The 56,610-nt window shown below is 70.6% G+C and carries 57 protein-coding genes (2 of these 57 running past the window's edge); 41 read left to right on the top strand and 16 right to left on the bottom strand.

The annotated features are described in order from the left end of the window. Window positions 1-475: the 3' portion of a hypothetical protein gene (locus tag AC07EQ_RS12840; protein WP_478388147.1), read on the top strand. 335 nt of this gene lie to the left of the window's left edge; 475 of the gene's 810 nt are visible here — the last part of the coding sequence; its start codon lies beyond the left edge, outside the window; it ends in the stop codon at window positions 473-475. Between the two features lie 9 nt (window positions 476-484). Here the strand turns inward: AC07EQ_RS12840 and AC07EQ_RS12835 are convergent, their stop codons facing one another. Further along, the gene (locus AC07EQ_RS12835) at window positions 485-931 is read right to left on the bottom strand and encodes a ferritin-like domain-containing protein (protein ID WP_478388146.1); all 447 of its coding nucleotides are present in this window, start codon (window positions 929-931) and stop codon (window positions 485-487) included. After that, entirely contained in the window at window positions 928-1,419 is a 492-nt protein-coding gene (locus tag AC07EQ_RS12830; RefSeq protein ID WP_478388145.1) for a hypothetical protein, read from the bottom strand. The genes AC07EQ_RS12835 and AC07EQ_RS12830 overlap by 4 nt, the downstream gene beginning before the upstream one ends. Window positions 1,420-1,670: 251 nt before the next feature. On the opposite strand from AC07EQ_RS12830, the gene rimP reads away from it, so the two are divergent. From rimP to AC07EQ_RS12795, 7 genes are all read left to right on the top strand, one after another. Then, on the top strand, window positions 1,671-2,228 hold the full coding sequence (rimP, locus tag AC07EQ_RS12825; protein WP_132487366.1) for a ribosome maturation factor RimP: 558 nt from the start codon (window positions 1,671-1,673) through the stop codon (window positions 2,226-2,228). Then, window positions 2,225-3,295, top strand: a complete 1,071-nt coding sequence (gene nusA, locus AC07EQ_RS12820) for a transcription termination factor NusA (RefSeq protein ID WP_478388144.1) — start codon at window positions 2,225-2,227, stop codon at window positions 3,293-3,295. The genes rimP and nusA overlap by 4 nt, the downstream gene beginning before the upstream one ends. 59 nt (window positions 3,296-3,354) lie before the next feature. Beyond that, entirely contained in the window at window positions 3,355-3,723 is a 369-nt protein-coding gene (locus tag AC07EQ_RS12815) for a YlxR family protein (protein ID WP_478388143.1), read from the top strand. A 92-nt stretch (window positions 3,724-3,815) separates the two neighbouring features. Continuing rightward, complete coding sequence (gene infB, locus AC07EQ_RS12810; RefSeq protein ID WP_478388142.1) at window positions 3,816-6,776, top strand: translation initiation factor IF-2; 2,961 nt, start codon at window positions 3,816-3,818, stop codon at window positions 6,774-6,776. 73 nt (window positions 6,777-6,849) lie between these two features. Then, entirely contained in the window at window positions 6,850-7,143 is a 294-nt protein-coding gene (locus tag AC07EQ_RS12805; protein ID WP_132487374.1) for a DUF503 domain-containing protein, read from the top strand. Between the two features lie 116 nt (window positions 7,144-7,259). Continuing rightward, window positions 7,260-7,760 (top strand): 30S ribosome-binding factor RbfA, encoded by a 501-nt coding sequence (rbfA, locus tag AC07EQ_RS12800; protein WP_132487376.1) that lies wholly within the window; start codon window positions 7,260-7,262, stop codon window positions 7,758-7,760. A gap of 164 nt (window positions 7,761-7,924) precedes the next feature. Continuing rightward, window positions 7,925-8,881 carry a DHH family phosphoesterase gene (locus tag AC07EQ_RS12795; protein ID WP_478388258.1) on the top strand — a complete coding sequence of 319 codons (957 nt, stop codon included), beginning with the start codon at window positions 7,925-7,927 and terminating at the stop codon, window positions 8,879-8,881. A 188-nt stretch (window positions 8,882-9,069) separates the two neighbouring features. Here the strand turns inward: AC07EQ_RS12795 and AC07EQ_RS12790 are convergent, their stop codons facing one another. Next, window positions 9,070-9,597 carry a CGNR zinc finger domain-containing protein gene (locus tag AC07EQ_RS12790; RefSeq protein WP_478388141.1) on the bottom strand — a complete coding sequence of 176 codons (528 nt, stop codon included), beginning with the start codon at window positions 9,595-9,597 and terminating at the stop codon, window positions 9,070-9,072. 69 nt (window positions 9,598-9,666) lie between these two features. Between AC07EQ_RS12790 and AC07EQ_RS12785 the strand changes: the two genes are divergently transcribed. Further along, a complete protein-coding gene (locus tag AC07EQ_RS12785; protein WP_478388140.1) occupies window positions 9,667-10,995 on the top strand; it encodes an MATE family efflux transporter in 1,329 nt (442 codons plus the stop codon). Between the two features lie 16 nt (window positions 10,996-11,011). Here the strand turns inward: AC07EQ_RS12785 and def are convergent, their stop codons facing one another. Next, on the bottom strand, window positions 11,012-11,509 hold the full coding sequence (def, locus tag AC07EQ_RS12780; RefSeq protein WP_478388139.1) for a peptide deformylase: 498 nt from the start codon (window positions 11,507-11,509) through the stop codon (window positions 11,012-11,014). 72 nt (window positions 11,510-11,581) lie between these two features. On the opposite strand from def, the gene truB reads away from it, so the two are divergent. The 10 genes from truB (at window position 11,582) to AC07EQ_RS12730 (ending at window position 21,871) form a co-directional block, all read left to right on the top strand. After that, window positions 11,582-12,490 (top strand): tRNA pseudouridine(55) synthase TruB, encoded by a 909-nt coding sequence (truB, locus tag AC07EQ_RS12775; RefSeq protein ID WP_478388138.1) that lies wholly within the window; start codon window positions 11,582-11,584, stop codon window positions 12,488-12,490. A 130-nt stretch (window positions 12,491-12,620) separates the two neighbouring features. Next, on the top strand, window positions 12,621-13,274 hold the full coding sequence (locus AC07EQ_RS12770) for a DUF4232 domain-containing protein (RefSeq protein WP_478388137.1): 654 nt from the start codon (window positions 12,621-12,623) through the stop codon (window positions 13,272-13,274). 87 nt (window positions 13,275-13,361) lie between these two features. Further along, a complete protein-coding gene (locus AC07EQ_RS12765; RefSeq protein ID WP_132487398.1) occupies window positions 13,362-14,348 on the top strand; it encodes a bifunctional riboflavin kinase/FAD synthetase in 987 nt (328 codons plus the stop codon). Between the two features lie 168 nt (window positions 14,349-14,516). Next, window positions 14,517-15,005, top strand: coding sequence for a helix-turn-helix domain-containing protein (locus tag AC07EQ_RS12760; RefSeq protein WP_478388136.1), 489 nt, complete (start codon window positions 14,517-14,519; stop codon window positions 15,003-15,005). Window positions 15,006-15,057: 52 nt separating this feature from the next. After that, entirely contained in the window at window positions 15,058-15,627 is a 570-nt protein-coding gene (locus AC07EQ_RS12755) for a 2'-5' RNA ligase family protein (protein WP_478388135.1), read from the top strand. 143 nt (window positions 15,628-15,770) lie between these two features. Then, window positions 15,771-16,040, top strand: coding sequence for a 30S ribosomal protein S15 (gene rpsO / locus AC07EQ_RS12750; protein WP_093261676.1), 270 nt, complete (start codon window positions 15,771-15,773; stop codon window positions 16,038-16,040). A 251-nt stretch (window positions 16,041-16,291) separates the two neighbouring features. Then, a complete protein-coding gene (locus tag AC07EQ_RS12745) occupies window positions 16,292-18,538 on the top strand; it encodes a polyribonucleotide nucleotidyltransferase (RefSeq protein ID WP_478388134.1) in 2,247 nt (748 codons plus the stop codon). Between the two features lie 342 nt (window positions 18,539-18,880). Next, on the top strand, window positions 18,881-20,218 hold the full coding sequence (locus tag AC07EQ_RS12740) for a M16 family metallopeptidase (protein ID WP_478388133.1): 1,338 nt from the start codon (window positions 18,881-18,883) through the stop codon (window positions 20,216-20,218). 432 nt (window positions 20,219-20,650) lie between these two features. Next, entirely contained in the window at window positions 20,651-21,403 is a 753-nt protein-coding gene (gene dapB / locus AC07EQ_RS12735; RefSeq protein ID WP_358575297.1) for a 4-hydroxy-tetrahydrodipicolinate reductase, read from the top strand. Between the two features lie 15 nt (window positions 21,404-21,418). Further along, window positions 21,419-21,871 (top strand): hypothetical protein, encoded by a 453-nt coding sequence (locus tag AC07EQ_RS12730; protein WP_478388257.1) that lies wholly within the window; start codon window positions 21,419-21,421, stop codon window positions 21,869-21,871. 11 nt (window positions 21,872-21,882) lie between these two features. On the opposite strand, the gene AC07EQ_RS12725 is transcribed toward AC07EQ_RS12730, so the two are convergent. Next, window positions 21,883-22,047, bottom strand: a complete 165-nt coding sequence (locus AC07EQ_RS12725; protein WP_478388132.1) for a hypothetical protein — start codon at window positions 22,045-22,047, stop codon at window positions 21,883-21,885. Window positions 22,048-22,685: 638 nt separating this feature from the next. Here AC07EQ_RS12725 and AC07EQ_RS12720 point away from each other — a divergent pair. The 5 genes from AC07EQ_RS12720 to AC07EQ_RS12700 all read left to right on the top strand — a co-directional run bounded on the left by AC07EQ_RS12720 (window position 22,686) and on the right by AC07EQ_RS12700 (window position 28,037). After that, the gene (locus tag AC07EQ_RS12720; protein WP_478388131.1) at window positions 22,686-24,506 is read left to right on the top strand and encodes a hypothetical protein; all 1,821 of its coding nucleotides are present in this window, start codon (window positions 22,686-22,688) and stop codon (window positions 24,504-24,506) included. A gap of 106 nt (window positions 24,507-24,612) precedes the next feature. Then, window positions 24,613-26,277, top strand: a complete 1,665-nt coding sequence (locus AC07EQ_RS12715) for a hypothetical protein (RefSeq protein WP_478388130.1) — start codon at window positions 24,613-24,615, stop codon at window positions 26,275-26,277. 19 nt (window positions 26,278-26,296) lie between these two features. Continuing rightward, entirely contained in the window at window positions 26,297-27,532 is a 1,236-nt protein-coding gene (locus tag AC07EQ_RS12710; RefSeq protein WP_478388129.1) for a YeeE/YedE family protein, read from the top strand. A 45-nt stretch (window positions 27,533-27,577) separates the two neighbouring features. After that, window positions 27,578-27,769 carry a hypothetical protein gene (locus AC07EQ_RS12705; protein WP_478388128.1) on the top strand — a complete coding sequence of 64 codons (192 nt, stop codon included), beginning with the start codon at window positions 27,578-27,580 and terminating at the stop codon, window positions 27,767-27,769. A gap of 34 nt (window positions 27,770-27,803) precedes the next feature. Further along, a complete protein-coding gene (locus AC07EQ_RS12700; RefSeq protein WP_478388127.1) occupies window positions 27,804-28,037 on the top strand; it encodes a hypothetical protein in 234 nt (77 codons plus the stop codon). A gap of 124 nt (window positions 28,038-28,161) precedes the next feature. Here AC07EQ_RS12700 and AC07EQ_RS12695 read toward each other — a convergent pair whose 3' ends face one another. Next, on the bottom strand, window positions 28,162-28,653 hold the full coding sequence (locus AC07EQ_RS12695; RefSeq protein WP_478388126.1) for a YqaA family protein: 492 nt from the start codon (window positions 28,651-28,653) through the stop codon (window positions 28,162-28,164). 84 nt (window positions 28,654-28,737) lie between these two features. Continuing rightward, window positions 28,738-29,301 carry an N-acetyltransferase family protein gene (locus AC07EQ_RS12690; protein WP_478388125.1) on the bottom strand — a complete coding sequence of 188 codons (564 nt, stop codon included), beginning with the start codon at window positions 29,299-29,301 and terminating at the stop codon, window positions 28,738-28,740. Window positions 29,302-29,451: 150 nt separating this feature from the next. Between AC07EQ_RS12690 and AC07EQ_RS12685 the strand changes: the two genes are divergently transcribed. Beyond that, entirely contained in the window at window positions 29,452-30,669 is a 1,218-nt protein-coding gene (locus AC07EQ_RS12685; RefSeq protein WP_478388124.1) for a winged helix-turn-helix domain-containing protein, read from the top strand. A 45-nt stretch (window positions 30,670-30,714) separates the two neighbouring features. Here the strand turns inward: AC07EQ_RS12685 and AC07EQ_RS12680 are convergent, their stop codons facing one another. Continuing rightward, window positions 30,715-31,110 (bottom strand): winged helix-turn-helix transcriptional regulator, encoded by a 396-nt coding sequence (locus AC07EQ_RS12680; protein WP_478388123.1) that lies wholly within the window; start codon window positions 31,108-31,110, stop codon window positions 30,715-30,717. 88 nt (window positions 31,111-31,198) lie between these two features. On the opposite strand from AC07EQ_RS12680, the gene AC07EQ_RS12675 reads away from it, so the two are divergent. Further along, a complete protein-coding gene (locus AC07EQ_RS12675; RefSeq protein WP_478388256.1) occupies window positions 31,199-31,891 on the top strand; it encodes an NADPH-dependent F420 reductase in 693 nt (230 codons plus the stop codon). Window positions 31,892-31,987: 96 nt separating this feature from the next. On the opposite strand, the gene AC07EQ_RS12670 is transcribed toward AC07EQ_RS12675, so the two are convergent. Both AC07EQ_RS12670 and AC07EQ_RS12665 read right to left on the bottom strand, forming a co-directional pair. Continuing rightward, window positions 31,988-32,989 (bottom strand): DUF4097 family beta strand repeat-containing protein, encoded by a 1,002-nt coding sequence (locus tag AC07EQ_RS12670; protein ID WP_478388122.1) that lies wholly within the window; start codon window positions 32,987-32,989, stop codon window positions 31,988-31,990. Between the two features lie 15 nt (window positions 32,990-33,004). Next, on the bottom strand, window positions 33,005-33,568 hold the full coding sequence (locus AC07EQ_RS12665) for a toxin-antitoxin system HicB family antitoxin (protein WP_358575283.1): 564 nt from the start codon (window positions 33,566-33,568) through the stop codon (window positions 33,005-33,007). Window positions 33,569-33,731: 163 nt separating this feature from the next. Here AC07EQ_RS12665 and thyX point away from each other — a divergent pair, with 163 nt between their 5' ends. From thyX to AC07EQ_RS12635, 6 genes are all read left to right on the top strand, one after another. After that, on the top strand, window positions 33,732-34,484 hold the full coding sequence (gene thyX, locus AC07EQ_RS12660; RefSeq protein WP_358575282.1) for an FAD-dependent thymidylate synthase: 753 nt from the start codon (window positions 33,732-33,734) through the stop codon (window positions 34,482-34,484). A 248-nt stretch (window positions 34,485-34,732) separates the two neighbouring features. After that, window positions 34,733-36,178, top strand: coding sequence for a serine/threonine-protein kinase (locus AC07EQ_RS12655; RefSeq protein ID WP_478388121.1), 1,446 nt, complete (start codon window positions 34,733-34,735; stop codon window positions 36,176-36,178). Window positions 36,179-36,222: 44 nt separating this feature from the next. Further along, window positions 36,223-36,849 (top strand): TIGR03085 family metal-binding protein, encoded by a 627-nt coding sequence (locus AC07EQ_RS12650; protein ID WP_397529407.1) that lies wholly within the window; start codon window positions 36,223-36,225, stop codon window positions 36,847-36,849. Window positions 36,850-36,997: 148 nt separating this feature from the next. Next, window positions 36,998-37,930 (top strand): 4-hydroxy-tetrahydrodipicolinate synthase, encoded by a 933-nt coding sequence (gene dapA / locus AC07EQ_RS12645; protein ID WP_478388120.1) that lies wholly within the window; start codon window positions 36,998-37,000, stop codon window positions 37,928-37,930. 7 nt (window positions 37,931-37,937) lie between these two features. Next, window positions 37,938-39,662 (top strand): ribonuclease J, encoded by a 1,725-nt coding sequence (locus AC07EQ_RS12640; protein ID WP_478388119.1) that lies wholly within the window; start codon window positions 37,938-37,940, stop codon window positions 39,660-39,662. 214 nt (window positions 39,663-39,876) lie between these two features. After that, on the top strand, window positions 39,877-40,116 hold the full coding sequence (locus tag AC07EQ_RS12635; protein WP_478388118.1) for a hypothetical protein: 240 nt from the start codon (window positions 39,877-39,879) through the stop codon (window positions 40,114-40,116). 125 nt (window positions 40,117-40,241) lie between these two features. On the opposite strand, the gene AC07EQ_RS12630 is transcribed toward AC07EQ_RS12635, so the two are convergent. Beyond that, window positions 40,242-41,822: an alpha/beta hydrolase gene (locus tag AC07EQ_RS12630; RefSeq protein ID WP_478388117.1), complete on the bottom strand. Its 1,581-nt coding sequence runs from the start codon at window positions 41,820-41,822 to the stop codon at window positions 40,242-40,244. A gap of 235 nt (window positions 41,823-42,057) precedes the next feature. Next, window positions 42,058-42,894, bottom strand: coding sequence for a lysophospholipid acyltransferase family protein (locus AC07EQ_RS12625; protein ID WP_478388116.1), 837 nt, complete (start codon window positions 42,892-42,894; stop codon window positions 42,058-42,060). A gap of 119 nt (window positions 42,895-43,013) precedes the next feature. Between AC07EQ_RS12625 and AC07EQ_RS12620 the strand changes: the two genes are divergently transcribed. Together AC07EQ_RS12620 and AC07EQ_RS12615 are read left to right on the top strand one after the other, a co-directional pair. Next, complete coding sequence (locus tag AC07EQ_RS12620; protein WP_478388115.1) at window positions 43,014-45,509, top strand: FtsK/SpoIIIE family DNA translocase; 2,496 nt, start codon at window positions 43,014-43,016, stop codon at window positions 45,507-45,509. 215 nt (window positions 45,510-45,724) lie between these two features. Continuing rightward, on the top strand, window positions 45,725-47,005 hold the full coding sequence (locus AC07EQ_RS12615) for a sialidase family protein (RefSeq protein WP_478388114.1): 1,281 nt from the start codon (window positions 45,725-45,727) through the stop codon (window positions 47,003-47,005). A gap of 151 nt (window positions 47,006-47,156) precedes the next feature. Here AC07EQ_RS12615 and AC07EQ_RS12610 read toward each other — a convergent pair whose 3' ends face one another. The 4 genes from AC07EQ_RS12610 to AC07EQ_RS12595 form a co-directional block, all read right to left on the bottom strand. Beyond that, on the bottom strand, window positions 47,157-48,371 hold the full coding sequence (locus tag AC07EQ_RS12610) for an alpha-hydroxy acid oxidase (RefSeq protein ID WP_478388113.1): 1,215 nt from the start codon (window positions 48,369-48,371) through the stop codon (window positions 47,157-47,159). 131 nt (window positions 48,372-48,502) lie between these two features. Continuing rightward, the gene (locus AC07EQ_RS12605) at window positions 48,503-49,072 is read right to left on the bottom strand and encodes a phospholipase (RefSeq protein ID WP_478388112.1); all 570 of its coding nucleotides are present in this window, start codon (window positions 49,070-49,072) and stop codon (window positions 48,503-48,505) included. Between the two features lie 120 nt (window positions 49,073-49,192). Continuing rightward, on the bottom strand, window positions 49,193-49,726 hold the full coding sequence (locus tag AC07EQ_RS12600; protein WP_478388111.1) for an amino-acid N-acetyltransferase: 534 nt from the start codon (window positions 49,724-49,726) through the stop codon (window positions 49,193-49,195). Between the two features lie 51 nt (window positions 49,727-49,777). Next, a complete protein-coding gene (locus AC07EQ_RS12595; RefSeq protein WP_478388110.1) occupies window positions 49,778-50,284 on the bottom strand; it encodes an amino-acid N-acetyltransferase in 507 nt (168 codons plus the stop codon). A 127-nt stretch (window positions 50,285-50,411) separates the two neighbouring features. Between AC07EQ_RS12595 and rimO the strand changes: the two genes are divergently transcribed. The 7 genes from rimO to AC07EQ_RS12560 all read left to right on the top strand — a co-directional run. Next, window positions 50,412-51,848 (top strand): 30S ribosomal protein S12 methylthiotransferase RimO, encoded by a 1,437-nt coding sequence (rimO, locus tag AC07EQ_RS12590; protein ID WP_478388109.1) that lies wholly within the window; start codon window positions 50,412-50,414, stop codon window positions 51,846-51,848. Further along, a complete protein-coding gene (gene pgsA / locus AC07EQ_RS12585) occupies window positions 51,845-52,474 on the top strand; it encodes a CDP-diacylglycerol--glycerol-3-phosphate 3-phosphatidyltransferase (protein WP_478388108.1) in 630 nt (209 codons plus the stop codon). The genes rimO and pgsA overlap by 4 nt, the downstream gene beginning before the upstream one ends. Beyond that, on the top strand, window positions 52,471-52,962 hold the full coding sequence (locus tag AC07EQ_RS12580; protein WP_478388107.1) for a CinA family protein: 492 nt from the start codon (window positions 52,471-52,473) through the stop codon (window positions 52,960-52,962). The genes pgsA and AC07EQ_RS12580 overlap by 4 nt, the downstream gene beginning before the upstream one ends. A gap of 170 nt (window positions 52,963-53,132) precedes the next feature. After that, window positions 53,133-53,606, top strand: a complete 474-nt coding sequence (locus AC07EQ_RS12575; protein ID WP_478388106.1) for a helix-turn-helix domain-containing protein — start codon at window positions 53,133-53,135, stop codon at window positions 53,604-53,606. A 420-nt stretch (window positions 53,607-54,026) separates the two neighbouring features. Next, complete coding sequence (locus AC07EQ_RS12570; protein WP_478388105.1) at window positions 54,027-54,863, top strand: PspA/IM30 family protein; 837 nt, start codon at window positions 54,027-54,029, stop codon at window positions 54,861-54,863. Window positions 54,864-54,874: 11 nt separating this feature from the next. Continuing rightward, window positions 54,875-55,720 (top strand): phage shock envelope stress response protein PspM, encoded by an 846-nt coding sequence (pspM, locus tag AC07EQ_RS12565; protein WP_478388104.1) that lies wholly within the window; start codon window positions 54,875-54,877, stop codon window positions 55,718-55,720. A gap of 158 nt (window positions 55,721-55,878) precedes the next feature. Continuing rightward, window positions 55,879-56,610, top strand: partial view of a uracil-xanthine permease family protein gene (locus AC07EQ_RS12560; RefSeq protein ID WP_478388255.1) — the 5' portion only. 546 nt of this gene lie beyond the right edge of the window; the window shows 732 of its 1,278 coding nt (coding positions 1-732); the start codon lies at window positions 55,879-55,881; its stop codon lies beyond the right edge, outside the window.

Here is a 56,610-nt window from a genome sequence, read left to right as displayed (position 1 = left end):
GCCGCCGCCCGCGGACGCGCCGCGCTACGAGTTCGTCCCGATCCGCCGCGAAGAAGCGTTCCAGGGCTGCCAGAACGTCTCCACGGCCAAGATCAAGAGCTTCTTCCAGAAGCAGGAGTGCGCGCACCTCACCCGGGCGCTCTACAGCACCAAGCTGCCCGACGGCACCCGGGTGCTGACCTCGCTGGTCACGGTCCTGATGCCGGACGCGGCCACCGCGCAGCAGCTCAACGAGCTGACTACCAAGGACGGCACGGGCAACATCCGGGACCTGGTCGACGACGGGCGGGACGGCACCAAGGGCATGCCGGCGCTGGACGACGACGCCTACGCCTCGGGCCGCCAGGACCGGCTGGTGGTGATCGGCGACTCGGCCTACTTCGACAAGAACACGCCGCACAAGGACCCGGTGCTGCTCGACGTCACCAAGGAAGCGCTGAAGCTCGGCTGGCCGCAGGAGCAGACCCCGCGCTGACCGCCGGGGTCAGGGCTGACCGGGGAAGGGCTTCGCGGCCGGCTGCGTGCCGACGGTGAGCCGCCACCGGGTGGCCCGGACGGCAGCGGTGGTCAGGCCGTCGAGCGCGATACCGCGCAGCGCGGCGTCCTCGGTGTTCTCCAGCACCGAACGCCAGCCGGTCTCGCAGTCGCTCTCCGTCTTGACCAGCAGCCCGATCGCCGCCTTCTGGTCGCTCACCGAGTCCCCGACGTCGTACGCCGGCTGAGCCGCCGGCGGCGTCTGCTGCGCGTCGCGGATCACCCGCTCCGCGGTGTCGCGCAGCCTCCGGTGCTGCTCCATCGCGTCGCCGATCGCGCTGCGCACGCGGGATTCGCTCGCGAACGCGCTCGCCAGCCCGCACACCCACACCGCCGCGTGCTCCGCGCTCAACGCGCTGCGCAGCGCGTTGCCCGCCTCGTCCGAAAGCTCCGTCATCCGAGCACCTCCCGCAGGCCCGCGCAGCTCGCCGCGACCGATCCCAGCAGCCCGGCGCGGTAGGGCTCCACCCCGGGCACCAGCTGGGCCGCCCTGTCCTGCGCGCCGGTCAGCGCATCGCGCAGCGCCTTCGCCGCCGTGCTCGCCGAGGACGGGGCCTGCTGCGGCGCCGGATCGGGCACCGACGGCGGGTCTTCGGGATCGCGCGGATTGACCCGGTCGACCTCGCGCTGCAACGCGGCGGCGTGCTCGGAACGCACCGAGGCGACCTCGCCGGCGGCGTCGGTCAGGCCCGAATGCGCCTGCGCGATCGCCTTCGCCAGCTGGGCGTCGGACTTCGCCGCGGCCGCCAGTGCCACCAGCGGGTCGGGCTCCTCGGGGGCCGAGCTGCACGCCGCGGTCAGCGCGGCGGCGACCGGAACGGCCGCGAACAACCGCAGCGCGCTCCGCCGCCCCAGCAGCGACCTGGCTCGCGAAGGGGATTCCACGTCGGCCTATCCTGCCAGGCGATCACCCGGCCGGACGCCCGGGCATCGCCCCCGGTGATCGGGACGATCCGCCGATCGTTGGGGTCCCACGCCGCGCTCGGGTGCGGGTGGACGCGATACCCTGGGCGACCGCGGCCGGCACGGACAGCACTGGTCGTGAACGTCCCGTCGGCCGTCCCGGCCGCGAGACCCCGTGCCGCGATGTTTCCAGGTCTGCTCCAGACCCCGATCGGATTTTAGGGAGTGCCAACGTGTCCAGCCCGCCGCGCGGTGCGATCACCGCGCAGCTGGAGCCCGTCGTAGCCGAGGCCGTGGCTAGATCGGGCTTCGACCTCGAGGAGTTCGACGTGCAGCAGGCCGGCCGCCGCCGGCTGATCAAGGTCGTCATCGACTCCGACGACGGCGTCGGGCTCGACGAGATCTCCGACGTCAGTCGCGCGGTGTCGGAGGTGCTGGACGCGCACGAGCACGTCCTGGCCGGCTCCTACACGCTCGAGGTCACCTCGCCGGGCGTGGACCGGCCGCTGACCCGCGCGCGGCACTGGCGTCGCGCCCGCTACCGGCTGGTCAAGATCCGGTTCGCCGACGGCGAGAAGTTGGTGGCGCGGGTCGGGGCGGCCGATGATGAAGGAGTCACGGTGCTGGTCGCCGGCGAACTGCGCCGGGTGGCCTACCGTGATGTCGAACGCGCGGTGGTCGAGGTGGAGTTCCAGCAGCCACCGGCGGAGGATTTGGTCAAGCTGGAGCGGGCTGCGAGCGGCGTTTCCCAAGAGGGGGACGACCGGGAAGACACGGAGGAGTCGAGGTGAACGTCGACATCGCGGCGCTGCGGGCGATCGAACGCGACAAGGACATCCCGTTCGAGACGGTCCTGGAAGCGATCGAATCGGCACTGCTCACCGCATACCGCCACACCGAGGGGCACCAGCCGCACGCGCGGGTGGAGGTGGACCGCAAGACCGGTGTCGTGCGGGTCCTCGCGCACACCCTGGCGGCCGACGGCAGCGTGCAGGAGGAATGGGACGACACCCCGGAGGGGTTCGGGCGCATCGCGGCGACGACCGCGCGGCAGGTCATCCTGCAGCGGCTGCGCGACGCCGAGCACGAGCGCACCTTCGGCGAGTTCTCCGCCAAGGAGGGCGAGATCCTCGGCGGTGTCATCCAGCGCGACGCGCGCGCCAACTCGCGCGGCATGGTCATCGTGTCGGTCGGCGACAGCGAGGGCGTGATCCCCGCCGCCGAGCAGGTGCCCAGCGAGAACTACGAGCACGGCACCCGGATCAAGTGCTATGTCGTCGGGGTGTCCCGGAGCGCGCGCGGGCCGCAGATCACGCTGTCCCGCACCCACCCGAACCTGGTGCGGCGGCTGTTCGCGCTGGAGGTCCCGGAGATCGCCGACGGCACCGTGGAGATCCCCGCGGTGGCGCGGGAGGCCGGGCACCGCTCCAAGATCGCGGTGCGCTCGACCGTCAGCGGCGTCAACGCCAAGGGCGCCTGCATCGGGCCGATGGGCTCGCGGGTGCGCAACGTGATGAGCGAGCTCGGCGGCGAGAAGATCGACATCATCGACTACTCGGACGACCCGGCGACCTTCGTCGGCAACGCCCTGTCGCCGGCCAAGGTAGTCTCGGTGGAGGTCGTCGACGAACGCACCAAGACCGCGCGGGTGGTCGTGCCGGACTTCCAGCTCTCGCTGGCGATCGGCAAGGAAGGCCAGAACGCCCGGCTCGCGGCTCGGCTCACCGGCTGGCGGATCGACATCCGCAGCGATGCCGACCCGGGTGCGTCGGCCACTCCGGCGGTGCAACCCCCGGCGCAGGCGTCCGGTCTGGACCCCGCGGTGGAGGGACTGCCGACCGTGGGTTCGGCCGAGTAACGTCGTCGGGTTAGAATCAGAGGAGGTTCGACGCGAGGAGAGCGACAATCCGCACACGGGTGTCCGGTGAGCACGGCGAAAGCCGTGAGCCGGTTCGTACCTGCGTGGGGTGTCGTGCCCGGACGTCATCCTCTGAGTTGCTGCGTGTGGTGGCTGAGGTCGGTCGGGCTGGTCCCGTCGCTGTACCCGATCCACGACGTCGGCAACCGGGCCGGGGCGCTTGGCTGCACCCCGATCCGGCGTGCCTTCGTCTGGCGGAGCGGCGCCGGGCTTTTCCCCGTGCACTCCGTGCACCGGGAGTCCTGGACACCTCGGCCGTGCAGGCCCACCTGAGTGCCGGGCAACCGCAGCAGGCGGCTCAAGACGTGACCGACGCGGGATCCGTCCCGCGCCAGGCAACTGAAGGAAAGCAGGTCGACCCGTCATGAATCAGCCGTGAAGCTGAAGCCATGAACGCGCATCGGCGATAGGACGAGGTCGAGCGGGACTGCCGCCCGGCCTCACCCAGATGAGGAGAGCAGTGGCAGGCAAGGCCCGCGTACATGAGCTCGCCAAAGAGCTCGGTGTTACCAGCAAGGAAGTTCTTAACAAGCTCGCCGAGCAGGGCGAGTACGTGAAGTCCGCGTCGTCCACCGTGGAAGCCCCGGTGGCCCGCAGGCTTCGCGACGCACTCGCCAAGCCCTCGGCGTCGAAGAAGAGCGACGCCGGCGGCGGAGGCAAGCCCGCTCCGGCAGAGCCCAGGCCGTCCCGCGCCGATGCGGCGGCGCCGAAGCCTGGACCCAAGCCCGGCCCGCGCCCCGAGGCGCCGGTCGGTGAGCGTCCCAAGCCCGGCCCCAAGCCGGGTCCGAAGCCGACCCCCAAGCCCGAGCCGGAGCCCGAGGTCAAGCCGGAGGTCAAGCCGGCCGAGCAGGCACCGGCCGCCAAGGCGGCCGCGCCGCGTCCGGCGTCCGCACCCGGTCCCAGGCCGGGTCCGAAGCCCAGCCCGAAGCAGGGTGGCGACGGCGACGCCGGCGTGGTTCCGCCGCGTCCGAAGGCGCCCAAGCCGGGCCCGCGGCAGCCGCGTGTCGGCAACAACCCGTTCGGCGTCGGCAGCGGAGCGCCGCAGCAGCGGCCGCCGCGGCCGGGCCCGGGTGGCCGTCAGGGCGGCGGGCAGGGTCCCGGCCGCCAGCACGGCGGTCCCGGTGGCCAGCGTCAGGGCGGCGGTCAGGGTGCCGGCACGGCCCCGGCCGCGGGCAACGCCCCGCGCGGTGAAGGTGGCTCGCGCCCGAACCCGGGCATGATGCCGCCGCGTCCGAACCCCGGCATGATGCCGCCCCGTCCGCCGCGCAGCGGTGGCGGTCCCGGCGGTGGCCGCGGTGGCGGCGGCCGTGGCGGTCCGGGCGGTGGCGGCGGTGGCCGTCCCGGCGGTGGCGGCGGTCGTCCCGGTGGGGGCGGCGGCGGCTTCCGCGGTGGCGGTGGCGGTGGCGGCGGTGCCCCGAGCGGTGCCCCGGCCGGCGGTGGCTTCCGCGGTCGTCCCGGCGGCGGTGGCCGTCCGGGCGGTCCCGGTGGTCGCGGCGGTGCAGCCGGTGCGTTCGGTCGTCCCGGCGGGCCCGCGAAGCGCGGTCGCAAGTCGAAGCGGCAGAAGCGCCAGGAGTACATGGAGAACATGCAGGCGCCGTCGGTCGGCGGCGTCCGCCTCCCGCGCGGCGGCGGCGAGACCGTTCGCCTGCGCCGCGGTGCTTCGCTGACCGACTTCGCCGAGAAGATCAACGCCAACCCGGCCTCGCTGGTGCAGGCGATGTTCCACCTCGGTGAGATGGTCACCGCGACCCAGTCCGTCTCCGACGAGGTGCTGGAGCTCCTCGGCCAGGAGATGAACTACAAGATCGAGATGGTCAGTCCGGAGGACGAGGACCGGGAGCTGCTGCAGTCGTTCGACATCAGCTACGGCGACCCGGGCAGCTCCGAGGACGAGCTGGCGGCGCGGCCGCCGGTGGTGACCGTCATGGGTCACGTCGACCACGGTAAGACGCGACTGCTGGACACCATCCGGAAGACGAACGTGCAGGCCGGCGAGGCCGGTGGCATCACCCAGCACATCGGTGCCTACCAGGTCCTCACCGAGCTGGAAGGCAACGAGCGGCCGATCACGTTCATCGACACCCCGGGTCACGAGGCGTTCACCGCCATGCGTGCCCGCGGTGCCAAGTCGACCGACATCGCCGTGCTGGTGGTGGCCGCCGACGACGGCGTCATGCCGCAGACGGTGGAGGCGATCAACCACGCCCAGGCGGCCGGTGTGCCGATCGTGGTCGCGGTGAACAAGATCGACGTCGAGGGTGCGAACCCGGCGAAGATCCGCCAGCAGCTCACCGAGTACAACCTCGTTGCCGAGGAGTACGGCGGCGACACCATGTTCGTCGACATCTCGGCGAAGCAGGGCACCAACATCGACAACCTGCTCGAGGCGATCCTGCTCACCGCGGACGCGGCGCTGGATCTGCGGGCCAACCCGCACATGCCCGCCCAGGGTGTGGCGATCGAGGCCCACCTGGACCGCGGTCGCGGCCCGGTGGCCACGGTGCTGGTGCAGCGGGGCACGCTGCGGGTCGGTGACTCGGTGGTGGCCGGCGACGCCTACGGTCGCGTCCGCCGGATGATCAACGAGAACGACGAGGACGTCCCCGAGGCGCTGCCGTCGCGGCCGGTGCAGGTCATCGGTTTCACGTCGGTGCCGGGCGCGGGCGACACCTTCCTGGTGGTCGACGAGGACCGGGTCGCCCGGCAGATCGCCGACCGCCGCGGGGCCCGCATCCGCGAGGCGCAGAACGCGGCCAAGCGCAAGCGCGTCAGCCTCGAGGACCTGGACAAGGTGCTCAAGGAGACCAACCAGCTCAACCTGATCATCAAGGGTGACAACTCGGGTACCGTCGAGGCGCTCGAAGAGTCCCTGATGAAGATCGAGGTCGGCGAAGAGGTCGAGCTCCGGGTGATCCACCGCGGCGTCGGTGGCATCAACGAGTCGGACATCAACCTCGCCACCGCGGAGAACACCATCGTCCTGGGCTTCAACGTCCGGGCCGAGGGCAAGGCGGCCGAGGTCGCCAACCGCGAGGGCGTGGAGATCCGGTACTACTCGGTGATCTACCGGGCGATCGAGGACATCGAGCAGGCCCTCAAGGGCATGCTCAAGCCCGAGTACGAGGAAGTCGAGCTGGGCCGGGCCGAGATCCGCGAGGTCTTCAAGTCCTCCCGGATCGGCACCATCGCGGGCTGCATGGTCACCGAAGGCATCATCAAGCGCAACGCCAAGGCGCGCCTGCTGCGGGACAACGTGGTCGTCGCCGAGAACCTCAGCATCAACTCGCTGAAGCGGTTCAAGGACGACGCCACCGAGGTCCGCGAGGGCTTCGAGTGCGGTCTGACCCTGGGGTCGTACAACGACATCAAGGTCGGCGACGTCATCGAGCCCTACGAGATGCGCGAGAAGCCGCGCGACTGAGCCGGTGCTGCGCAGGGGGTCGTCACTCGACGGCCCCCTGCGTGCCGGTTCGCCCCCGCGGTGAGGAACACCCATGTACGTCGGTGTACTCGAACTGGACGTCCTCCTCGGCGACGTCCACTCCCTGAAGCAGAAGCGCGCTGTCGTGCGGCCCGTGGTGGCCGAGTTGCGGCGGCGCTTCGAGGTTGCCGTCGCCGAGGCCGGGAACCAGGACTTGCACCGCCGCGCGCTGTTGGGCGTCGCGGCCGTCTCCGGCGACGCCGCGCACGTGCGCGAAGTGCTGGAAGCGTGCGAGCGGTTGGTCGCCGCACGCCCCGAACTGGAACTGCTCTCCGCCCGCCAGCGCATGCTCGGGCCGGAGGACTAGGAACTCTTCGTGGTCGTTCTGCGCGAGAACCCGCGGCGGCGCGAGTCGAGTCCCACACCGCAAGCGGCTAGCGCCGCTTTTCAGACGAACTGAACTTTCCCCGAAGGAGGTGCGCCGTGGCTGATACGGCGCGCGCCCGCAAACTCGCCAAGCGCATCGCCCAGATCGTGGCATCCGGGCTGGAGCACGAGGTGAAGGACCCGCGGCTGGCGATGGTGACGGTCACCGACGCGCGGGTCACCCCCGATCTGCGGGATGCCACTGTCTACTACACCGTGTTCGGCGACGACGCCGACTACGCCTCCACCGCGGCCGCGCTGGCGAGCGCGGCCGGGGTGCTGCGGTCCCGGGTCGGGCAGCAGACCGGTGTCCGGTTCACCCCGACGCTGACCTTCGTCGCGGACACCGTGCCGGACAACGCGCGGCGGATGGAGGAACTGCTCGCCAAGGCCAAGGAGGCCGACGAGGAGGTCGCCCGGTTGGCCTCCGGAGCGTCGCCGGCCGGCGACGCCGATCCGTACCGAGCCAGCACCGACGATGACGAGTTCGCCACCGACGGTGCGGACGAGGGGTCCTTTTCCGACGCCGATGTGCGTCGTGGGCCACAGAGTGGTTGAGTCGCAGCTCAGCATCAGGTGCGTTGGACGTCGGCGGCCGGAACGGCCACCGATGTCGTGGAGGTGAACCTGTGCGCGGGCAACCCGATAGCGGCCGCACCGGCGGCGGCCAACCGGTCACCGTCGATCCGGTCGAGCAAGCCGTAGCCGAGGCCGCTCGCAAGCTGTCCGAGGCCTCGGACGTGACGTTGTTCGCGCACATCAACCCGGACGCGGACGCGCTCGGCAGCGCGCTGGCGCTGGGCCGGGCGCTGCGGCGGCGCGGGTGTGCGGTCCGGGTGTCCTTCGGGATGCCGGACCTGCCGCCGTTCTCGCTGCGCGATCTGGACGGCGACGACCTGGTGGTGCCGGCGGACGAGGTGCCCGCCGCGCCGCCGGTGCTGGTCGTCTGCGACACCGGGAGCCTGCAGCGGCTCGGCAAGCTCGCCGATCGGGTCGACGCGACGATCGCCGCGGGCGGCGACGTGATCGTGATCGATCACCACGTGTCGAACACCCGCTACGGCACGCTGCACCTCGTCGACGAGCACGCCGAGGCGACGGTGATGATCGTGCTCCGGCTGCTCGACGAGCTCGGCGCGGAACTCGACCTGCCGACCGCGCGGTGCCTCTACGCGGGCCTGGTAACCGACACCCGGTCGTTCCGGCACGCCAGCGCGTCGACGCACCGCGCGGCGGCGCGGCTGCTGGAGGCCGGGGTCGACCCGGAGGCGACGACGCGGCCACTGCTGGACACGCATCCGTTCGCCTGGATGAACATGCTGTCCGGGGTGCTGGGCGAGGCCCGGCTGGAGCCGACCGCGGCGCAGGGCCTCGGGTTCGTGCATGCGACGGTGCGGCTGGCCCATTCCGACGGGCTGCGCAGCGAGGATGTGGACAGCGTCATCGACGTGGTGCGCACGACTAGTGAGGCCGAGGTCGCCGCGGTGCTCAAGGAGACCGCGCCGGATCACTGGTCGGTGTCGTTGCGTTCGGACAGCCGCGTCGACGTCGGCCACGCGGCGGCGGCCTGCGGCGGTGGCGGGCACCGGCTCGCCTCCGGTTTCACGGCGCAGGGCCCGGCGGAGGAGATCATCGCGGCGATGCGCAAGGCCCTCGACGAGGCCCCGCTCCTGGACTGACGCCCGCTGGGTCCCGTCCCCGCTGGGATCCCCGCAATTTCCATTGAAATTGAACCTTCGATTTCAATGGAAATTGCGGACCTCCGGCGTGTCGCAACCCGACATGCCGGAGGTTGTGGACAACTTCCGCAATTTCAATTGGAAATCGGAGGTCCGATTTCCATTGAAATTGCGGAGGAACTCGGGTGTCAGGTTCGGCGGCGGGCTCGGAAGGCCGCGACGTGCATGCGGTTCGCACAGCGGGGGCTGCAGAAGCGCTTGGCCTGGTTCGTCGACGTGTCCAGGAAGTAGGTGTAGCAGCCCTCCGCTCCGCAGCGCCCCCAGCGCGTCGTGCCGTGCTGGACCACGCCTTGCGCCAGGCCCCACGCGGCCGCCGCCGCGACTTCGTCGACCGCCGGTGCGTCCGGGCCGGCGACGTGGACGTGCCAGTTCGGGGTGCCGTCGTGGCTGCCGTGCCCGGAAAGCCTGGGCCGGGGCGGGTGCGCCGACAGCAGGGCGTTGATCTCGGCGAGCAGCGTCTCGCCGTCGTCGGCCACCATCGCGTCCAGCGCCCGGCGCAGCCCGGTCCCCACCGAGCGCAGGAGCGGCAGGTCGCTCGCGTGGAGCCGGTCGGCCCACCAGGGCTCGTCGTGGAGCGCGGCGCGCACCGCGTCGAGGCTGCTCAGATCGGCGTTGGCGATCCGCAGCGCAACGGCGGCGTAATCAGCGTTGTCCATCAGTGGTCCTTACCAGTACCCTTGGTCGTCAGGGGTGAACCCGCCGATCACAGCTTACAAGGAGACAGGGTGCCGGATCTGGGGGAGCGCGTATCGCCGCGCCGGGTGCTGGCGCTCGCGGTGCCCGCGCTCGGCGTGCTGGCCGCCGAACCGCTGTACGTGCTCGTGGACACGGCCGTGGTCGGTCACCTCGGAGCGGTGCCGCTCGCCGGGCTCGCGCTGGGCGGCACGCTGTTCACCCTGGTGTCGAGCCAGCTGACGTTCCTGAGCTACGGAACCACCGCGCGCACCGCCCGGCTGCACGGCGCCGGGCGCCGCAAGGACGCCGTCGCGGAGGGTGTGCAGGCGACCTGGCTGGGCGTCATCGTCGGTGTCGTCCTCATGCTGCTCGCGCAGCTGCTGGCCGTCCCGGTCGCGGAGCTGATGGCGGGCCCCGGGCCGATCGCCGATGCGGCCGCGACCTGGATGCGCGTCGCGCTGTGCGGCGCGCCGATGGTGCTGATCACCATGGCCGGCAACGGCTGGATGCGCGGCGTGCAGGACACCGCGCGGCCGCTCCGGTACGTGCTGGTGGGCAACGGTGTTTCCGCCGTGCTGTGCCCGCTTTTCGTCTACCCCTTCGGCTGGGGCCTGGAGGGTTCGGCGGTCGCGAACCTGATCGGCCAGACGATCGCCGCCGCGCTGTTCGTGCGCGCGTTGTTCGTCGAGCGGGTGCCGCTGAAGCCGGAGCTCGCGAAGATGCGCGCCCAGCTCGGGCTCGGCCGCGACCTGGTGCTGCGGACGCTGGCGTTCCAGGCGTGCTTCCTGTCGGCGACGTCCGTGGCGGCGCGGACCGGCGCGGAGGCCGTGGCGGCGCACCAGGTCGTGTGGCAGCTGTGGGCGTTCCTGGCGCTCGTGCTCGACTCGTTGGCCATCGCGGCGCAGTCGTTGGTCGGCGCGGCGCTCGGGGCCGGTTCCGCGCCGCGCGCCAAGGGAATCGCCCGGCAGGTCACCTGGTACAGCCTGGGGTTCGGCATCGTGCTCGGGTTGGTGTTCGCGGCGCTCTCCGGTCCGCTGCCGACGTTGTTCACCACGGACGGCGCGGTGCTGGCGGCCATCCCGCACGCGTGGTGGTTCTTCGTGCTCATGCAGCCGGTTGCGGGCGTGGTGTTCGCGCTGGACGGGGTGTTGCTCGGCGCCGGCGATGCCGCCTACCTGCGAACCGCGACGTTGCTGAGCGCGGCCATCGGCTACCTGCCGCTGATCTGGTTGTCGCTGGCGTTCGGCTGGGGCCTGGTGGGGATCTGGACCGGGCTGACCCTGTTCATGGTCCTGCGGCTGATCACGCTGCTGCTGAGGGCCCGCTCCGGCCGATGGGCCGTCGTCGGCGCCAACCGGGCCGAAGCCACCGCGGGGTGATCCCCCGCCGCGCCGGTCACTGCCAGAACCAGGGCTGCTCCCGGACCTGGCGGTAGGCCTCGCGGCGGCGCTCCGGGTCGAGCCGCTGGATGTAGACCATGCCGTCGAGGTGGTCCGTCTCGTGCTGGAGGCAGCGCGCCATCAGGCCGCTGCCCGACACCGTGACCGGCTCGTTGTCCGCGTCCACGCCGCGCACCACCGCGTGCTGGGCGCGGCGGGTTTCGAACCCGAGCCCGGGCAGCGACAGGCACGCCTCCACGTCGTCCTGCACCTCGTCGGAGAGTTCGACGATCTCCGGGTTGATGACGTACCCGATCTCGCCGTCGACGCGATAGCTGAACGCCCGCACCCCGACGCCGATCTGCGGCGCGGCGACGCCGGCGTGTCCGGGCGCGTCGACGGTGTCCAGCAGGTCCGCGACGATCGAGCGCAGTCGCTGGTCGAAGACCGTGACCGGCTCGGCCGCCATGCGCAGCACCGGGTCGCCGAAGCGCCGGATCGATCGGAATGCCACCGCTGACCTCCTCGCAGTTCCGCCGCCACCCTAGCGACGCGCGCCGCGCCGGGTCGGGGAAGATGTCTCCTCGTGTCCGAGCACTCCCGCAAAACGCGTCCCACCGTTCCACCCGGTCTGCTGGTGATCGACAAACCGGCGGGGATGACCTCGCACGACGTCGTGTCGCGGGTCCGCCGCATCATGGGCACCCGCCGCGTCGGGCACGCCGGGACATTGGACCCGATGGCCACCGGGGTGCTGGTGCTGGGGCTGGAGCGGGCCACCAAGCTGCTCGGCCACCTCGCCCTGGACACCAAGGCGTACCTGGCGACGATCCGGCTGGGTGCGGCCACCACCACCGACGACGCCGAGGGCGACGTGGTGTCCGAAGCGGACGCCTCCGGGGTGGCCGAGGAGGCGATCCGGGCCGGCATCGCGGAGCTGACCGGCGACATCCAGCAGGTGCCCAGCGCGGTCAGCGCCGTGAAGATCAACGGCCGCCGCGCCTACGAGATGGTGCGCAACGGCGAGACCGTCGAGCTGGCCGCCCGGCCGGTCACGGTGTCGCGCTTCGACGTGCTGGCGCTGCGCCGCACGGAACGCACGACCGACCTCGACGTGCTCGTCGAATGCTCGTCGGGGACCTACGTGCGCGCGCTGGCGCGCGACCTGGGGGCCGGGCTCGGCGTCGGCGGGCACCTCTCGGAACTGCGCAGGACCCGGGTCGGCCCGTTCGGGCTGGCGACGGCGCGCACCCTGGAGCGACTGGAGGCCGAGCCCGGGCTGTCGATGGGCCTGGACCAGGCGGTCGAGACCGCCTTCCCGCGCCGCAACGTGGACGCCGACACCGCCCGCGCCCTCTCCCACGGCCAAGTCGTGGCCGCGGCCGGCGTCGAGGGGACCTACGGGATGTTCGATCCGGACGGCCGGGCGGTGGCCCTCGTCCGCGACCGCGGCCGGACCGCGAAGCCGGTGCTGGTGATCATTCCGGCGAACTGACGCATTCCGGTCGAACCCCCCTCCGCTTCGCGGGCGATTTCGGTGACCGGTGTCACATCCCTGGAACCGGGGGAGGAGTCGCTCGTCCCACGGCTAGTCCGATCCAGTGACGCCAGACGTGGGGAGCAGCATGCGCAAGCGATTAGTCGGGGCGACCGTCGTGTTGGCGGCGGGGTTGGCGCTGAGCGGCTGTGCGGCAGGCGGTGCGCCGGGCGGCGCACCGCAGCAGACGACCGGCGGTGGTTCGCAGGCCGAGAGCCGGCCGGTCGAGGGCGGTGCCGGTCAGCAGCAGGAGACCACCGAGGCGGCCGGCCCGAACCAGGGCGGGAACGCCACCGGTGACCGGCCGTGCGAGGCGTCCGACCTCGATGCGAAGTTCGTCACCGCCGAGAACTACGACGGGCGCCCGAGCAGCGGCCAGTTCAGCGTGACCAAGAACAGCAACGACATGACCCCGTGCGTGCTCGACGGGTACCCGGAGATCAAGGCGATGCGCGGCTCCGAGGGCGGCGCGACCATGCCGGTGGCGATCCGGCAGGTGACGGCCGACGGCGCGCAGCCGATGCGGCTGGACGGGCACGGCGGTTTCGCCAGCTTCAACATCACCTGGACGACCTCCGGCGACGACGGCGGGTGCGACATGCCCGGGGCGCTCTCGGTGCGGCTGCCGCGCGCCGGTTCCCAGGACATCGAGGTGCCGGTCAACCAGGGCCGCGACAACTCCCTGCGGATCTGCGAGAACGACGAGCTCCAGGTCCAGCCGTTCGGTGACTACACGAACTGAGCCGATCCGCCCGCCCGTGCCGCGCGACCCACGGCACGGGCGGTGGCGTTCCGGCCATCGAGTGGCGGCGCAGTAGGCTTCCTGGTCGTGCAGCGTTGGCGTGGTTTGGAGCAGATTCCCGGTGGCTGGGGCAGGTGCGTGGTCACCATCGGCGTCTTCGACGGGGTGCACAGGGGGCATCAGCAGCTGATCGCGCACGCGGTGCGGCAGGCCCGCCGCCGCGGCGTGCCGTGCGTGCTGATGACCTTCGACCCGCACCCGTCCGAGGTGGTGCGCCCGGGCAGTCACCCGGCGCAGTTGACGACCCTGCGGCGCCGCGCCGAACTGGCCGAGCAGCTCGGGGTCGACGTCTTCTGCGTGCTGCCGTTCACCCGCGAGATCTCCCGCGTGCCCGCCGAGGAGTTCGTGCACGCGATGCTGGTGGAGCGGTTGCACGCGGCGGAGATCGTGGTCGGCGAGAACTTCACCTTCGGCCACAAGGCGGCGGGCAACATCGAACTGCTGGCGAAGCTCGGCGAGCGGTTCGGCTTCGAGGTCGAGTCCGACGCGCTGGTCTCCGGTCCGGTGGAGCGCGCCGACGACGCGGCAGGCCCCTCGGTGACCTTCTCGTCGACCTACATCCGCTCCTGCATCGACGCCGGCGACGTCGTGGCGGCCGCCTCCGCGCTGGGCCGCTACCACCGGCTGGAAGGCATCGTGGTGCGCGGCGCCGGGCGCGGCGGCAAGGAGCTCGGCTTCCCGACCGCCAACCTGTCCACCCCGCCGCACGCGGCGATCCCCGCCGACGGCGTGTACGCCGCGTGGTTCACGCATCGTCGGCGCGGCTCGGTGCAGCCGGGCGAGACGCTGCCCGCGGCGGTGTCGGTGGGCAGCAACCCGACGTTCTCCGGCACCGAGCGGACCGTCGAGGCGTACGTGCTGGACATCGACGCCGACTTCTACGGCGAGCACGTCGATCTGGACTTCGTGCAGCGGCTGCGATCGATGGAGCGCTACGACACGGTCGAAGCGCTGATCGAGCAGATGCACCAGGACGTCGCCGAAACCCGGCGGATCCTGGCCGTGGGCGGGTGAGGCGGTATGCCGGACCCCCGAACGGGGCAGCCGCGTCCCCTGCGCGGCGCACCGCGGCCGGAACGCTTTTCGGATTCCCGGCCACGCCCGGCCGGTGACCTGGCAGTATTCAGGGCCGGATCAACAGCCGCCCGCGGCCGGGTCGGCGCCGACACGGGGGGAACGAAGGTGGCGGAGAACAGCAACGTCCAGCGGAACCTCGCACTGCAGCGGCAGTGGTACGGAGAGCCGCTGGGGGACCGGGTGCGCCGCCTGGTCGTTGCGTTCCGCATCTCGCAGGCCCAGCTCGCGGAAGTGCTCGGGATCAGCGCGCCGATGCTCAGCCAGGTGATGAGCGGCCGCCGGGCCAAGATCGGCAACCCGTCGGTGCTGGCACGGCTGGTGATGCTGGAGCGCAAGGTGCTCATCCCCGGTGTCGCCGCGGGTGACGAGGACGCGATCAAGCAGGCGCTGGAGGACGTTCGTCAGTCGCGCCCGTCGGTGGGCCGCGACAACCTGCCGGTCGTGGGTTCGGCGAACGGCGAGGAGGCCGCCTGGCCGGTGCTGCGCGAGGTGGCCAAGCCCGGCGAGCTGGCGGCGGCGGCGTCGCTGCTGGAGGGCCGCTACCCGGCGCTGGCGCAGCTGCTCCGCCGCGCCGCCAACGGCGACCCCGACTGAGCTCCCGCGGAGCCGCCGCGCGGGCGTCCGGGGGGTGCGCGGACACTGGGGTATGCGTTTGTTCACCGCGCTGTGGCCGTCGGACGAGGCGGTGCGGCACCTGGCGTCGGCGGTAGACCGGCTCGACCCGGACCGGGTGGCCGAGGCGACCGCGGGCCTGCGCAAGTTCCGCTTCACACCCCCGTCGCGCTGGCACCTGACGCTTCGCTTCCACGGCGACGACGCCGACGAGCAGCGCGTGACCGGCCGGCTCGACCAGCGCGTCGCCGAACTGCTGGAGACCGACCCGTCGTCGCCGCGCCTCCGGCTGGCCGGCGCCGGGACGTTCCGCGGCGTGCTGTGGGTCGGCGTCGAGCCGGAAACCGGCTCCGACGACGCCGCGCTGCGCGAGCTGGTGCGCGCGGCCGGTGGCGATCCGCGCGGTCACACCCCGCACCTCACCATCGCCAGGTGGGTCGCCGGGCGCGCCGACCGCGAGCTGCTGCCGGGGCTGTTCGCCGGCTACACCGGCCCGTGGTGGCGGCCGCGCGATCTTGCGGTGGTGTGCAGTGACCTGCGGGAAGGCGGTCGGGAGTACCGGACCGTGCACCGGGCGGCGGTGACGCGCGAGACGCCGGGTTGACCCGATCGCAGCAGGTCTCCCTGTTATCCTGGCATGTGGAGCGGCTGCAGTCCGTGGTGGCCGCGTCTGGTCGGCTTGGGTCGACCCGCCACTCGATCGATCGGTCGGGCGTCGCTGACACGGGACATCGAAGGAGTCAATTCGTGGCGTTGTCCACTGAAGACAAGAAGCAGATCCTGGCCGAGTACGGCCTGAAGGACGGCGACACCGGTTCGCCGGAGGCCCAGGTGGCCCTGCTGACCAAGCGGATCGTCGGGCTGACCGAGCACCTCAAGCAGCACAAGCACGACCACCACTCGCGTCGTGGTCTGCTGCTGATGGTCGGTCGTCGCCGCCGTCTGCTCAACTACCTGACCAAGGTGGACATCGAACGCTACCGTTCGCTGATCCAGCGACTCGGTCTGCGTCGTTGACGAACACCGGGGGGAGCGGCCGATGGGCCGCTCCCCCCGGTGCATGAAGAACGGACGGCGCCCCGCGCGCCGTCGCAACTGAAGAGCGCTCACGGTGGCACGCACCGGACAGGCGTCCGCCGGTCCTCGGTAGTGGCTGCCGGGCAAGTCGTCGCAACAGACGTTCCCGGGGGCTTCGATCGATGGCCGGCCTCGTCGGACCACGATCCGGATGCTCCTGCCGTGGGCCTCGTGAAACCGAGGAGTCAACCTTGACTGAACCCCAGATCGACGAGGGCGTCTACGAGGCCACCGCCGTGCTGGACAACGGCGCGTTCGGGACCCGGACCGTCCGGTTCGAGACGGGCCGGCTGGCCAAGCAGGCCGCCGGCAGCGTCGTCGCCTACCTGGACGACGACACCATGCTGCTGTCCGCCACCACGGCGTCCAAGCAGCCGAAGGAGCACTTCGACTTCTTCCCGCTGACCGTCGACGTCGAAGAGCGGATGTACGCCGCGGGCCGCATCCCCGGCTCGTTCTTCCGCCGCGAGGGTCGCCCGTCCACCGACGCGATCCTCACCTGCCGGCTGATCGACCGGCCGCTGCGCCCGTCCTTCGTGGACGGCCTGCGCAACGAGGTCCAGGTCGTCGTCACCGTCATGAGCCTGGTGCCCGGCGACCTCTACGACGTGCTGGCGATCAACGCCGCGTCGGCATCCACCCAGCTGTCCGGTCTGCCGTTCTCCGGCCCGATCGGCGGCACCCGAGTGGCTTTGATCGACGGCCAGTGGGTGGCCTTCCCGACCCATGAGCAGCTCGAGCGGGCCGTGTTCGACATGGTCGTCGCGGGTCGCATCGTCGGCGACGACGTGGCGATCATGATGGTCGAGGCCGAGGCCACCGAGAAGACCGTCAACCTGGTCGCCGAGGGCGCGCAGGCGCCGACCGAAGAGGTCGTCGCCGCTGGTCTGGAGGCCGCGAAGCCCTTCATCCGGACCCTGTGCCAGGCGCAGCAGCAGCTCGCGCAGGCCGCCGCCAAGGAGGTCCAGGACTTCCCGGTGTTCCCGGCCTACGCCGAGGACGCCTTCACCGCCGTCGAGCAGGCCGTCTCCGGTGAGCTCGCCGAGGCGCTGAAGATCGGCGGCAAGCAGGAGCGGGAGAGCCGGCTCGACGAGATCAAGGCCGCGGTGCTGGAGAAGGTCGGCACCGGCGAGGGCCAGCAGTTCGAGGGCCGCGAGAAGGAGGTCGGCGCCGCCTTCCGGTCGCTGACCAAGAAGCTGGTGCGCCAGCGGATCATCCGCGACCAGGTCCGCATCGACGGCCGCTCGCTGACCGACATCCGCAGCCTGTCCGCGGAGGTCGGCGTGATCCCGCGGGCCCACGGCTCGGCGCTGTTCGAGCGCGGCGAGACCCAGATCATGGGTGTCTCCACGCTGAACATGCTGCGCCTGGAGCAGACCATCGACTCGTTGTCCCCGGACACGACGAAGCGGTACATGCACCACTACAACTTCCCGCCCTACTCGACCGGTGAGACCGGCCGGGTCGGCAGCCCGAAGCGGCGCGAGATCGGCCACGGTGCGCTGGCCGAGCGCGCGCTGATGCCGGTGCTGCCGACGCGCGAGGAGTTCCCGTACGCGATCCGCCAGGTCTCCGAGGCGCTGGGCTCCAACGGGTCCACCTCGATGGGCTCGGTGTGCGCCTCGACGCTGTCGCTGCTGAACGCGGGTGTGCCGCTGAAGGCGCCGGTGGCCGGCATCGCGATGGGCCTGGTGTCCGACGAGGTCGACGGTCAGACCCACTACGTGGCGCTGACCGACATCCTCGGTGCCGAGGACGCCTTCGGTGACATGGACTTCAAGGTCGCCGGCACGAAGGACTTCGTGACCGCGCTGCAGCTGGACACCAAGCTGGACGGCATCCCGTCCGAGGTGCTGGCCCAGGCGCTCGGCCAGGCCCGCGACGCCCGGTTCACCATCCTCGAGGTGATGGCCGAGGCGATCGGCAAGCCCGACGAGATGAGCCCGCACGCCCCGCGGGTGACCTCCATCAGCATCCCGGTGGACAAGATCGGCGAGGTCATCGGCCCGAAGGGCAAGATGATCAACTCGATCACCGAGGAGACCGGCGCGGAGATCACCATCGAGGACGACGGCACCATCTACGTCGGTGCCGCCGACGGTCCGTCCGCGGAGGCCGCGATCGACAAGATCAACGCCATCGCGAACCCGCAGCTGCCGAAGGTCGGCGAGCGCTTCCTGGGCACCGTGGTCAAGACCGCGGCCTTCGGCGCGTTCGTCTCGCTGCTGCCGGGCAAGGACGGCCTGGTGCACATCTCCAAGCTGGGCAACGGCAAGCGCATCGGCAAGGTCGAGGACGTGGTGAACGTCGGCGACAAGCTGCGCGTGGAGATCGCCGACATCGACAGCCGCGGCAAGATCAGCCTGGTGCTGGTCAACGACGAGGCGGAGAAGGCCGAGGGCGAGGCCCAGCCGGAGGCCGAGACCCCGGCGCAGTGACCGATCGGCGCGCGTGACGTGCTGTCCCATGCGGCCCGTCCCGGAAACTCCGGGGCGGGCCGTACGGTTGTGAGCCGTCAACTCACGATGCCGTGACGAGACCAAGGTGGTTGGTGTTTGATGAGCGGCGGCAGCCGCTTGCGGTGTGCGACTCAACTCGCACCGCCGCGTGTCCACGGTGCCCACTCCTCCGGAGTTCTCCCACCGAGGACAGCCCCGACGTGGTGAATTGGCATTCATGAGGTCGGGGATCCCACAGCGAGGGGGGCAGCGGTAATTCCCGCAGGGGGCCGCCACCCGAACCGCTACGCAAACCAAGTTCGAAATACTCTCTAAAGGGACATGAAGAAGCAGACACGCGCCGGGTACTTGCAGCGTCCCGGGACCACTCGAATCCTCGGCGGCACTGGCGACGCGGCCGTGCGCCGGACGGTGTTGCCGGGCGGCTTGCGGGTGGTCACCGAGCCCGTGCCCGGCGTGCGCTCGGCCTCCGTCGGCATCTGGGTCGCGGTGGGCTCGCGCGACGAGGGCCGCCCGCAGGCCGGTGCCGCGCACTACCTGGAACACCTCCTCTTCAAGGGCACCGCCAAGCGCACGGCCGTGGACATCGCGCAGGAGATCGACGCCGTCGGCGGCGAGCTGAACGCCTTCACGGCCAAGGAGCACACCTGCTACTACGCGCACGTGCTCGACCGCGACCTGCCGCTGGCGATCGACATGCTCTGCGACGTGGTCTTCGACGCGCTGAACGCGAAGTCCGATGTGGATGTCGAGCGCAGCGTGGTCCTGGAGGAGATCGCGATGCGCGACGACGATCCCGAGGACCTGCTGCACGAGCTGTTCACCTCGGCGGTGCTCGGCGACCACCCGCTCGGCCGCTCCGTGCTGGGCACCGAGGACTCCATCACCGAGATGACCCGGGCCCGGGTCAACGGCTTCTACCGGCGCAGCTACGAGATGCCGAAGATGGTCATCGCCGCCGCGGGCAACGTCGACCACAGCCGGGTGCTGCGGCTGCTGCGCAAGGCGCTCGGCGACCGGCTGGACGGCGAAGTGCTGCCCGCGCCGCCGCGCACGGGGCGGGCGCGGCTGCCGAAGCAGAAGCCGCTGGCGCTGCACACAGACGACACCGAGCAGGCCCATCTGCTGATGGGCTGCCGCGGCTTCGACCGCTACGACGACCGCCGCTTCGCGCTCGGCGTGCTCAACGCGGCGCTGGGCGGCGGCATGAGCTCGCGGCTGTTCCAGGAGGTGCGGGAGCGGCGGGGCCTGGCCTACTCGGTGTACTCGGCCACCACGGCGTACTCCGACGCCGGGACGTTCTCGGTGTACGCGGGCTGCACCCCGGACCGGCTCGGCGAGGTCGCGACGGTGATCCGCGGCGTGCTCGCCGGCGTCGCTGCCGACGGGCTGACCGCGGACGAGGTGGAGCGCGGGCGCGGGCAGCTGCGCGGCGGCCTGGTGCTCGGCCTCGAGGACAGCGCGTCCCGGATGAGCCGGATCGGCAAGATCGAGCTGAACTACGGCAGGCACTTCACGGTCGAGGAGACCCTGGAGCGCATCGACGCGGTCACCGTCGACGACGTCGCGGAGCTCGCGGCCGAGCTGCTGCGCCGGCCGCTGACCACCGCCGTCGTCGGGCCGTACGACTCGCCCGAGGACCTGCCCGACGGCGTGTGACTCCCGACTCGACCGTCCGCAATTTCCATTGAGCGTTTTTCATCCTGGTCGGCCCGCAGTCGCGGGTCGCGAAGCCGCACGTCGGTGGGGTGTCGCATGCGCCGTAGGCACATAGCCCACCCCCGCAACTGGCACCGCCGCGGGTTCACTGTGCCCACCCCTCCGGGGTTCTCCCGGCGAGGACGGCCCTGACGCCGTGTATTGGGCATACATCAGTCAGGGCACCCACAGTCCAGGGAGCCTCTGAGGTTCCGCCACCCGCACCGCCACGCAGAACGAGGTTGGAAAAACCTCATTGAAATCGAAGGTTCGATTTCAGTGGAAATTGCGGACGGGGCACTCGCGAGAGGGCGTGGGGTGCCCGTCACCTCGGAGAACGCCGGTGCATAGACTCGCGGCAGTGCGGCGTCGAGGTGGAAAGGTAGTCGTCACGTGAACAGCCCGATCAAGGTCGGCGTGCTGGGTGCCCGCGGGCGGATGGGATCCGAGGCGGTTCGCGCCGTCGGCGAGGCCCCCGACACCGAACTGGTCGCCGCGATCAACCGCGAGGACGGCCTCACCGGGTTGCTCGACGGCGGCGCCCAGGTCGCGGTCGACCTCACCCATCCCGACGCGGTGCTCGACAACATCCGGTTCTGCGTCGAGCACGGCATCCACGTGGTGGTCGGCACCAGCGGGCTCGGCACCCCGGAGCTGGACACTGTCCGCTCCTGGCTGGCCGACCGGCCGGAGGTCGGCGTGCTGGTGGCGCCGAACTTCGCGATCGGCGCGGTGCTGTCGATGCGGTTCGCCGAGCTCGCCGCGAAGTTCTTCGAATCCGTGGAGATCGTCGAGCTGCACCACCCCAAGAAGGCCGACGCGCCGTCGGGCACCGCCGCGCGCACCGCGCAGGTGATCGCGCAGGCGCGCGCCGAGGCGGGCCTGGGCGAGGTGCCGGACGCGACGACCAAGGAACTCGACGGCGCCCGCGGCGCGGACGTCGACGGCGTGCGGGTGCACTCGGTGCGGATGACCGGGCTCGTCGCGCACCAGGAGGTGCTGTTCGGCACCGAGGGCGAGACGCTGACCATCCGGCACGACTCCTACGACCGCCGCTCCTTCATGCCCGGGGTGCTGCTGTCGATCCGCGAGGTCGGGTCCCGGCCGGGCCTGACCGTCGGCCTCGACGCGCTGCTGGGGATCTGAGTGGCCCGCAAGCTGCTGACCCCGCGGACGTCCGCGTTCGTGGTGGCGATCGTGCTGCTGGTGTACCTGGTGCTCATGGGCGGCCGCGCGGTCACCATGATCACCAGCGGGCAGCCGGTGTTCATCGCCCTCGGGGTGGCGGTCTTCGTGCTGCCGGTGCTCGGCGCGCTGCTGGTCGTCGACCAGCTGCGGTTCGGCGCGAGCACCGAGCGGCTCGCGCAGCGGCTCTACGACGAGGACGCGCTGCCGGACGTCTCGCACCTGCCCCGGCGGCCCTCCGGCCGTGTCGAGCGGGAAGCGGCGGACGCGTACTTCGACGAGAAGCAGGCCGAACTCGAAGCCGCGCCGAAGGATTGGCGGCGCTGGTTCGCGCTGGCGCAGGCCTACGACCTGGCCGGCGACCGCAACCGCGGCCGCAAGGCGATGCGCCGCGCGATCGAGCTGGAGCGCGAAGAATCCGCGCGGTGACCGGATGTCCGTCAGCACCACGTCGGGCCGCAGCCTCGCGACTTCCGCCATGCCACCATCGCCGGTGGCGGGCCCGCGAGGTGGAGATCGTGCGCGACCACCCGCGGCACGCCCAACATCGCCAACCCGAACACCGCCGACAGCGGCGTGCCGAGGGAAAGGGTGCGCCTGCGCAAAGTTCGTCCTAGGGACGAAACATGGCGCGCCCGAAGCTATTCGGGCAGCGCGTTCAGGTCGTCGGCCTGGAAGCTCTCGCGCCGTGCGCATCTCGACGTACGCCGTGCTCGTTCCGAAGTGGACCGGCCTCTTGGCGTGGCAACGGCGGCGGCATTGCGGGCGATCCTCAGGCACAATGGGTGCAGGCGCGCGGACTGCGGCTTTTCGGGATTTCTGAAAGAAATGTTTCGCGGCGGGCGCAAGATAGGGTTACATTGTTAACTCCTCTACGGCTCTTCGGGTGAACGCGGGCGTGTGCTGCGCTTTTCCGGGTAACGATGTGCGGCGATCTCACCAAGTGGTTGGGTCATTGACAGCGTCACCGGTAATCCCGATCATTTCAGCCATGTCCAGGTTCGCCACTCTGGTGGCTCGCCTGCATGTCGATTTGGTGCAGCAGGCCAGCGCGCTCTGTTGCGCCGGCTAGGGCTCTCCTTTCGCGGAACCGGGCCTGGCGTGACAACGCAGGTTTCCCCCGGTCCGATGTGTTCCCTTCGGCATCGCCGCTTTCTCCTCTAACGCGCGTTTTCCGAACGTGCCGCCGGTGGGGTTCCGGCATGCCTTCAGTCGGGTGATTCCACGGATTCTCGGAGCACAAATGAAGATACGTTTTCGCAGATGGCCCACCGGGCTGGCCGCCGTGCTGCTGGCGATCGGCGCGGTCACGCTACCCGTCCAAGATGCCTACGCAGATGTCGAAGTGTCGACGCAATCGGTCAAAGGCGCCGACGGCAAGGACTACACGGTCACCAACCACCTGGTGAAGAGCGCGCTGGAGAAGTCGCAGTCCGACGGCAAGCGCAAGGAATGGCTGCTGGTCTGGGCCGGCGACGAGAACATCGCCGACACGGTGGTCCCGGACGTGCGGAACCTGCCCGGATCGCTGGGCGGTGGCCTCGGCAAGGCCTCGAACGCCCTGCCCGGTCCGGACTTCCTCGCCGTCATCGACGCGACCCCCGGATCGCCCGGATACGGCCAGGTCGTCAACACCATCACCGTCGGGCCGCTGGTGGAGAACGAGCCGCACCACATGCAATACGTGTGGCACAAGGGCGACACCATCTACGCGGGCGCGCTCTTCGGCGCCGCCACCTACGCCTTCGACGTGACCGCCCTGCCCAACGTGAAGCTGAAGGGCATCAGCCTGCCGACGCAAACGCTCGGCGGCTCCGTGCCCGACGCCTACTGGGTGCTCAAGGACGGCACGGCGTACGCGACGTACATGGGCGGGCCGGTCGCGCCCGGCCCCTACCGCTACGACGACGGTTCGGTGCACATCGGCAACGGTTTCGCCGGTAGCCCCGGTGAAGTCGTGCGCTTCGACGAGAACGCCAAGGTGCTCTCGCAGTCCCCGGCGGCCACGCCCGGCGGCGACAACGAGAAGCTGTGCGCCAACCTGCCGAGGCTCGGCGAGCCGACCTGCGCCAACCCGCACGGCATCCAGGCCCGCGAGGACCTGAACACGCTGGTGACCGCCGACTACGTCGAGCCGCGCAACATCATCCTGGACCCGGTGAAGGCGCCGTCGCCGTACCTGCGCCGGCCCACCGTGCGCACCTGGGACATCTCCGACCGCAACCACCCCAAGCTGAAGGCGGTGTCCTACCTGCCGGACGGTCCCCGCGCCGACCCGAACGACCCGCTGCACCAGGAAAGCCGCGCGGTGATGGAGACGACCGTCACCAACCTCCCCGGTCACAAGGGCGCCTTCGCCCAGACCATGCAGGGCGGCGCGGTCTTCTACACGCCGGACATCACCGCGGCCGAACCGCACTGGCGGCAGGTCTTCGACGACGGCACGGCCAGCCCCGGCTTCGACGCGGCCAACGACCGCAACGGCGGCAGCTCCAACGGCGGCTGGATCCAGACCAGCCCGGACGACCGGTTCCTGTACCGGGCGATCCAGGGACGTCAGCCCGGCACGTTCGGGGCCGACGACCCGGGCACCACGGGCGGCGTCTACGTGCTGGACATCGCCAAGCTCGTCGGAGCCGGCGACGACTACACGTGCTCGATCGACACCAAGCAGGAAGCCGAGCACGGCGGCGCCGAGGCCGACTGCCCGACGCTCGCCGGCGCCACCCCGATCAACCCCGGCAAGCCCGGCGCCGGCCCGCACTGGGGCGCGTACGACAACTTCGTGCTCGGCCCGGACGGCTTCTACCAGGAAACCCAGCAGCCGCAGCGGCTCGCGGTGTCGAACTACTTCGTGGCCCGATCCGGCCTGGACGGCGACCACAAGGTCAACGTCGTGAGCCTGGGCAAGGACGGCTCGGTGTCGGTCGACGACGAGTTCCGCGACGAGGTCACCGGTGAGGTCGGCGTGAACTTCAACCGGCGGTCCTGGCCGCACGGCGAGTTCGGCAACGCCAAACCGCACTCGGAGCTGTTCGTGGTCGCCGACGGCGACGTGAAGTAAACCGCGCACCCGGTGGAGGAGCCGTTCCCCCCGCGGAGCGGCTCCTCCCCAGGCGGCGATTTCGCGCGAAATCGCCGGAACCCGAGCGAGAGAACGCGAGTGGCTGATGGAGAACATGCACTCCCACACCGGGGTGTCCAGTGTGGATCTGATCGCCTTGGTGCTGCGGATTCTCCTGCTGACCAGCACCGCGGTGGTCGCGGGCGTCGGCCTGCTGCGCGCCGTGGTGGCGGTGCCGCCGTGGCTGGCCTGGACGGCCGGCGGCATCGCCGCGCTGGCCAGCGGGTGGTCCGCGGCGGTGCTCGACATCAACATCGGTTTCGCGGTGGCGCACGCGGTCCTCGCGCTGGCGGTGCCGCTAGCGTTGCGGTGGCGGGCCGCCGCGACCTACCTCGGGTTCGCGCTGGCACTGCTGCTGATCGCCGAGGCCGGGCTCGGGCATTCATCGCTCGCGTTCTTCCTCGACACCGTGTTCGCCGCCGTCGCCGTGGTCTGGTTCGGCTTCGCCGCCGGACCCTGGCGCGACAACGGCGGGCTGCGGCCCGGCCCGGTGGCGCTGACCGCGGCGTTGGCGCTGGCCGGGGCCGCGCTCACCCAGTTGCTGCTGTCTGGCCTGCTCGACCGCCGGTTGGTGGACAGCGCCTACGGCTTGGCGCTCGTCGGGCTGGTCGTGGCGTCACTGGGAGTTCTGGTGCTGACCGCGGTACTCCGCGACGTCCGGCGGGTCTACCGGCTGGGCGCGGTGGGGGTGCTGGTCGCGGTCGTCGCCTGGACCGCCCTGCCCGGCATTCCGCAGCCGCACGACCTGGCGGTGCCCGGCATCCCACGGCTCGCGTCGGCCGCCGGGACACCAGTGCTGGTCAGCCCGCACCGGCCGGGGCGAAACCTGGTGCACTTCCCGGCGAGCGCGGGACTGGACGTCGTGGTCGAATCCGGCGGCCGAATCTCGCGGGCCGTGCCGCGACCGGGCAGCACGGGAACCTGGGCCGAGGTCGAACTGACCAGCGGGCGCAGCGATTTCGTGGTGCGTCGCGGGGCGGAGCGGGGCACGGTGGACGTCGACACCGGCGAGCTCCCGACGCTGCCGGACGCCGTCGCCGCGGACGGGCCCGAATGCGCCAGCGCCGCGCTGGGCGGCATCGCCGCCGGCGCCCCGTCGGTGCTGGACAGCTGCCCGTCCGCAGAGTTGTCCACAGAGGACGAAGATGCGCTGCGCAAGCAGGTCGGCTACCTCGCCGCAGCCGGGGTTCCGTCGATCGCAGTGATCAGCGACGAGTCGCCCCGCTCCCGAGCCGCCGCCGACGCGGTGCTTTCCCAAGCGCAGCAACGCGGGCTGGCGATCCGGGACGATCCCGGCGGCGCGCTGCTCGTCGTCTCCGGCTGGTCGCGCGCCGCAGAAGCCCTCGAATCCAGCAACAACGGGCCGGGCTACATCTACGGCGTCCACCTCGCCCCGTGGCTGCTGCACGGGCCCGTCGTGAACGCCGTGGCCGGTTCGTCGATCCCGCTGCGCTTCGACCCCCGTGACGAGCGCTCGCTGACCTACGGCATGACGCTGGCCGGCGTATTCGGCGGCGAACCCCCGTCACTCGCCGGATTCCGCCACTGGCTGGCGGCACGTCAGGAGAACCTCACCGGCGACGTCGCGATCTACGCCTCCGCCCAGGTGGACGTGATGCGGATGGCCAACCACCCGCATGGCAGTTCCGCCGCGGGCCAATGGATCCCGCAGGGCACCATCGTCGCCATCTCCGGCCCCCTCCCGTCCTGACCCAGAACCAGGAGTGCCCATGTCTGTTGTGGACGTTTCGCGTCCGGTCGTCCCACCGGTGCAGGCGCCACCGGCGCAGCGCGGCGTGGTCGCGATCGGTGTCGCGGTAGCCGTCGTGGTCGGCCTCGCCGTCAACAACGCCGCAGGCTGGAAGCTCACGGTGCTCTACGCGATCGGCCTCGCGCTCGGGCTCGTGCTGTTCCATTCCCGCTTCGGCTTCACCTCGGCGTGGCGGCAGCTGGTGACCGTCGGCCAAGGCCGGGCGATCCGAGCGCACATGCTGATGCTGGGCGCGGCGTGCCTGCTGTTCTCCGTGCTGCTGGGCAGCGGCGCGAGCCTGTCCGGAACACCGGAGGACACCGTGGCGCCGGCCGGGCTCGGCGTGGTGCTGGGCGCGTTCCTGTTCGGCGTGGGCATGCAGGTCGGCGGCTCGTGCGCCTCCGGGACGCTGTTCGCCGTCGGCAGCGGGCAGACCGCGATCCTGTTCACCCTCGGCGGCTTCATCGCCGGCTCGGTCGCCAGCGCTTTCGCCGCCGACTGGTTCAAACTGCTGCAGAACACCGGACCCAGCGTTTCGCTCGCCGACACGCCGCTTGGTCACACCGGAGCACTGGTCATCTCGCTGCTGGTCATCGGTGCCATCGCCGGCGCATCGGTGCTGATCGAACGCCGCCGGACACCGCCGCCGATCGAACAGCCGCCGACCGAACGAGGCGTGCTGCGGGCGCTGCGCGGCTCCTGGCCGTTATGGGTCGGAGCGCTGCTGTTAGCCGGGCTGAACGCGCTGACGCTGTTCGTGTCCGGGCACGCCTGGGGAATCACCTCGGCGTTCGGCTTGTGGGGCGCCAAGATCCTCGGCTGGGTCGGCATGGACATCTCCGGCACGCCGTTCTGGAGCGTGCCCGAGAATGCCGCGAAGCTTTCGGCTTCCGTGCTCACCGACCGGATTTCGGTGATGGACTTCGGAATCATGATCGGCGCGCTCATCGCCGCCGCCCTCGCCGGCGCCTTCACCCTGCACCGCAGGATCCCGTGGAAGCTGGCGGTCGGCGCCGTGCTCGGCGGCGTGGTCATGGGAATCGGCGCCCGGCTCGCCGGTGGCTGCAACATCGGCGCCTACTTCTCGGGCGTGGCCTCGTTCAGCCTGCACGGCTGGTTGTGGGGCGCGATGGCCCTCATCGGCACGTTCGCGGGCGTCTCGCTGCGCCCGCTGTTCGGGCTCACCAACCCCAAGCCGTCCGACTCCGTCTGCTGATCTGCCGCGCGGAAACCGCGTGGAACAACGAGAAATGGAGGACCCATGGCCACATCCATCCGCAAGTTAGCCGCGGTGACCGCGACCGCGCTGGCCGCCTGCCTGCTGACCGGCGGCGTCGCCACGGCCGAGCCGATCTGGGTGCTGCCCGGCGTCGACCTGGGCGCGGTGCTCGGCCCCACCGTCCAGTTGCCCACCCAGCTGCTGCAGCCCGTCTTCGACGTGCTCGGCGGTTGAGGAACGACCCGAAGACGAATTGAGGAGGAAGAACATGAAGCGGACAGCAGAACGTGCCGTTGCTGCCTCGTTGCTCGCCGGAGTCGCCTTGCTCGGCGCCGGCCCGGTGGCGCTCGCCGAGGCACTGCAGGGGGACGGCGTGGCAGTCGTCGACGAACCCGACACCGGCGACCTGAACAACAAGTGGACCTTCGCGCCGCTGGGCGTGCCGGTCTTCGGTCTGATCGACTCGGTCAGCGGCGTCCCCAATCGCCTCGGCCTGATCTGAGCCTTCGTGCTCGGGATGCCGTCGCGGGTCACGGGGCCGTGAGTCCTTCGGGTCGCTGCAGCGGCCCAACGGGCTCACGGCCCCGCGCATGCAGATCAGGAGGCTCCTCGCCGGGATCGCCCGGTCACAGCCAGCCGACGACGACACCCGGCGCGATCGCCAGCGCGCCGAAGCGGATGAAGCGCCCGATGAAACCCGTGACCAGGAACGTGGTCAGCGGCACCTTCGCCCAGCCCGCGATCACCGCGATCGCGGCGAACGGCGGCAGGCTCGCGGCCGCGCTGATCAGCAGCACCGCGCCTGTCCACACCGGCCGGCGACGGCAGTTCACCCGGAACTTCTCCATCCACTCGCGCCAGCGGCTGTCCTTCCGCTCCCGCTCGGTCTTTCGCCGGAACATCCGGGGCAGCCGGATCGAGCCGCGCGCCGCGTAGTAGTGCAGCAGCTTTCCGGCGATCTGACCGGCGGCGATGACCAGAGCCAGCAGCCACCACGGGATCTCCGGGCCCTTGAGCACCAGCCCGATCGCGAACAGCTCGACGCTGATCAACGGGAGCAGCGCGGAGGCCACCGACACCCCGAAGGCGGTGGACAGCAAACCGATCACGGTCAGCACGATCGCTCCCAGCGAGCTCGGACCCCAGCAGGCGGTGTGGCCGGCAACCCCGCGCGCCCGAGAGAGCACGGCACCGGCCGGCGTTCACCGTTCTTCGAACAGCAATTCCATCGGACCCGACAACCGCAATTCCCGCAGCGGACGGCCGCCGGCGTCCAACGTGCGTACCGTACCGTCCGGAGCCCAGCCCGCACTGCGGAAGAAGGCCATCGATGCCGTGTTCGCCTCCGGCACCCACGTGATGCCCCGCGTGGCCCCGCCTGCGGCGAGCCGCTCCACCATCGCGCCGAGCAGCCGCCTGCCGTGGCCGCGCCGTCCCCAGCGCGGCTCCACCAGCAGCGTGCTGACCAGCGCGACCGTGGCCGCATCGGCAGGCAGGGTGCCGTTGGCCGCCGCCACCTCCGCCTCCGGAGCCGGGCCTGCCGCGCAGAAGCCCACGATCCACGCGCCTTCCGTCGCGACCAGTACCGCGGCCGGACCGTCGGTCAGGGCGTGCCGCCACTCCTGCTCGGTCGCCGCGCTGTCCAACTCGTCCAGCACCGCCGCGGGCAGCAGCTCGGTGAAGGCGGTGCGCCACGTCGTCAGCTGGATGCGAGCGATCTCCGCGGCATCGGACGGCACAGCTTCCCGCACATCGGCATCGGCCATGGCGACAACCTAACGTGCGCGACCGGCTACCGGACCGGCCGCCCTGCAACCGGTACCGGGACTTCCGGTTCCGGGTGAATCCGGCCCGGGGCGCGGCAGAACGGGCCGCTGGTGATCGGGTTGTCGGGGGTTGCTGGCACGATCTGGCGGGTGCAGACCATGAGCCGCGACACCGCACGCCGACTCGCTTTGGCAGCCCAGGGATTCGCCGATCCGCCGCCGCGCGGCGAGGTGACGCGCCGGCACCTGCAGCGCGCCCTGGCCCGCACCAAGCTCCTGCAGCTCGACTCGGTCAACGTGGCCGTCCGGGCCCACTACATGCCGCTGTTCAGCCGACTCGGCGGCTACGCGGCCGAGCTCCTCGATGCGGCGGCCTGGTCGCACCGGTCGCGGCAACCACGCCTGCTCGTCGAATACTGGGCGCACGAAGCGTCGCTGATCCCGATCGAGGACTGGCCGCTGCTGCGGTGGCGGATGCGGGAGTACGGCGGGGCTTGGCGACGGCGCAGCCGCGAGCTGCTGGAACGCTCGCCCCAGCTGATCGACGACGTGCTGACCGCGGTGAAGGAACTCGGGCCGATCGGTGCGGGTGGCCTGGAACGCGAGCTCGGCGGCGGCGAACGCCAGGGGAGAGGGCCCTGGTGGAACCGCACCGACACGAAACGGGCCTGCGAACTGCTGTTCGCGATGGGCGAGCTGACCACTGGCACCCGGCGCGGCTTCGAGCGGCTCTACGACCTTCCCGAACGCGTGCTGCCAGCGGATGTCCTCGCGCACGAACCAGAGGACGACGAGGCGATTCGCGCGCTGGTGGAGCGGTCCGCGCACGCGCTCGGCGTCGCCACCGAACCGGATCTGCGCGACTACTACCGGCTTTCGCCCGCGCAGTCCCAGCAGGCCGTGGCCGAGCTGGTGGAGGACGGCGTGCTGGAGCCGGTCGTGGTGCAGGGCTGGCGGCAGCCCGCGTACCGCTACACCGCGGCCCGCATCCCGAGGAAGGTCACCGGCCGTGCGCTGCTCTGCCCGTTCGACCCGCTGATCTGGGAACGTTCCCGCGCCGAAAGGCTTTTCGAGTTCCGCTACCGCATCGAGATCTACGTGCCCGAGCCCAAGCGGCAGTTCGGCTACTACGTTTTCCCCTTCCTCCTCAACGGTGAACTGGTGGCCCGCGTCGACCTGAAGGCCGACCGCGCCGCCGGCGTACTGCGGGTACCGGGCGCGTTCCTTGAAACCGGCCACGATTCGGGCGAGGTCGTGCCGGAGCTGGCCGCCGCGTTGCGCGACATGGCGTCCTGGCTCGGCCTCGACGACGTCGTGGTCGGCGCCAGGGGAGACCTGGCCAAGCCGCTCCGCGCAGCCAGCCGCTGATCGCGGAAGCCCGCCGAGAGCGGTGACCGTGCGGACCGCCCGTGTTCAGCTCGCGCAGGTGCCGTCCGCGCGGTCGTGTTCTTCTTGCGCCGCCATGACTTCGTCGCCGTGGCGGAATCCCCATTCGCCGAGCATCCCGATCGGGCCCAGCAGGCTCTCGCCCAGCTCGGTCAGCCGGTACTCGACCCGAGGCGGAGCCTCCCGGTAGGTGCACCGGTCGACCAGGCCGTTGTACTGGAGCCGGCGCAGCGTCTCGGAAAGCACCTTGGTGCGGATGCCACCGATCTGCCGCCGCAGATCGATCGGACGCAACGGCCCCTTGCGGAGCGCCCAGACGACCACCGGATTCCACGTGTTGGACAGCAGGTCGAACGCCAACCGCGCCCGGCAGTCGGCGAGGAACTCGCTGCTCGCGGGCAACACCTCGGACATCTCGGTCATGGGACTCTCCTCACCTGCCTGGAACCTCATCCTGCCCGGCCGTAACACACCGATTGGTAGCCATCGGGCCGCTTAGCGTCGGACCGGCATCCCACCGGAGAACTCGGACGAAAGCGAGAAGATACCTGTGCGAATCGGGATTCTGGGCGCCGGGAGCATGGCCGACGCACTCGGTACACAGTGGACGCGAGGCGGTCACCACGTGATGGTGAGCGGTCGCGACCCGGCCAAGGCAAGAGCACTGGCGGAGCGGCTCGGGCCGTCGGCGCGGAGCGGAACCTTCGCGGAAGCCGCGGAGTTCGGTGATGTCGTCCTCGTCGCCGTGCTGCACTCGGCGGTCGCCGACGTGCTCACCGCCGCCGGAGCCGAGGTCGGCACCATGCGGGGCAAGGTGTTGATCGACTGCACGAACGCCGTCGTCCCCGGTCGCTTCACCCTCGACCTCCCCGCCGGAACCTCGATGGCCGAACGGATCGCCGACCAGGCGGTCGGGGCGCACGTCGTCAAGGCCTTCAACACCTGTCACGAATCCGTCTGGCGTTCGATCCCACCGGTTTTCGACGGCCGACCGCTGGTCGTTCCGCTGTGCGGGGACGACGCCGAGGCGATCGCCACCGTTCGGTCGTTGGTGACCGACATCGGCTGCGTACCGGCCGACGGAGGTCCGCTGGAACGAGCGTCGCTGCTGGAAGCCACCACCGCGTTCATGATCGGCTTGTGGTTCCGCGGCGTCGATGCGCAGGCGATGCTGCCTCCGCAGAAGTACGGCACCGGCGGCTGACCACCCGCGGCCACGATCCCGGCCGCGTCGATGGATCGGTCGTCGCGCGGCCGATCCATCGACGCCGTTCGGCGCTCGCACCAGGCCTTCCACGTTTCACGTGGCTGTCGTCAACACGGCATCACCCGTTCCTGTGCGGCCGAAGATCTGCAGCTTCGGTTCCTTCTCGGGAGGTACTTCGGAGACCACCAGGTCGCTGCTCGCCGTGCCGGTGGACGAGGTGAGGTCCACCTCCGCGGAGCTTCCGCGGTGGACGGACACCTGCAACTCACCGGAGCCGGTGATCAGCTCGACCTGCCCGGCGGTCGCGTCCGCGACCGTCAGGTCGCCGCTGCCGGAACGCACCAGCACATCACCGGACACGGTGCCGAGCCACACGTTCCCGCTTCCAGTGGCCACCGACGACGCCGTCTCGATCACGGCGATCTCGACGTCGCCGCTGCCGCTGCGCGCATGCACGCCGCCGGCCATCGTGCCCAGCCGGAGCTGGCCGGAACCGGACCGGATCGTGGCCCGATCCGACGCCCGCTCGATCGACACCGTGCCGGAACCGGCCTGAACGTTGATCCGCCCGGCCGTGCCGGTCACGCTGATCTCGCCGGAGCTGGAGTGCACCCCGACCTCCGAGTCCAGCGGGGCGCGAACCTTGACCACCAGCGGGACGTTGCGCAGCGGGGCGTTGGCCGGGGTCCGGATGGCGAGCCGGTTGCCGGTGAGGTCGATCCGCGTCCGCCGCACGGCCTCGGAGATCGGCTCCTGCGCCCCGCGCCCGCGTTCGGCCTCGCCACCGGTGCGGATGCCGGCCTCGCTGAACTGCTCGGTGACCCAGCTCAGCAACCCGGTCAGGCCACCGCGCCAGTCCGGCCCGCTGGCGGCTGCATCGTGCCGGACCTCGACGTGGGTCGTCGCGGTTTCGGCCAACTCGATCACGACCGGCCCCAGGCTGTTTCCGACGTCGATGCGAATCGGCCCGGCGGTGTCGAAGTCCTGGCTGCGCACCAGCTCGGCCAACCGCTCCTCAGCGCTCGACCGCTCCTCCGCGTCCGGCCGGTCGGCGGGCTCGGCCGGGCCGCCGCCCGTTGTCTCGTCGTTCGTCATCGCGATCCCCTCCTCTCAGCCTTCGACCCAGCCGCGCACCCGCGAGCCGGGCTCGCCGCGCCACCGCCCGCGCGGGCCGCCGCCGGGCGGTCCCCATGGTCGGCCGCGACCGTGCCGCGGGTGGTCCCACGGGCCGCGCGGCCGCCCGGTGTGCAGCGCACCCTGAACCGCCTGCGCGACCCAGGTGTTCAACGACACGCCCTGGCTCGACGCGGCCTGTTCGGCCTGCGACTTGATCTCCTCCATCAGGCGGAGCGTGATGCGGCTGATGTCACCGCTGTCGCCGCTCGGCGGTGGTGGCGGTGGCTCGGCCTCGTCCTCCACCGTGGGTGGTGCGGTGTCGCCGCTGACCACCACTCGGACGTCGCGGCCGTCGAGGCGGATGTCGACGACCTGGCCGTCCAGCAGGGTCGTCACCTCCGCTGCCAGGTCGGACAGTGCGTTCATGATCGCCAGCCGTGCGGCCGGCTCGATCGCGCCGGACAGCACCGCCGCGGTCTGCCGGGTCTGGTCGTCCCCGGCGGAGGCGGCGGAGCTCAGGTCCTCGCGAAGCTGCTCGATGTAAGGGCTCAGATCCATGACACCACTATGACTTCATCGATGGCGTCATGCAATGACCTGATGGTGTCATCTGGCGTCATGGGATCTTGTCGGGACCGCCGGTTACGCTCGATGCACACATGGGGAGTCGCAAACGGCGGTCGTCGACCGCCGTCCAGAGCAGGAAAGGGGCCCGCCCGTCGTGACCGAGATCGTGCGGCCGAAAGTGCAGCTGATCGGCAAGACCGAGTTCTTCCCGCCGGAGGACGTGCCCTGGTCGACCGACGCCGACGGCGGGCAGGCGCTCGCGGAGTTCGCCGGTCGCGCGTGCTACCAGTCGTGGCGCAAGCCGAACCCGGCCACCGCCACCAACGCCGGCTACCTGAAGCACATCCTCGAGGTCGGCCACCTGTCCGTGCTGGAGCACGGCTCCGTGTCCTTCTACCTGTCGGGGATGTCGCGCTCGCTGACCCACGAGCTGATCCGGCACCGGCACTTCTCCTACTCGCAGCTGTCGCAGCGGTACGTGCCGGAGCGCGACGCCGCGATGGTCGAGCCCGACGTCATCGCCGGGGACCCGGAGCTGCACGAGAAGTTCGTGCAGGCCACCGAGGCGAGCGTCGCCGCGTACACCGAGCTGCTCGCCGCGCTCGAGGAGAAGTTCGCCGACGAGCCGAAGGCGACGCTGCGCCGCAAGCAGGCGCGGCAGGCGGCCCGCGCGGTGCTGCCCAACGCGACCGAGACGCGGATCGTGGTGACCGGCAACTACCGGGCGTGGCGGCACTTCGTGGCGATGCGCGCCTCCGAGCAGGCCGACGTCGAGATCCGCGCCCTCGCCATCGAGTGCCTGCGGCAGCTGCAGAAGGCCGTGCCGAACGTGTTCAGCGACTTCGAGATCACCACGCTGAAGGACGGCACCGAGATCGCGTCCAGCCCGTTCGTCACCGAGGGCTGAACCGGGTTCGCCCAGGTTTTCGCGAATCGGACGGCCGGCTCCCGCCTCGGGTGCCGGCCGTCCGCGCATCCCGGGCAGCCGGCAGCGGTCCCGCCCCGGCGGGCTCCTCATCGCGGGGCCTGGCAGGGAACCGATCGGTCCGTCGCACAGTCAAAGGACCGATCCGGCTCATCTGATTGGATGAACGGCGAGGCGGGAACGTTTGCGCTGCGTGGTCGCGCGCGAGGACTTCGGTGGAGGACGGCGCAGTGGTTGAGCAGGTCGGGCCAGGGCAGCAGGCCCGGGTGATCGGCGGTCGGTACCAGGTCGTCCAGGAGCTCGGACGCGGCGGCATGGGGATCGTCTGGCGTGCCTGGGACCAGGTCATCGGCCGCGAGGTCGCGATCAAGGAACTGCACCTGCCCGACGGCGTGCCGCCGGCCGAGCGGCAGGTCTTCGAGGAGCGGGTGCTCCGCGAGGCGCGCACCGCGGGACGGCTGAACGACCCGGCGGTGGTCACGGTGCACGACGTGCTGGCGGAGTCCGGCGTCACGTACATCGTGATGGAGCTGGTGCAGGCGGTCACCCTCAGCGACTACGTCGCGCAGTGGGGTCCCCTGCGCGACGAGCAGGCCGTGGACCTGACCCGCCAGGTGCTCTCCGCGCTGGAGACCGCGCACGCGGCCGGGATCGTGCACCGCGACGTGAAGCCGAGCAACATCATGGTCGCCGACGGCCGGGTGAAGCTGGCCGACTTCGGGATCGCCCAGACCCTGGACGACCCGCGGCTGACCAGCAGCGGCGCGATCGTCGGTTCGCCGTCGTTCATGGCGCCGGAGCGGATCAAGGGCGCGGACGCCTCGCCGGCCAGCGACCTGTGGTCGCTGGGCGCGACGCTGTTCTTCGCGGTCGAGGGCTGGATTCCGTTCGAGCGGCAGACGACGGCCGCCACGCTGCACGCGGTGCTCAACGAGCAGCCCCGCCTGTCCGGTTCGCACGGCATGATCGGCTCGGTGATCACCGGGCTGCTGATCGCCGATCCGCGGGCGCGGTTCACCGGCCCGCAGACCCGGGCGCTGCTGGACAGCGCTCCCGCCAACGGCGGTAACCCGGACCAGACCTTGCCGGTCGGCAGCCCCACCCGGGTCGCCCCGGGGGCGCCGAAGCCGAAGCGGTCCAAGGGCCCGTGGCTGATCGCTGCCGCCGTCGCCACCGTCGTGCTGTTCGTCGCCGGGCTCCTGGTCGGGCGGTTCGCGCTGGTCGGCGGAGGTGCGCCGGCCGCGATGGATTCGACCCTGGTGTTCGGCGAAGACGGCGACGTCGCCGGTTTCGACCCGGACGCCAAGGACTGCGGCACCGGGAAGATCACCGCGGGCAAGCCCATCAACAACACGACGTCCTGCTCCGACCCGCACGACTTCGAGTTCTACGCGTCGGGCTCCGCGTTCAGCTCCAGCGGCTACGACACGGCCTACCCCGGCGAGGACGTGCTGGCCGCATACGGCGAGGGCTACTGCTCGATGTACTTCGCCTCGGACAAGGTCGTAGCCCCGGGCAAGCAGACCACGTTGCGCTACGTCACGCTCGTCCCCTCGGAAGAGTCCTGGAACGCGCACCGCCAGTCCGAGGGCGACCGGAAGACCGGCTCGCAGAGCATCTACTGCGCCCTCTACAGCGCGTCCGGCGACAAGCTGCAGACTTCCGCGACGAAGTGATCTCTCGCGCCACCCCGAGCATCGGCGGTGGCTAGAGTGGGCGCATGGGTGTGGCCAGCGATGAGCGTCAGCAGTTGTGCGACCTGTTCGAGCGGCTCGGCCCGGACGCGCCGACGCTGTGCGCCGGGTGGAGTACCAAGGACCTCGCGGTGCACCTCGTGGTGCGCGAACGGCGGCCGGACGCGGTGGCGGGCAAGTTCGTGAAGGCGCTCGTCGATCGCAGCGAGCGCATTCAGAACGAGCTGCGCGCGCTGTCCTGGCCGGAGTTGATCGACCAGATCCGGCAGGGGCCGCCGAAGTGGAACCCGCTCGGCTTCTCCGGCGTGGACGAGGCGGTCAACGCCGCCGAGTTCTTCGTGCACCACGAGGACGTCCGACGGGCTCAGCCGGATTGGCAGCCGCGCCCGTCCGACCCGGAGCGCGAGGAAGCGCTGTGGAAGTCGCTGACCCGCGTCGCGAAGATGTTCTACGGGCGCAGCCCGGTGGGCGTGGTGCTGCGGCGCCCGGACGGCACCGAGATCGCGGCCAAGCGCGGTCCGCGCACGGTGCGCTTCGTCGGCGAGCCCAGCGAGCTGATCCTGCACGCCTTCAGCCGTCGTGCAGCGAAGGTCACGTCCGAGGGCAACGAGGCCGACGTGCTCGCGGTCGAGGATCTGCGCCGGTCTTTTTGACGCGTGGGACGGAAACTCGCTCGCGCGGCGGCGGCCGGACCGGAAGAAACACGGCGTTCCCGGGCCTGCGGACGCCGGGTTTCCCGAATGTGACCTGAGGCCGATCCGGCCGCTCTGAACAGGGAACTCACCAGGTAGCGTCAGGGCCATGACCGTCTGCCCCACTGCCAGTCCGGGCCGCCCGTTCGGCCGCGTCCTGACCGCCATGGTCACGCCGTTCGACGAAGACGGAAAGCTCGACCTGACGCTGGCGCAGGAGCTCGCCACGTACCTGGTCGACAGCGTCGGCAACGACGGCTTGGTCGTCAACGGCACCACCGGCGAGAGCCCCACGACCAGCGACCACGAGAAGCAGCAGTTGCTGCGCGCCGTGGTCGAGGCGGTGGGCGACCGCGCGACCGTGGTGGCCGGTGTCGGCACCAACAACACCGAGCACTCGGTCGAGCTCGCGCGCGCCGCTGAGCACGCCGGTGCGCATGGCCTGCTGGTCGTGACGCCGTACTACTCGCGCCCGCCGCAGGAAGGGCTGTTCCAGCACTTCTGGACGGTCGCCGACGCCACCGAGCTGCCGGTCATGCTCTACGACATCCCGCCGCGCTCCATCGTGCCGATCCAGGTCGACACGCTGAAGCGGCTGGCGGAGCACCCGCGGATCCTGGCGGTCAAGGACTCCAAGCACGACCTGCTGGCCGGTAGCGAGGTGCTGGCCAGCACCGACCTCGCCTACTACTCGGGCGAGGACCCGCTCAACCTGCCCTGGCTGTCGGTCGGCGCGGTCGGCTTCGTCAGCGTGATCGGCCACGTGGTCGGGGACCGGCTGCGCAAGATGCTGGACGCCTACGAGGCGGGCGACATCGCCGGCGCCCGGGAGGTCCACAATGGACTTCTGCCGGTGTACCGGTCGATGAACTTCGTCGGCGGGGTGATCTTCTCGAAGACGGCGCTCCGGTTGTGCGGCTACGAGACCGGGCAGCCGCGGCTGCCGCTGCCCGCGGCTACCGAGGAGCAGGTGCGGTTGATCACCAGCGACCTGTGGGATGCTGGCCTGGTACTGGTCAATCCGGACGCCGCACAGAGGTGAACCAGCGTTGAGCGCAAAGGCGACAGCCACCGAGTACCACCCGGTGACGCCGACATCGTCGGCCCCACCACCCCCGCTGGCCGACGGTGGGCTGCGCATCGTAGCGCTCGGCGGCATCGGCGAGGTCGGCCGGAACATGACCGTGTTCGAGCACGCGGGACGGCTGCTGATCGTCGACTGCGGTGTGCTGTTCCCCGAGGACGACGCGCCGGGCGTGGACCTGATCCTGCCGGACTTCGCCGCGATCGAGAACCGGCTGGACGACATCGACGCGCTGGTGCTCACGCACGGGCACGAGGACCACATCGGGGCGGTGCCGTTCCTGCTGCGGCTGCGGCCGGACCTGCCGGTGGTGGGGTCGAAGTTCACCCTCGCCCTGCTGGCGGCCAAGTGCCGCGAGCACCGGCTGGACCCGGTGCTGGTGGAGGTGGCCGAGGGGCAGCGCAGCAAGCACGGCGCCTTCGAGCTGGAGTTCTTCGCGGTCAACCACTCGATCCCGGACGCGCTGGCGGTCGCCATCCGGACCCCGGCCGGGGTCGTGCTGCACACCGGTGACATCAAGCTCGACCAGCTGCCGCTGGACAACCGGCTGACCGACCTCGCCGGCTTCTCCCGGCTCGGCGACGAGGGCGTGGACCTGTTCCTGGTGGACTCCACCAACGCCGAGGTGCCCGGGTTCGTCACGCCCGAACGCGAGATCGGGCCGGTCCTGGACCGGGTGATCGGCAAGGCCACCCAGCGCGTGATCGTGGCGTGCTTCGCCAGCCACGTGCACCGCGTGCAGCAGGTGCTGGACGTGGCCGAGACGCACGGCCGCAAGGTGTGCTTCGTCGGTCGTTCGATGGTGCGCAACATGGGCATCGCGAACGATCTGGGCATGCTGCGCGTGCCGGACGGGCTGCTGGTCGACCTCGACGAGGCGCTGGCGATGCCCGAGCACCTGGTGGCGTTCGTCTCGACCGGATCGCAGGGCGAGCCGCTTTCGGCGCTGTCCCGGATGGCGCGCGGCGAGCACAAGCAGATCCACATCCGCGCCGGCGACACCGTGGTACTGGCGAGCTCGCTGATCCCCGGCAACGAGACCGCGGTGTTCGGCGTGGTCAACGGCCTGGTCCGGTTGGGTGCCAATGTGGTGCACCAAGGCCACGCGAAGGTGCACGTGTCGGGGCACGCCTCGGCCGGTGAGCTGCTGTACCTCTACAACGCGGTGCGGCCGAGCAACGTCATGCCGGTGCACGGCGAGTGGCGGCACCTGCGGGCGAACGCCGAGCTGGCGCGGTTGACCGGGGTGCCGGCGGATCGCGTGGTGATCGCCGAGGACGGCGTCGTGGTCGACCTGGTGGACGGCATCGCCGCGATCGCCGGCCGGGTAGAGGTGGGGCACGTCTACGTCGACGGCCTGTCCGTCGGTGACGTGGGCGAGTCCACGCTCTCCGACCGGCTGGTGCTGGGCGAGGGCGGGTTCATCGCCATCACGGTCGCGGTGGAGGCGTCGACCGGCCGGGCGGTGTCGTCCCCGACCATCTCCGGTCGCGGCTTCTCCGACGATCCGAAGGCGCTGGACGACGTGGTGCCGCTGGTCGAGATGGAGCTGGCCCGCACCGAGGCGGAGGGCATCACCGACACCCACCGGATCGCCCAGGCGGTGCGCCGGGTGGTCGGGCGGTGGGTGGCCGAGACCTACCGCCGGCGGCCGATGATCGTGCCGAACGTGCTCCCCGTCGGATCCTGAACCGATCACCTGGTCGAGTGGCTCATTAGTCCGTTTTGCCGACTATTGTTGATCGCTGTCGGTGGCCGGGATCTCCAGTGGGTGATCTGCGGAATCCGTTGGGAGCACACGGCGGGCCTGCCTGGAGATCCACTGCGAGGGTGGGTCTCGCCGGTTCGGGGCGCATTCGGACTCCTGGACCGGAGGAATCACCAACAGGAGATTGGGGTCTGAAGTGCGTACTTCCGCTCGACTCTTCGGCGCTGCTACTGCCGCGGCCGCAATGCTGGCGATCGGTTCCCCAGCGTTCGCCGACAGCTACGGCAACGACGGGATCAACGTGCTGAACGACAACAACGTCAGCGTGCTGCCGATCCAGGCGTGCGGCAACAACGTCGGCGTCCTCGCCATCGTGGTGCCCTTCGCGTCTCCGCAGATCAACAACTGCGTCAACGCGCCGATCCTGGACCACTGACGCACGACCTCGTCACCTAGGAAAAAGTGCCGGCCTCCTTCGCGGAGGCCGGCACTTCGCTTTGTTCCCGGGCACCGACGCTGCAGGGCCGGTCGCCGTGTGGAGGCCGGCCCTTCAGCGGGTAGTCAGTGCCAGTTGGCTTGCAGGGCTTCTTGCAGGACCGCGGGTTGTTGCGGGCGGACCTTCAGCGCGCCCACGCCTTCCGGGGTCGGTTGCGGAAGTGGCTCGCACGTGGTGTCCGGACCTTCACCCGGCTTGCGGGCCGGCAGCTTGCCGGTGGCCAGGTAGTCGGCGATCTGGTCGTCCAGGCAGGCGTTTCCGCCGAGCGAGCCCGAGTGCGTGGTGCCGCCGGGCAGGCTGATCAGGCTGGCGTTCGGGAAGCGCTTGCGGGCTTCCAGCGCGCCGGGGAACGGGGTCGCGGCGTCCAGTTCCTCGCTGATCAACAGCGCGTCGGTGACCTTGCTGCCGTCGACCTCGACCGGCTTGCCCGGCTTCGCCGGCCACGAGCGGCACGGTGCATTGTACCAGGCGTTGGCCCACGTCTCGAACGGCGCCTTCGCGTACACCTCCCAGTTGTCCTTGCTCCACTGCTGCCAGCTCTGCGGCCACTTCACGTCGGTGCACTGCACCGCCAGGTAGACCGCGAAGCCGTTGTCGTCGCCGGGCGGGTTGGCGCCGTCGTAGACCTTCTTCAACGACTCCCAGTCGCCGTTGTGCACCCAGCCCGAGAACGCCTTGGCGCGGCGGTCCCAGGTCGCCTGCGAGTAGCCCGCGTTCAGGAACAGGTCGGTCCACTCGTCGGAGCCGATCACGTCACCGGCCGGCTGCTGGTCGAGCTTGGCGAGCTGCTCGTAGTAGAGCTTTTCCACGTCGGCGCCGGTGGTGCCCAGGTGGTAGGTGGCGTCGTTCTTCGCGATCCAGTCGAAGAAGATCTTGATGTTGCGGTCGAAGGCCACGTCCTGGTTCAGGTTCGCGTCGTACCAGACGTCGTCGACGTTCACGACGCCGTCCATCACGACCCGGCGCATCCGCTCGGGGTGCAGGGTGCCGTAGACCTGGCCGAGGTAGGTGCCGTACGAGAAGCCGTAGTAGTTGATCTGCTCGACGCCCAGTGCCTTCCGGATGCTGTCCATGTCCTCGACGACATCCGTGGTCTTGATGTGCTCGATCAGCTTGCCGTTGTTCCCGCACGCCCGCGCGTAGCCCTCGGACCGGTCGAGCCAGGCCTTCTCCAGCTCCGGGGCGGTCGGCACGTAGTGCGGGCGGTTGTAGGAGAAGTAGTTCGGGTCGCAGGAGAGCGCGGGCCGGCTGGAACCCACCCCGCGCGGGTCGAACCCGATCCAGTCGTAGGCGGCGCCGGCGCCCTTCGGCACGTACGCGCCGAGCATCGACAGGGTCAGTCCGGATCCGCCCGGTCCGCCCGGGTTGACCAGCATGACGCCCTGGTACTGGTCGTCGGGCACGGTGTGCTTGATCCGCGAGACCGCGAGCGAGACCTGCTCGCCCGCCGGATCGGCGTAGTCCATCGGGGCGGTGACCATCCCGCATTCCGCCCCGGCCTTCTGCAGGTTCGGGTCCTCGCACTGGCCCCATTGGACCGGTGCGGGCTGGAAGGCCGGTCCGGGCGCGGCCGTTGCCGAGCCGATGGCAGGCGACAAACCGACCAGCAGACCGGCTGCCATGGCAGCGGTGACGACTTTTCTCATGTTTGCCCCGTCTGTCCAGTTTGGTGCGCCCGGATGGCGACCAGTGTGGACAGTTAACGGGATCAGCCGAGGTCGGACCCCATGGTTGGCGAAAATTGGCCTACCCGTGTGCTCCCGGCGCCGGCCCGCTGAGCGTGGCCTTGACGTCGCGGCCAAGAGGTCTCAGGACTGGATCACGATCGGGACTTCGCACCACATCGCGCACCTGGCCGCTAGGGGAGATCGCGCGGCGTGATCACGGGCGCCAGGGGCTGGGTTTGTCGGTGGCCGGGCGCGTCGGGTCGAAGTGGTGGGGCGCTCCGAGCTCTCCCTCTCGCAGCGGCACCATGCCGGTTGCGATGGCCCGCATGATGCGGTCGCGGGCCCTGGTCGCGTCGCCGACCCGGTCCGCGGACAGGTCGCTGAGGTCCACCGGCGCTCCGAAGTGGACCTTCAGCTTCGGCCGGCGGCGGACGGCCCGCAGCCACGACGCGAACAGGACCCAGAGGTCGCCGGTCTTCTCGACGCGGACCATGCCGTAGCACATCGCCTCGTGGGCGCCCCACTGGCTGACCGGCACCACCGTGGCGCCGGAGGCCAGCGCCATCCGGGCCACGCCCGTCTTCCCGCGCTCCGGCCACATGTCCGGTTCGAGGGTGATGCGGCCCTCCGGGTACATCAGCACCGGGTGGTGATCGCTGGTCAGCGCCGTGACGACCCGGCCCAGCGCCTCGCCTGCGGTGCTCTTGCCGCGGTCGGCGCGGACGTGCCGGCAGGTGCGGAGCACCGTGCCCAGCACCGGCGTGTCGAAGAGCCCGCCGGTGGCGAGGAAGCGCGGCGCGAGGCGGCGGGTGCGGCAGGCCGCGATCAGCACCAGCGCGTCGAGGTTCCCGATGTGGTTGGCGGCCAGCAGCAGCGGCTTGCCGCGCACCGAATCCGGCACGTCGCCGGTGACCTCCAGGCGCCCGGTCAGCCCGATGATCGCGCGGTCGACCCGCATCAGCGCGCGCCACAGCAGCGGCGCGTCGTGGAACAGCTTCTCGCGGTCGGTCCGGCGTGTCGGCTCGTTCGGACTGGAAGGTAGGGCGACCATGATGGTCGAGGATCTCACGCGCGCTGCGCCGGTTGGAGCGGATTGCCCGAAAAACGGTCGACCTGCGATCTCCCGTGGCTGGTGTGACGCGCGAGGCGGGTGGAGATACCGTGTGGGGCATGGCGAGCCGGACATCGAACGGGGGACGGGGCTCGTCGCGTGGCAAAAGCGCGACCAAGAGTAACGGCTCCGCCGCCAGGAGTGGCGGATCGGGCAGGTCGGGCACCACGCGGAAGAGCACCGGGAGCGCCAAGCCCCGCCCCGGATCGACGCACGCACCCCGCAGACCAGCATCGAAGCGATCCGCCAGGACGAGTTCCAAGGGCGGCGGGGGCATCGCGCGCGGCGTCGGGAGCGTGGTCCGGGCGGTGGGCAAGACCAAGGAACTCGACCCCGCGCACCGGCGCGACGGGCTGGCGCTGATCTTCCTCGCGACCGCGGTGATCGCCGCCGCCGGCGTCTGGTGGCAGGCCGGCGGCCCGGTCGGGCACTGGTTCGACTGGGCGCTGCGCTCGGTCATCGGCGTGGCGGCCGTGGTGCTGCCGATCGTGCTGCTGATCACCGCCGTGCTGCTGATGCGCACCGAGACCAGCGCCGAGGCGCGGCCCCGCGTGGTGATCGGGTCGTTCCTGCTGATCTTCACCACGCTCGGCGTCCTGCACATCGTGTCCGGCGCCCCGCTCGATCCCGAGAACTGGGCGAACGCCGGCGGAGCCCTGGGCTTCGTCGCCGGCGGCCCGCTCGCGCACGGGCTCACCGGCTGGGTCGCGGCGCCGGTGCTGGTGCTGATCGGGCTGTTCGGACTGCTCGTGCTCACCGGCACGCCGGTGCGCGAGGTGGCGGCCCGGTTGCGCGGTCTCGGGCAGGAGGCCGAGGAGGCCCGCCCGGCGGCTGCCGCCGCCAAGGAGCTGGAGGCCGATCCGGCTTCGGTCAAACTGCGCCGGCCGTCCCGCCGTCGCCAGGCGGCGATGTCCGAAGAGGACCGGCAGCTGTCGCTGGAGGACGTGCCCGAAGAGCAGCCCAAGCCCGCCAAGGCGAAGGCCGCCGCGGTGCCCGCCAAGCCGGTCGCCGAAGCCGCCGAGGAGAAGCCGAAGAAGAGCAGCAAGCCGCAGATCAGCCGCAGCGTCGAAGGCGACTACCAGTTGCCGCCGCTGGACGTGCTCACCGACGGCGACCCGCCGAAGAGCCGCAGCCGCGCCAACGACGCCATGATCGAGGCGATCACTGCGGTGCTGGAGCAGTTCAACATCGACGCCCAGGTCACCGGCTTCACCCGGGGGCCGACCGTGACCCGTTACGAGGTCGAGCTCGGCCCCGGCGTGAAGGTCGAGAAGATCACCGCGCTGACCAAGAACATCGCCTACGCCGCCGCGACCGACAACGTCCGGCTGCTGGCGCCGATCCCGGGCAAGTCCGCGGTGGGCATCGAGGTGCCCAACAGCGACCGGGAGATGGTGCGGCTGGGCGACGTCCTGCGCTCCGCCGAGGCGGGCAAGGACAGCCACCCGCTGGTGATGGGGCTGGGCAAGGACATCGAAGGCCACATGGTCACCGCGAACCTGGCGAAGATGCCGCACCTGCTGGTGGCCGGCTCGACCGGGTCCGGTAAGTCCAGCTTCGTCAACTCGATGCTGGTGTCGCTGCTCGCGCGGGCCACGCCGCAGGAGGTCAGGATGATCCTGATCGACCCGAAGATGGTGGAGCTGACGCCGTACGAGGGCATCCCGCACCTGATCACGCCCATCATCACCCAGCCGAAGAAGGCCGCCGCCGCGCTGGCCTGGCTGGTGGAGGAGATGGAGCAGCGCTACCAGGACATGCAGGCCAACCGGGTGCGCCACATCGACGACTTCAACCGGAAGGTCTCCTCGGGCGAGATCACCGCGCCGCTGGGCAGCGAGCGCGAGTACCGGCCGTACCCGTACATCCTGGCCATCGTCGACGAGCTCGCCGACCTGATGATGACCGCGCCGCGCGACGTCGAGGACGCCATCGTGCGGATCACCCAGAAGGCGCGGGCCGCCGGCATCCACCTGGTGCTGGCGACCCAGCGCCCATCGGTGGACGTGGTGACGGGCCTGATCAAGACGAACGTGCCGTCGCGGCTGGCGTTCGCGACGTCGTCGCTGACCGACTCGCGGGTCATCCTGGACCAGCCGGGTGCCGAGAAGCTGATCGGCATGGGCGATGCGCTGTACCTGCCGATGGGGGCGTCCCGGCCGGTCCGGGTGCAGGGCTCGTTCGTCGGTGACGACGAGATCCACCGCATCGTCTCGTACACCAAGGATCAGGCCGACCCGGAGTACACCGACGGCGTCACGGCGGCGAAGGCGGGCGAGAAGAAGGAAGTCGACTCCGACATCGGTGACGACCTCGACGTTCTGCTGCAGGCCACCGAACTGGTGGTGACCAGCCAGTTCGGCTCCACCTCGATGTTGCAGCGCAAGCTGCGGGTCGGGTTCGCCAAGGCCGGCCGGCTGATGGACCTGCTGGAATCACGCGGCGTCGTCGGGCCGTCGGAGGGCTCGAAGGCGCGCGAGGTGCTGGTCAAGCCGGACGAGCTGGAGAACACGCTGTTCTCGATCCGCGGCGGGCCGCCACCGGATGCCGAGTGATTCCGGCGTCCCCGCATCTCCTGGATGCGGGGACGTTGCCGTTTTCCGCGTTTTAACCGGCATTTTCTCGGCCGGTTCTGCCGGGTTCGTACTGCTCCGTTTGCGCTTCCCAGATTGCGCTGAACGGAATTGTTCGAAGGGTTGATCTCCCGGTTCCGTGCGATAGTGTCCCGCCCGCTGACGGTTTATCCGCCGCGATTTCGAAGGGCTCTCGCATGGTCGTCCGGAAAGTTCGCGCCTGGTTATCGGTGCTGTTCGCCGCATTGCTGCTGGTGGTGGGATTTCAGCAGATCGCCTCTGGTGTCCCGGCCGGGGGGCAGGATGTAGCTCCGTCCGATGTGGACAAGGGTGAGCTGTTGCGCACCGGCGGCAGCAGCTATCCGCGAATGGTGCGGTTGCAGCACTCCGGCCTGGCCGACGGGCGCGTGCTGGCCAGCATGACGACCTATGTGGACCGCGCCGGTTTCGCGGTCATCTACGAAAGCCGTGACGACGGCGAGACGTTCCGGCAGATCGGCGAGATCCGCGACCCGGAGGGCGCGGACGCGAAGGGCATGTGCTGCTCGACGCTGTACGAGTTGCCGCGCCAGGTCGGCGACATGCCCGCCGGAACCCTGCTGTGGGCGGGCACCGCCGGCGTCGGCGCGGACCCGGAGGAGCGGCACAGCAGCATCCGGGTGTGGCGCAGCGACGACCACGGGCGCACCTGGAGCTTCCTGTCGACCATCGTGCAGGCGCCGGTCGGGCCGGGCGTGTGGGAGCCCGAGTTCACGGTGTCCGCGCAGGGCGATCTGGTCGCGTTCTACTCCGACGACGGCGATCCGAAGCACGACCAGAAGATGGTCCAGGTGCGTTCCGCGGACGGTCGCAATTGGACAGATCTGCGGGAAACGCTGAAGAACGACAAGTTCACGGTGCGTCCCGGGATGTCCGGGATCCGGCAGCTGCCGGACGGCACCTATGTGATGGTCTACGAGGTCTGCAACTACGATCCGGTGCACATCTGCACGGTGTGGATGCGGACCTCGGCCGACGGCTGGGATTTCGGCGACCCGTACGACCTGGGCACGGAAATCGTGTCGGAAACCGGCGGGCAGCCGCTGGGCACGCCGACGATCGCGTGGGTGCCGGGGCCCGGCCCGAACGGCCGGCTGGTGCTGGCGTACCAGATGCTCGGCGGCGACAACGGCGGTTGGGCGCCGGGCAACGGGCGCACGCTGATGGTCAACGACAACCCGTCCGACCTGGCGCGGGGCTGGCGGGAGATCCCGTCACCGGTGCAGCTCAGCTACAACAAGGGCAGCGTCTGCCGCAACTTCAGCCCGACCGTGTTGCCGACGTCGGACGGGAAGTCGGTCATCCACATCACGACGGACTTCGAGAAGTACATCGGCGGACCGTGCGAGGCGTTCCACGCGACGGGCCCGATCGACGCGACGGCCGGAACGACGAGCAGCCACGACGTCAAACCGATGGACCCCCGCCCCGGCCGCTGACGGTCCGCGATTTCAATGGAAATCAGAGGTCCGATTTCCATTGAAATTGCGGGAGTTGTCCACAGCCGTCGGCGTGTCGTGGTCCGGCACGCCGACGGTCCGCAATTTCCATTGAAATCGAAGGTTCGATTTCAATGGAAATTGCGGGGGATCAGGCGCGTAGCGTGGCGTGGGTGGTGTTGAGGTCGTCGATCGCGTGGACGCCGAGCAGTTGGAGGGTCCGGACGATCTCGGCTCGGAGGATGTCCACCGTCTTCTGGACGCCGCGTTCGCCGCCCGCCATCAGGCCGTACAGGTAGGCCCGGCCGATCAGGCACGAGTCCGCGCCGAGCGCGATCGCCGCGACGATGTCGGCTCCGCTGACGATGCCGGTGTCCAGCAGGATCTCGGCCCGGCCGCCGATGGCCTCGCGGACCGACGGCAGCAGTTCCAGCATCGTCGGGGCCCGGTCGAGCTGCCGCCCGCCGTGGTTGGACAGCACCACCGCGTCGGCACCCCGCTCGACCACGCGCCGGGCGTCGTCGGCGTTCTGGATGCCCTTGACGATCAGCGGCCCCTGCCACAGCTCCCGCAGCCACTCCAGGTCGGCGAGGTTCAGCGACGGGTCGAACATCGAGTTGATCAGTTCCTGCACGGTTCCGGACCAGTGCTTGAAGGAGGCGAACGACAGCGGCTCGGTGGTGAGCAGGTTGAACCACCACGCCGGGTGCATCGCGCCGTCGGCGATGGTCTTGAGCGTGAGCTCCGGCGGGATCGTCAGGCCGTTGCGGGCGTCGCGCAGGCGCGAGCCGCCGACCGGCGTGTCGACGGTGAGCATCAGCGCCTCGTAGCCGGCGTCCTGGGCGCGCTGCACCAGCTCGCGGCTGGCCTCGCGGTCGCGCCAGAGGTAGAGCTGGAACCACTTGCGGGAGTTCGGCGCCGCCGCGGCCACGTCCTCGATCGAGGTGGTGCCCATTGTGGACAGCGCATAGGGGATGCCCGCGCGGTCCGCGACGCGGGCCACCGCGGGCTCGCCCTCGTGGTTCATCATGCGCGTGAAACCGGTGGGGGCGAAGGAGAACGGCAGCTCGGAGCGGCCGCCGAGGATCGTCCTGCTGATGTCCACCTTGGACACGTCCTGCAGCACGGAGGGGCGGAACTCGACGTTGCGGAAGGCCTGCCGGGCGCGGCGCAGGCTGATCTCGGCCTCGGCGGCGCCGTCGGTGTAGTCGAACACGGCGCGGGGCGTCCGGCGGCGGGCGATGGCCCGCAGGTCGGCGATCGAGTGGGCGGCCGATAGGCGCCGCTCGGTCGTGTTCAGCTGCGGGGGTTTGACCCGCAGCAGCGGACGCAGTTCGGACCAGCGCGGAAGTTGCCGCTTGACCATTCGTGTTCCCTTCTCGCCGTGCGCCGGGGCGCGAAGGGCACATTACCTTTTCGCGGCGGCGGAAAAACCCGGCGAAGACGGGGGAGGGCGCGTCCCGCTCGGACGCGCCCTCCGCCGATCTCGCTCGGTGCTCAGCCGTTCGCGCCGAGCCGCACGACCTCGCCCGTGGCGTTGACCGCGTGGTACTCCAGCAGCGACCCGGTGCCGGAGAGCACCGGCTTGACCTGCGCCAGTTCGACGGCTTCGGCGGTCGAACCGCTCGTCCCGCCGAACTCGCGCACCGCGTAGTAGTAGATGTTCGCGGTGCCCTTGCAGACCACGTCGCTGCCGCAGACCGAGTACATGTCGGCCTTGAAGTTGTCGTCGACCTTCTTGCGGTCGTCCTCGCCGAACCGGTCCTGCCTCTTGTAGTTGCGGTAGCCGAAGTCGTGCCGCTCGCAGCTGGTGCGGAACTTGTAGCCCAGCGGCTTGTCCGGCGACATCGAACAGCCGTCGGAGGACCAGTCGAGCTGATCCGCGTGGGGCTGCTCGGCGCGGGTTTCGGTGAACACGTCGAGGGAGAACTCGTACAGGTACTCGTCGGTCACCGCCCGCAGCCGGGTCTGGCTCAGGTCGGCGTGCGCGGTGCCGGCGGTGAGCAACAGCGCGCCGGTTGCCGCGGCGCAGGTGAAGAAGCCACGGCGAGCAGGGGAACGTTCCACGGCTGGTCTCCTCGGAGCCGAACGGATCACTTCCCGTGTTATAGCTGTTGCAGGTGGTGTTCGCGGGACGTTCGGGTATCCGGCACGAGAACGATGACCCCGAATTCGACCGGTCGGGCGCTATCGGTCGAGTTCCAGGAGCATCCGGGTGTTACCGAGCGTGTTCGGTTTGATGTTGGCGAGGTCGAGGAACTCCGCCACGCCCGCGTCGACGGAGCGGCGCATCTCTTCGTAGACGTCCGGGCTGACCGGGGCGCCGTCGATGGTGCGGAAGCCGTGGCGGCCGAAGAACTCGGTCTCGAAGGTCAGCACGAACACCCGGGACAGGCCCAGCTCGCGGGCGAGGTCGACGAGCTGGTGCACGAGGCGGTGGCCGATGCCGTGGCCCTTCACCGCCGGATCCACCGCGACCGTGCGGATCTCGGCGAGGTCTTCCCAGAGCACGTGCAGCGCGCCGCAGCCGACTACGCGGCCGGCGCCGTCCGGCTCGGCGCGCTCGGCGACCCAGAACTCCTGGATGTCCTCGTAGAGGGTGACGAGTTCTTTGGCCAGCAGCACTTCGCCCGCATAGGCGTCGACCAGGGACTTGATCGTCCGAACGTCGGCGATGCGCGCCCGTCGAATCGTTATCGCCGATGACGCATAGTCATTCATGTGCGCATCGTAGCGCCGCGATCCTGGCGTGGCATGCGCATTCTCCGCGCGTCACGAGCCCAGTCGCAGCAGCATGCGCGTGTTGCCGAGGGTGTTCGGCTTCACGTGCGCGAGGTCCAGGAACTGCGCCACGCCTTCGTCCGGCGAGCGGCGGATCTCGTCGTAGACGTCCGGCGGGACCGGGGTGTCGGCGATCGGCAGGAAGCCGTGGCGGCCGAAGAACTCGGTCTCGAAGGTCAGCACGAAGATCCGCGACAGGCCCAGCTCGCCGGCGGCGCTGACCAGGCCGGCGACGAGCGAGTGGCCGATGCCGCGGCCCTTGGCCATCGGGTCGACGGCGACGGTGCGGATTTCGGCGAGGTCTTCCCAGAGCACGTGCAGTGCGCCGCAGCCGACGATCCGGCCTGCCTGTTCGGCGACCCAGAACTCCTGGATGTCCTCGTAGAGCGTGACGAGTTCCTTGCCCAGCACCACTTTTCCCGCGTAGTGGTCGATCAACGCCTTGATCGCGCGGGCGTCGCGGACTCGGGCCGGGCGCACCTCGACGAGAGCTGTCATGTTAGGCAAGCCTAACCAACTGCGGGTTCGAGTGGTCGGATGGCGGCCGTAATCTTGACCACGGCCGGGGTTTTCGCCCGACGGGCTCGTGCGCAGGGGGTGGCGGCCGGGACGTTACGCTCCTCGCATGTCAACCGAGCAAAGTCACCGCCGAGTCGCCATGGTCACGCTCGGTTGCGCCCGCAACGAGGTCGATTCCGAAGAGCTCGCCGGCAACCTGCACGGTCGCGGCTGGGAACTCGTCGACGCCGACGACGCCGACGTCGTGGTGGTCAACACTTGCGGCTTCGTCGAATCGGCGAAGAAGGACTCCGTCGACACGCTGCTCGCCGCGGCCGACACCGGCGCGAAGGTCGTCGCCGTCGGCTGCATGGCCGAGCGCTACGGCGCCGAGCTCGCCGAGCACATGCCCGAGGCCGACGCGGTGCTCGGCTTCGACCACTACGCCGAGCTCGCCGACCGGCTCGACGACGTCGTCGCCGGGCAAGCCATCCAGTCGCACCAGCCGCGGGACCGGCGCAAGATGCTGCCGATCACCCCGGTCGCCCGGCCCGCCGCGGCCGCCGATGTCTCGGTGCCCGGGCACGGCTGGGTGCCGGCCGCCCGCGCGGTGGCGCGCCGCCGGCTCGACGACTCGCCGGTCGCCGCGTTGAAGCTGGCCTCCGGCTGCGACCGGCGCTGCTCGTTCTGCGCCATCCCGTCCTTCCGCGGTTCCTTCCTGTCCCGGCCGCCGGAGGAGATCCTGGGCGAGGCCGCCTGGCTGGCCGAGCACGGGGCGAAGGAACTGTTCCTGGTCAGCGAGAACTCCACCTCCTACGGCAAGGACATGGCCGACGCGCGGGCGCTGGAAGTGCTGCTGCCGAAGCTCGCCGCCATCGACGGCGTCGACCGGGTGCGGGTGTCCTACCTCCAGCCCGCCGAGACCCGTCCCGGCCTGGTGCGGGCCATCGCCACCACGCCCGGTGTCGCGCCGTACTTCGACCTGTCGTTCCAGCACTCCAGCGAGTCGGTGCTGCGCCGGATGCGCCGGTTCGGCTCCACCGAGTCGTTCCTGGCGCTCATCGAGCAGATCCGCGAGCTCGCCCCGGAGGCGGGCATCCGCAGCAACGTCATCGTCGGCTTCCCCGGCGAGACCGAGGACGACTTCGCCGAGCTGCAGGACTTCCTCACCCGGGCGCGGCTGGACGCCATCGGCGTGTTCGGCTACTCCGACGAGGACGGCACCGAGGCCGCCGGCTTCGACGGCAAGATCGACCCGGACGTCGTGGACGAGCGCGTCGAGAAGCTCTCCGACCTCGTCGACGAGCTGATCGCGCAGCGAGCCGAGGACCGCATCGGCACCGAGGTTCGGGTCCTCGTCGAGCGCGTCAGCGACGAGGAGTGCGCCGGCCGCGCCGAGCACCAGGGGCCGGAGGTGGACGGGGAATGCCTCGTCACCGATCCTGGAGAGGTCAACGTGGGTGATGTGCTGCTCTGCCGGGTGGTGGACAGCGAAGGCGTGGACCTCGTGGTGAGCCCGATCGACAGCACGCCCGCGCAGAACAGGTCCGGGGAGCAGCCATGACGGCCGATGGCGCGACGTCCGACTCCGCAGCGGCGAACCCGACCGGGGTGCGGTCCGAGCCCGTGCCGCTGGTCAACATCGCCAACATCCTGACCGTTTCCCGGCTCGCGCTGGTGCCGGTCTTCCTCGTCGCGCTGTTCTGGGAGGACGGGCACGACACGCTGTGGCGGTGGATCGCCACGGCGGTGTTCGCGATCGCCTCCATCACCGACCGCATCGACGGCGACCTGGCCCGCAAGCGCGGCCTGGTCACCGACTTCGGCAAGGTCGCCGACCCCATCGCGGACAAGGCGCTGACCGGCGCCGCGCTGGTCGGGCTGAGCCTTCTCGGCGACCTCGGCTGGTGGGTCACCTGGGTGATCATCGGCCGCGAGGTCGCCGTCACGCTGCTGCGGTTCTGGGTGATCCGGCACGGCGTCATCGCGGCCAGCCGCGGCGGCAAGGTCAAGACGCTGCTGCAGGCCCTCGCCATCGGCTTCTACCTGCTGCCGCTCGGCGCCTGGGCCGACGTGCCGCGCTGGATCGTGATGGGCGCGGCGCTGGTCGCCACGGTCGTGACCGGGCTCGACTACGTCGTGCGCGCGGTACGGCTGCGCGCCGCCGGCCGGGCCAAGGTCGGCGCGTGATCGTCGATCAGATCGGGTTGTCGTTGCCGCAGGTCGCGGCCTTGCTCGAGGCATTGCGGCGGCGCGGCGAGACGGTCGCGACCGCGGAATCGTTGACGGCCGGCCTGGTGTCCGCCGTGCTGACCGACGTGCCCGGGGCCAGTGACGTGGTCCGCGGTGGGCTGATCGTTTACGCGACCGATCTGAAGGCGGAGCTGGCCGGGGTCGATCGCGATCTGCTCGCGGCGCACGGCGCGGTGCACCCGCGGGTCGCGGAGATGCTCGCGGACGGCGCCCGGCGGCGGTGCGGCGCGGACTGGGGCATCGGGCTGACCGGCGTGGCCGGGCCCGACCCGCAGGACGGGGTGGCACCGGGCACTGTGCACCTCGGGTTCGCCGGGCCGGCCGGCGCGACCGTGCGGTCGGTGCGCCTCGACGGCGATCGGCACGCCGTGCGGGCTGCGGCCGTTCGGGTGGCGCTGGAACACTTCGCGGGTCTGCTGCGTTGATTCAACGGGGCGCTGTGCGCTGGCAGAAGGTCGCGCCCGGGAACGGTCACCGTGCGTTCGCCCTCGGCGGACTTGTGGACGATCGTTCTCGTTCGGGCCCTCGGATGAGTAACGTAGGTGGCGTTCACGCGTGGTGCACGCGGTAGGCGACGAAGGAAGGGAGGCGCGCGATGACCGTATTGTTGCGGGAGGCGGTCGGTGAACGACTGCGCCGCGCCCGGACCGCACAGTCTCGGACCTTGCGGGACGTTTCGCGCGCTGCCCGGGTGAGCCTCGGATATCTCTCCGAGGTGGAACGGGGCCGCAAGGAGGCGTCCAGCGAGCTGCTCGCCTCGATCTGCGGCGCCCTGGACCTGCCGTTGCCGGAACTCCTGGTCACCGTGGCCGGCGACCTGGACGAGACGCTGGTGGTGCCGTCGGTCGTCGAGCAGGCCACGTCGGCGGAGATCGACGGCGGCCGCCTGGTGCCCAGCCTGATCGGCACCGAGCTCTCCGACGCCGAACTGGCCAAGCAGCAGCTGACCGGCGCCGAAGCCAGTGCGGACGCGGAACCGCGCGCCTGCGCGGACCGGCTGCAGCCGATGCTCAGCCAGCGGATCAGCGCGCCGGTGCGCAAGCCCGGCGGTGTCGTGGTGGCGGCGTAATGCCTGTTTCTTGACTCGTTCGCGTGGCGGTGCGCGTGGCGGCCCCCTGCGGGAGTTACACGGGGCCTTCTCGCTGTGGGATCCCCGACAGGGGTGGTCCACCGTGAACCCGCGGCGGTGCCGGTTGCGAGGGTGAGTTGAGCGGCTGCGCCGCTTCAAATACAGAATCGAGAGGCTGTTCGTGAGTGCCGGAGCGGGTATATGCCCGTTTCGGCACTCACGACCGTTTTCGGGGCCCGGTGGCCGGGCGGTGGCGGCTTTCTGGTTCGATCTTGGGTCGTAGCTCCGGGTAAATCCCGGAGAACTACCGTGTTTGGTGGAAGCCGACACGACTACCTGACACGATGGAACCAGCGGGCACGCCCGGTGCGGTCGTGTCGGCATGGGGCAGCCGAGCACAGAAGAAGGCAGGCGGAGGAGATGGCCAACCCGTTCGTGAAGGCCTGGAAGTACTTCATGGCGGCGTTCTCGTCGAAGGTCGACGAGCACGCGGACCCGAAAGTGCAGATCCAGCAGGCCATCGAGGAAGCCCAGAAGCAGCACCAGAGCCTCTCCCAGCAGGCCGCTTCCGTGATCGGCAACCAGCGACAGCTGGAGATGAAGCTGAACCGGCAGCTCGGCGAGGTCGAGAAGCTGCAGGCGTCGGCGAAGCAGGCGCTGGTGATGGCCGACCAGGCGCGCGCCAACGGCGACGAGGCGACCGCGCAGAAGTACGAGGAGACCGCCACCCAGCTGGCCAGCCAGCTGGTCACCGCGGAGCAGGGCGTCGAGGACCTCAAGACGCTGCACGACCAGTCGCTGGGCGCCGCCGAGCAGGCGAAGCAGGCGGTGGAGCGCAACGCGCAGATCCTGCAGCAGAAGATCGCCGAGCGCACCAAGCTGCTCAGCCAGCTGGAGCAGGCCAAGATGCAGGAGCAGGTCTCCGCGTCGATGCGGCAGATGACCGAGATCTCCGCGCCCGGTAACACGCCGTCGCTGGAAGAGGTCCGGGACAAGATCGAGCGCCGCTACACCACCGCGCTGGGCGAGGCGGAGCTGGCGCAGAACAGCGTGCAGGGCCGGATGCTGGAGGTCCAGCAGGCGTCCATCGACGCCGCCGGCGCCAGCCGGCTCGCGCAGCTGCGCGCCTCGATGGGCACCGGGCAGCAGCAGGTGACGGGCGGACAGCAGCAGCAGATCGCCGGTGGTTCGCAGGCTGCCGGTGAGCCGGCGACCCAGCCCCAGCAACAGCAGAATCCGCAAGCCGGCCAAGCCTGAGCGAGCGTGATGTGAAGTCCCGCAAGCAGGAGCTGACGCAGTTGGGCGAGGCCGCGCTTGAGCAGTTGCGCGGCCCGCTCCTCTCTGACGTGCGGCGGAAGTTCGCCAACTGGCGCGATCCGCGCGCCCGGCTGCTGCGGCAGCGCAAGCGCGCGAAGCGGACTGCCGCGGGTAGCGCGGTCTCGGCCGGCGCGTTCGGCGCAGGCGCGGTCGCGTCGGCGTCCCTGCCGACGGTGTGGGGCTCGCTGGGCGAACTGGGCTGGTTCCTGCAGGACGTGAGCACCTTGGGGCTCGGCGGGATAGCCGTCGCCAGCGGCGTGGGCGCGGTCGGCGCGGGGCTGAAGTACCGGCGGCTCAAGAGGACACCGCTGCCCGACCCGCAACCAGAACCCCTGGCACTGCCCCGACAGGGGTCGGCGGCGCGGGAGCCGATGCAGCGGTTGCGCGATGCGGAGCAGAGCCTGCACCGCGCGCTGGCGCAGCTGACGTCGGCGGGCGCGGGTAGCGCCGCAGCCGACGCGCGGGGCACCGCGGACAGCGCGGCAGCGGAGCTGCGGCGCGTCGCGGAGCGGCTCGTCGCCGTGGAGGCGGCGATCCCGCACGCGCCGGAGGCGCAGAAGCCCGCGTTGCGGGCTGATGTGCAGCGGCTGCGCGAGGAGCTCGACGAAGGCCTCGACGGGTACGGCGGTTTGGTCGCCGCAGCGGGGCGGGCGGTGGCCGCCAGCGGCGCTTCGGAGCAGAAGTACCTGATGCAGGACGCCACCGATCGGCTGGCCGGGCTCGCCGCCGGTCTTCGGGAGCTCTTCGGGCCGGACGGACCCAACGCGGACCCGCAGCGCCGATCCGGCCAGGACTGACGCGACACGCCGGGCCGATATCACTGCTGGTAGTCGACTTTTTCGTCGATCCGGCGAGCGGGTTGGCTTGATTGTGTGATGCGAAATAGTAATCTTCCCCCTGTCATCACATGCCGTGGCAGGGCCTCGCCCGACCGGGCGGCTCGGGGGAGGACGATGTGGCGTTGTGGACCGTGCACGGCAACGGTCGACGCCTGGTGCGCGATGCCGTGGTGGCCTCCGAGGAGCGGCTCAGCTGGCCGCTGACCATCGGATTCGGGCTGCAGCACCTCCTGGCGATGTTCGGCACCACGACGCTCGTGCCGCTGCTCACCGGCTTCCCGCTGACGACCACGCTGCTGCTCTCCGGCGTCGGCACCCTGCTGTTCCTGCTGCTCACCCGGAACCGGGTGCCCACCTACCTCGGCGCGTCGGTGGCCTTCGTGGTGCCGTTGGGCACTGCCGCGGGCGAGGCCGGTGCGAGCCCGGCCGCCCTGCTCGGCGGGATCGTGGCGGTCGGCCTGGTGGTGATGGCCGTCGGCGTGGCGGTCAAGGCGCTGGGCGTGCGATTGCTGGAGTCCGCGATGCCGCCCGTGGTGACGGGCGCGGTCGTGCTGATGATCGGGCTCAGCCTCGCGCCGCAGTCGGTGTCCTGGTTCAGCGAGCAGCGCGTGCCCGCGGCGCTGACGCTCGGCACGATCGTGCTGCTCACGGTCCTCAGCCGGGGCATGGCCGGGCGGGCCGCGGTGCTGATCGGGGTGCTGGCCGGGTGGATCTACGCCGTGCTGGCCGGTGACCTCGTCCCGGAGCGGCTCGACGAGCTCGCCGCCGCGCCCTGGTTCGGGCTGCCCCAGCTGATCGCCCCGCAGGCGCACATCTCGGTGATGCCGTTCGTGCTGCCGCTGGTGATC

Source organism: Saccharopolyspora sp. NPDC045839 (assembly GCF_056431645.1).
The sequence above is the reverse complement of the archived record's forward strand: the minus strand, read 5'-3'. Positions and strand labels throughout refer to the sequence as shown.

What these genes read in the sequence shown, in the direction of transcription:
- AC07EQ_RS12835 (WP_478388146.1), bottom strand. Translation starts at nt 931, where the DNA reads ATGACGGAGCTTTCGGACGAGGCGGGCAACGCGCTGCGCAGCGCGTTG.
- AC07EQ_RS12805 (WP_132487374.1), top strand. Translation starts at nt 6,850, where the DNA reads ATGTACGTCGGTGTACTCGAACTGGACGTCCTCCTCGGCGACGTCCAC.
- AC07EQ_RS12790 (WP_478388141.1), bottom strand. Translation starts at nt 9,597, where the DNA reads ATGGACAACGCTGATTACGCCGCCGTTGCGCTGCGGATCGCCAACGCC.
- AC07EQ_RS12770 (WP_478388137.1), top strand. Translation starts at nt 12,621, where the DNA reads ATGCGCAAGCGATTAGTCGGGGCGACCGTCGTGTTGGCGGCGGGGTTG.
- AC07EQ_RS12755 (WP_478388135.1), top strand. Translation starts at nt 15,058, where the DNA reads ATGCGTTTGTTCACCGCGCTGTGGCCGTCGGACGAGGCGGTGCGGCAC.
- AC07EQ_RS12740 (WP_478388133.1), top strand. Translation starts at nt 18,881, where the DNA reads ATGAAGAAGCAGACACGCGCCGGGTACTTGCAGCGTCCCGGGACCACT.
- AC07EQ_RS12720 (WP_478388131.1), top strand. Translation starts at nt 22,686, where the DNA reads ATGAAGATACGTTTTCGCAGATGGCCCACCGGGCTGGCCGCCGTGCTG.
- AC07EQ_RS12715 (WP_478388130.1), top strand. Translation starts at nt 24,613, where the DNA reads ATGGAGAACATGCACTCCCACACCGGGGTGTCCAGTGTGGATCTGATC.
- AC07EQ_RS12710 (WP_478388129.1), top strand. Translation starts at nt 26,297, where the DNA reads ATGTCTGTTGTGGACGTTTCGCGTCCGGTCGTCCCACCGGTGCAGGCG.
- AC07EQ_RS12705 (WP_478388128.1), top strand. Translation starts at nt 27,578, where the DNA reads ATGGCCACATCCATCCGCAAGTTAGCCGCGGTGACCGCGACCGCGCTG.
- AC07EQ_RS12700 (WP_478388127.1), top strand. Translation starts at nt 27,804, where the DNA reads ATGAAGCGGACAGCAGAACGTGCCGTTGCTGCCTCGTTGCTCGCCGGA.
- AC07EQ_RS12690 (WP_478388125.1), bottom strand. Translation starts at nt 29,301, where the DNA reads ATGGCCGATGCCGATGTGCGGGAAGCTGTGCCGTCCGATGCCGCGGAG.
- AC07EQ_RS12680 (WP_478388123.1), bottom strand. Translation starts at nt 31,110, where the DNA reads ATGACCGAGATGTCCGAGGTGTTGCCCGCGAGCAGCGAGTTCCTCGCC.
- AC07EQ_RS12670 (WP_478388122.1), bottom strand. Translation starts at nt 32,989, where the DNA reads ATGACGAACGACGAGACAACGGGCGGCGGCCCGGCCGAGCCCGCCGAC.
- AC07EQ_RS12665 (WP_358575283.1), bottom strand. Translation starts at nt 33,568, where the DNA reads ATGGATCTGAGCCCTTACATCGAGCAGCTTCGCGAGGACCTGAGCTCC.
- AC07EQ_RS12650 (WP_397529407.1), top strand. Translation starts at nt 36,223, where the DNA reads ATGGGTGTGGCCAGCGATGAGCGTCAGCAGTTGTGCGACCTGTTCGAG.
- dapA (WP_478388120.1), top strand. Translation starts at nt 36,998, where the DNA reads ATGACCGTCTGCCCCACTGCCAGTCCGGGCCGCCCGTTCGGCCGCGTC.
- AC07EQ_RS12630 (WP_478388117.1), bottom strand. Translation starts at nt 41,822, where the DNA reads ATGAGAAAAGTCGTCACCGCTGCCATGGCAGCCGGTCTGCTGGTCGGT.
- AC07EQ_RS12625 (WP_478388116.1), bottom strand. Translation starts at nt 42,894, where the DNA reads ATGGTCGCCCTACCTTCCAGTCCGAACGAGCCGACACGCCGGACCGAC.
- AC07EQ_RS12620 (WP_478388115.1), top strand. Translation starts at nt 43,014, where the DNA reads ATGGCGAGCCGGACATCGAACGGGGGACGGGGCTCGTCGCGTGGCAAA.
- AC07EQ_RS12615 (WP_478388114.1), top strand. Translation starts at nt 45,725, where the DNA reads ATGGTCGTCCGGAAAGTTCGCGCCTGGTTATCGGTGCTGTTCGCCGCA.
- AC07EQ_RS12610 (WP_478388113.1), bottom strand. Translation starts at nt 48,371, where the DNA reads ATGGTCAAGCGGCAACTTCCGCGCTGGTCCGAACTGCGTCCGCTGCTG.
- AC07EQ_RS12600 (WP_478388111.1), bottom strand. Translation starts at nt 49,726, where the DNA reads ATGAATGACTATGCGTCATCGGCGATAACGATTCGACGGGCGCGCATC.
- AC07EQ_RS12595 (WP_478388110.1), bottom strand. Translation starts at nt 50,284, where the DNA reads ATGACAGCTCTCGTCGAGGTGCGCCCGGCCCGAGTCCGCGACGCCCGC.
- rimO (WP_478388109.1), top strand. Translation starts at nt 50,412, where the DNA reads ATGTCAACCGAGCAAAGTCACCGCCGAGTCGCCATGGTCACGCTCGGT.
- pgsA (WP_478388108.1), top strand. Translation starts at nt 51,845, where the DNA reads ATGACGGCCGATGGCGCGACGTCCGACTCCGCAGCGGCGAACCCGACC.
- AC07EQ_RS12575 (WP_478388106.1), top strand. Translation starts at nt 53,133, where the DNA reads ATGACCGTATTGTTGCGGGAGGCGGTCGGTGAACGACTGCGCCGCGCC.
- AC07EQ_RS12570 (WP_478388105.1), top strand. Translation starts at nt 54,027, where the DNA reads ATGGCCAACCCGTTCGTGAAGGCCTGGAAGTACTTCATGGCGGCGTTC.